Genomic DNA, 57,671 nt, shown 5'->3' with positions numbered 1-57,671 from the left:
CGCGGGCCGCGACCCGGACGCCGATTTCGACCCGGTGACGTACTTCTTCCACGACGTCCCGGCTCCGATCACCACTGCTGCCTTGGAGATCGAGGAGGCGCAGGCCGGCAAGCCGTTCGGGGAGCCGTGGCCGCTGCCCGCCTGGCCGGACGTCCCGACCCGCGTCCTGACCGGCCGCGACGACCGGATCTTCCCGGTGGCCTTCCAGACCCGGATCGCCGAGGAACGGCTCGGCATCACCCCCGAACTGTTGCCGGGCGGCCACCTGCTCGCGCTCAGCCACCCCGCCCGGCTCGCCGAGCTGCTCTGATCCGCGGATTCCCCTCTCAGTCCAGGCAGAACTCGTTGCCCTCGGGGTCGGCCATGACGATGAAGCCGGCGCTCATCGGGGGACCGGGCTCATGCCGCTGGAGCCGCTTCGCACCCAGCGCGGTCAGCCGCTCGCACTCCGCCTCCAGGGCCGCCATCCGGGCCTCGCCCTGCAACCCGGGAGCGGCCCGGACGTCCAGGTGGACCCGGTTCTTCCCGGCCTTGTCCTCCGGAACCCGCTGGAAGAAGACCCGGGGTCCACGCCCGTCCGGATCCTCGATGCCCGACGCCTGGTTGCGCTGCTCCTCCGGTACGCCGACCTTCTCGAGGAACTCGGCCCATGCCGCCAGGGGGTCGGCGCCCTCGCCCAGCTCGACGCCCGGCGGTCCGGGGTGGACGTACCCCAGCGCGTCGCGCCAGAAGGTCGACAACGCCTGCGGGTCATGGGCGTCAAAGGTGACCTGGAATTCGCGGCTCATCGGCTGCTCCGTTCATGGCTGGCGTACATACCTCGCCCAACGATTCTCGTCCGAGGCTGCTACGGGAGGCCAGGGGCCGGACCCGCCCCGGCCGGACCCGCCCCGGCCGGGATCTTGCTGGACCCGTCGCGGCCGGATCTGGCCCAGGCTGGATCGTGGCTGGACCCGTCGCCGTTGGATCGCGCCGGGCGGCGGGCGCGGTTCAGTCCTCGAGGTAGTCCTCCGGAAGGTCGTACTCGTCCGTGACCGCCCGCGCCTCATCGCCGCGTCCCTGCCTGCGCAGTGTCCTGACCAGCACGATCGCGGCATCCCAGTGGATATCGTCATCGGGACCGGCGAGCAGTTCGCGAGCCTGCCACTCGGCCTCCGCCGGGCGCCCCGCCGCCAGGAGCAACTCGGCCCGGTTGACGAGTACGGCACTCAGATCGCTGGCAGCACCGGCCGTCCCGAACGCCGCGACGGCCAGGGCAATGCGGACGACGGCGATCTCCGGCCGTTCCGCGTTGAAGGCCGCGACCGCGTGCAACCGCCCGATCTCGGCAACCGGCACCCCCGGATAAGCCGCGATCAGCTGCGCCGCCCGCGCGATCACCACTCGCGCCTCCTCGCTGGGAGACAGGCAGCGAGCGGCCTTCCCCAGGGTCCGCAACTCGTCCGCCGCGGCACCGAGCTCCCGCTCCGAGACGAGGTGGTCCGCAACGGTGATGCCCTCACCTGCAGCGAGACGGCCAGCAGCGGTGCTGGCCTGGTCCGCAGCGAGATGGTCCGTAACGGTGACGGCCTGGTCCGCAGCGGTGGTGGCCTGGGCTGCGGCGAGGCGGGTGGTGCGGTGGCGGTCGGCGGCGGCGAGGAAGCGCTGGGCTGCGGGCTCGCGGTGCTGGGTGTCGCCGGCCTGTTCCAGGAGGGTGGCGTAGGCGGGCAGGTCGTCCGGCACGTGGGCGGCCTCGCCGATCGCGTCGAGCACCGCCTCGGCCTGCCGCCTGCCGCGCGACCGCTGGTAGAGCTCCCACAACAGATAGCGCCCCCGCACGGCGTCGTCGGCGAGCCCGGCCCGGTCGAGGCTGCGAACAGCTTCCTCCGCCGCCTCGGTGGCATCCCGCCACTGGTCAGCGTTGCGCAGCGCATACGCGACCTGCAGACGCCCCCGCGCCGCCCCGGCAAGATCACCCGCGGCGGTGAGGGCCGCGACCTGCTCGACCTGCGCAGCCAGGGCGTCGTGACCAGCGCGCCCCGCCAGCACGGTGAGCGGCAACCGCGCAGCGAGCGGCGAGGCCGTCATCCGCGCGGCGATCCGGGAGCTCTGATGCGTGTTGCCGTTACGGGCGTCGAAGCGGGCCGCCAGAACGGAAGCCCGTGCGGCGAGCTCGTCATGGGTCTCCGCGACGGTGGATGACCAGCGGCGGGTGCCGTCGTCCGAACGGCGGCGCAGGGGCAGGTCGCCCTGGCCGGCGTCGCGGAGCCGGCCGAGGACCAGGGTGGCAGCGGCCGCGAACTCCATCTCGGCGAACGGTGACGACGGGCGGTCGAGCCAGCTGAGGTGGTGCTCGATGACGTCCAGGCCGGCGGGCTCGTTGCCGCTGCGGCCCAGGAACGTCAGGTGCAGGGCGACGTTGTCGAGGTGGTGCCGGTCCTCGCGGATGTACCGGTAACCGACGCGGTGGGCGTCGACCGCCTCGTCGAACCTGCCCGTGCTGAGGTACGGGAGCAGGAGCTCGGCGAGCATCCACTGGGGCTGCTCGCTGCAGCCGCCCTGTTTCCAGGGGGAGCCGACGCGGATGGCCTCGTCGTGGTCGCCGACCGACGACAGCTGGCGGACCTGTGCTGACGGCACGCAGGCGTGGCAGTCGGAAAGGCCGTCCTGGGCCGCGGTGAGCATCTTGTCGTACCACTCCTGCGCGCCCGCCGTGTCGCCGACGTGGTGGGCGACGAGCCAGCGGTGCTGGTAGACCGCGTGCAGGCTGTGGCCGCCGAGGCGGTAGCGGCGTTCCATGTCGTCGAGCACCGCCACGGTGCGGGCGAGCGGGATGTCGGGGAACTGCGGCAGCGCCCAGACGATCCACTTGAACCGCCACAGCAGGGCGTTCTGCTGGTGGCTGGTGGCGAGCTCCGGTTGCCGGTCGGCTGCCGCGAGGCACCAGGAGAACGCGAGGAAGGCGCGGGCCGGGTCGCCGCCGTGGTGGAACTCGCTGATCGCCGACATCCGGGCGCCGAACGCGAACTTCGTGGCCCCGGCGGCGTCGGCGTGCCGGAACAGCGCGTCCCACGCGGTGAACCGGGCCGGGCCGTCCGGGCGGCGGTGGACCTCGTGCAGCAGGTCGGTGAGCTGCTGCTCGGACATCGTCATCGGGACTCTCCCATCGCGCGTTCGAGCAGACCCAGGAAGGACTGGTTGAGTGCCGCGGTGTCGGCGGGCCGCAGTGGTTGGTGACCGAGCAGGAGGGCCTGCACGTAGAGGCCTTCGACGGCGAGCGCCACCAGGTGCTCGTCGCCGAGGGCGACGGCGCGGCGCACGAGCGGGTTGCGGTGGTTGAAGACGAGCTGGGGCCGGCTGTCGGCGCTCGTCGTGAACGAGCCGAGGATCGAGGACCACAGGTCGTCGGCCTCGTCACGGCCGTGCCGCAGGTCCATCTGCAGGGCGGTGTCGCTGTCGAGCAGGTAGAGCGCGGGCAGCCCGGCCGGCTCGAACACGCGCACCAGCACCTCGACGCCGAGCGGGTCGAGCGTGCGCTGCGCCTGGGTGAGGAACGGCCGCACGGCAAGCTCGGCTTCGGGCTCCAGCGGGTCGAGCCGCATGGCCAGCTCGTTCGCGGTCAGCAGTTCGGTGGTGATGCCGTCGCCGAGACCGGGCAGCCGGCGCAGCAGGTCGGCGTCGTAGACGTAGCCGCCGTTGACGACCGGGATCGACTGCGCGGCGGCGACCGACGCGAGCTGCCGGAACTCGTCGGCGGACGCGATGAAGCGGACCACGCCGTACCGTTCGCGAAATTCTGCCAGGGTGAGCGCGCCCATGTTGGTCTCGAACGGCCACCACTGGTCGATCAGGCGCAGCATGTCGTCGTCGTGGACGGCGAGCGCCTTCACCCCGAGATGGTGCACGTCGAGGAAGAGCCGCAACCGGCGTGGATCGGTACGCCCGAGCGCGGTCAGCCATCCCCGCAGCGACCCGCCGAGCGACTCCCGCACCTGGTCGAGCAGGCCGTCCTCGTAGAGTGCCTCCCGGCTCGCGGTCGGCCGTAGCTCGGTCGTGTCCACCACGCACCGCACGAAGAACGCCCACTCCGGGAGCAGCCCCTCGATGCTCTCCGACAGCAGCATCTGTTTGAGGTAGACCCGGTGCGCCACCCGCGAAGCCGGGTTCGCGGGCATCGGCAGCACGAAGGCCACCCCGCGCAGCCCGGCCGCCGGCACGTCCAGGTCGATCACATCGAAGGGCCGGAAACCGAAGACCTGCTCCGCGTACGCCTCAAGCCGCGCCCGCCGCCCGCCCGCCGACTCGTCCCCGTCCCGCTGCCAGGGCGCGAGCGCCGTGGTCATGGACTCGCCGTCCACCGACACCGCGATCGGCAGCATCGACCCGAACAGCCGGGCCAGCTCGACGACCGTCTCGCGCCGCAGCCAGTGCTCGGCACCCCGGCGCGGCACCAGCGTCACCATCGTGCCCTGCTCGGCGCGCGCCTCGCCCTCGCCCACCTCATAGTGCCCGTCGGAATGCCCGACCCACTCGACGGCCGGCGCGTCCCCGCAGCGTGTCGACACCCGGATCTCATCGGCGACCAGGAAGCACGAGAGCAGCCCGATCCCGAACTGCCCGAGGAACTCGTGCCGCGCGAACCCCAGATCGTCGCGTTTGGAACTGCGCCCGATGGTGGCGAGCAACTCGTGCACCTGCTGCTCGGTCAGCCCGATGCCGCTGTCGTGCACGCGCAGGATGCCGCCGCCGGTCTCGATACGCACGAATCCGGGCGCCCCAGGATCCAGGACCCGGCGCGCGGTGATGGCATCCACGGCGTTCTGCAGCAGCTCCCGCACATACACGCGCGGGCTCGCATACAGATGGTGACTCAATAGATCAACAATGCCCCGAAGATCCACATTGAACGAGTAACCCACCGGCATTTCCTCCCGCGACCCCGACCGAGCGAGAGCACCATATCGGTACGCCCTACGCCTCCGCGGCCCCGTTTCCCGCCCCTGTGGACAACCACTCCTCAAGCTCCCCGGCGGCATCCTCGTCATACGCCACGAGCACGATCCGCCCGACCGAGGTCGTCGCCGAGCGCAACGTCCCCACGGCGATCCGGGCAGCCTGTGCAGCCGGATACCCATACACGCCGGTGGCGATGGCGGGAAAAGCGATGCTGGTCGCGCCCAGTTCGTCCGCGAGAGCGAGGCTGGACCGGTAGCAGGACGCGAGAATCTCGGCCTCGCCGTAGTCGCCGCCCTCCCAGACCGGCCCGACCGTGTGGATGACGTGCCGCACCGGCGGGTCCAGGTCGAAGGCGGGGGTGGCCACCGCGAGGCCCGGGTCCAGCGGTGCGAGGGCCGCACCGGCCTGCGCCAGCCGCGGCCCGGCCGCCCGGTGGATCGCACCGTCCACGCCGCCGCCACCGAGGAGGGACTCGTTGGCGGCGGTCACGATCACGTCCACCTGCTGGTCGGTGATGTCACCGATGACGATCTCCATCGAAGTCATCACCCATGGTGGCACCCGTGCGTCAGCGGGCTGCTTTCAGGATGACCCGGGTGACCGCGCCGGGATCGGAGACCAGGGTCAGGTGGCCGCCGTTGACGCTGGTGACTTTCGCGCCGGCGCGGTCGGCCATGGAGTGCTGGGCGGCGGGGGCGCTGAGCCGCGTACAGAAGCTGCGCGGTCTGGCGTTTGACCTGGCTTGCGAAGGATGTCAGGAAGAGGTCCTGCTTGAGGTAGAGGTCGGCGTCACCCGCGGGGGCGCCGGGGTAGGGGACGAAGTCGAAGAGGGTCTCCGGGGGTGCCGCGAGGGCGGAGTCCGCGCCCGCGAGCGGGAGGACCGTCTCGCCCTCGGCGGGCAGGAGAACGGCTGCGGCGGCCACGACGGACCACCGGCGAGGGCGTAGAGCGACGGAACCTTCCTCTCCAGAGTGGCTCGCCTACCAGGGCGCAGCCGGGGTCTGGAGCCGCACGGTCACCGTACTCTGCGGGGGAAGGTCCGGGGCCGGCCTGCCGAAGTAGTAACCCTGGGCGAAGCGGTAGCCGAGCCTGCGCAGTTCGGCGGCCTGTTCGGCGGTTTCGACACCCTCCGCGACCGCGTGCAGGCCGAGACCGTCGCTGACCTGGATGAGGGCGGTGGCGATGACCGCGTGCCGGCCCGCCATGGTGATGGTGTCCACGAAGGACTTGTCGACCTTGAGGACGTCGACGGGGATGGTCTGCAGCAGGCCCAGCGACGAGTGGCCGGTGCCGAAGTCGTCGAGCGCGATGGCCACGCCCAGCGCGTGCAGGTTCTTGACCGCCTGGACGGCGTGGCCGCGGCCGAAGACCGCGGTCTCGGTGACCTCCGCGGTGAGGTTCTCCGGGGGCAGGCCGGTCGATGCCAGGACCGCGGCGACGACCTCGGTGAAGCCCGGTTCGGCGAGCTGGCGGGCGGAGACGTTGACCGACATGCGGGCCGGTGCGCGGTCGCCGAGTTCGTGCATCCAGGTCACCATCTGCGTGCAGGCGGTGTGCAGGATCCATTCGCCGAGCTCGACGATGAGGCCGTTGCGTTCGGCGGCGGGGATGAACTGGTCCGGCGGGACGAGACCGCGTTCCGGGTGGTGCCAGCGGACCAGGGCCTCGGTGGCGACGACGCGTTCGGTGTGCAGATCGACGATCGGCTGGTAGAGCACGCGGAACTGGCCGTTGTCGATGGCCGTACGCAGTTCCGCGCCCAGTCGCGCCTGCTCGTCGCCGGACTCGTCGAGCTCGGGGTCGTAGCGGCGGTGCCCGTCGAGGGTGCCCTTGGCCGCGTACATGGCGACGTCCGCCCGGCGCAGGACCTCGTACGGATCAATCGTGCCGGTGCTGTCCGCCACGCCGATGCTCGCGCGTACCAGAAGCTCATGGTCCTCGGCCAGGATCGGAGCGCGCAGCGTCTCGGCGAGCCGGACCATCGTCTGGTCCGCGGCCGCCGCCGACGCACCCGCCATGAGCAGCGCGAACTCGTCGCCACCCATGCGGGCCACGAGCACGTCACCGGGCAGCGCGCGGCTCAGCCGGGTGGCGACCACGCTCAGCAGCCGGTCCCCGACGGCATGGCCGAGCCGGTCGTTGACACCCTTGAAGTTGTCGAGGTCGAGCAGCGCGACCTCGACCGGCCCGGCGCCGATCGCGGTGCTCAGCGCCTGCTCGAAGCGGCGGCGGTTGGCCAGCCCGGTGAGGTCGTCCGCCATCGCGAGATCCTTGAGCTGATCGGCCTGGCGCTGCACCTGGGTGACGAAGCCCGACATGCGCCCGAGCACGAGCAGGAACAGGATGATCCCGCCGCCGGCGATGGCGAGCCGGTCGACGATGTCGCCGCCGATCGACGGGACGAACAGCAGCCCCAGCGGCAGCAGGGAGCAGACCGCCAGCACCGCGAGCCGGGAACGGCCGACGCGGGCCTGGGCGCGTTCCTGCGGCAGGGTTCCGGCCTGCTTCATCGAGGGGTGCAGGGCGGCGGCACCCCAGCAGACGTACGCGAACAGCCACCCGCCGTCGAAGATGCTCGGCGCCGTCTCGACGTAGAGCTCGGCCAGCGAGTACGTGACGTCGGAGACCATCAGCAGCACGACGGCGAGCCCGAGCAGCCGTACGCTCGTCGATCGCCGCCCGGGCGCGGTGTAGAACCGGGACAGCATCGCGAGCAGCAGCGCGTCGGCCGCCGGGTAGGCCACCCCGACAATGCGTTCGACGGTCGACGCGGTCGCGTTCGTCGCGATCGGGTGCATCACGAAGACCCAGAACGTCATCCCCAGCCCGACCGCCACGATCGCCGCGTCGGCCAGGGCCGCGACGTCCCGGCCGTCCCGCCCCCTGCCGCGCATCAGCAGCAGCATCCCGGCGACCAGCATCGGGTACGCGCACAGATAGAAAAAGTCAGCAGGCGACGGGTACGGGTCCACGTGCAGGATGTACTGGTAGTACTCGAACGTGAGGTCCCCGACGACCCACGTCACCTGACCGGCGGCGAACCAGTACCACAGCGCCGGCCGCTTCGCCCGGTGCAGGCGCAGCCCCACGATGATCAGCACCGACGACGTCAGGCCGATGGCGTCATACGCGAGCTGGGACTGCAGGCTGTCGCGGGGCAGCAGGTAGTAGCCGGCCGTGGCGAGGGCACCGGCGACCAGCCACCAGCGCCAGAGGCGTTCACGGAGCACGGTCAGCCCACCGCGACGCGGGTGCCGAGGAAGTCGGGTTCGGCGACCGGCCGGCCGAAGTGGTAACCCTGTGCCAGCCGGTAGCCGAGCCGGTACAACTCGGCGGCCTGCTCGGCGGTCTCCACGCCCTCGGCGACGGCCATCAGCCCGAGCCCGCTGCTGACCTGGATCAGCGCGGTGGCGATGACGGCGTGCCGCCCGGCCATGGTGATGGTGTCGACGAACGACTTGTCGACCTTGAGGATGTCCACCGGCACGGTCTGCAGCAGCCCGAGCGACGAGTGCCCGGTGCCGAAGTCGTCCAGCGCGATCTTCACCCCGAGCTCGTGCAGGTCCTTGACGGCCTGCACCGCGAGCCCGCCGCCGAAGACAGCGGTCTCGGTGACCTCCACGATCAGCTGGTGCGCGGCGAGCCCGGTCCAGGCCAGCACCTCGGCGACCAGCGCGGTGAAGCCCGGCTCGGCCAGCTGCCGGGCGGAGACGTTGACCGACATCCGCTGCGGCCCGGCCTCGCCGAACTCGTTACGCCAGACAACCGCTTGCGAGCACGCCGTACGCAGAATCCACGCACCCAGCTCCACGATGAGCCCGTTCTGCTCGGCGACCGGGATGAACTCGGCGGGGCTGATGAGCCCGCGCTCCGGGTGCTCCCAGCGCACGAGCGCCTCCACGGACACGATCCGCCCGTCCGGCAGCGACACGATCGGCTGGTACACCACCCGGAACTGTCCCAGATCCAGTGCGGCCCGGATCTCCGCACCGAGTTTTGCCTGCTCACCGGCCCGCGCGTCCAGGTCGTCGCTGTACCCGCGGTGCCGCCCGCCACCGGCCGCCTTCGCGGCGTACATGGCGATGTCGGCCCGCCGCAGCACCTCGCCCGCGTCCCGGGTCCCGGCGCCGTCCGCGCTGCCGATGCTGGCACCGATCAGCAGTTCGTGCCCACCGGCCTCGACCGGCTTGCGCAGCGCGGCGGCGAGCCGCTCGACGATCCCGGTCATCGCACCCGGGCTCCCAGCCCCCAGCAGTACTGCGAACTCGTCGCCGCCCATCCGCGCCACCAGGTCGTCCTCCCGCAACGCCCCGGCGAGCCGCTTAGCGACCACGGCCAGCAGCCGGTCACCGACCGCGTGCCCCAGCCGGTCGTTCACGTCCTTGAACCCGTCGAGGTCGAGGATCGCCACCTGCGCGTTGCCCGCGGCCACCGACCCGGCGAGCCGCTCCTCGAACACCCGCCGGTTGGGCAGCCCGGTGAGCGCGTCACACAACGCGAGCTCCTCCAGCTGCCCCGCCTGCCGCTGCACCTGCGCCACGAACCCCGCCGTCCGGGCGAGGACCAGCAGGAACAGGACGACGGCCCCGACGCCGATCGCGAGCCAGTTCAGCTTCCCCGGCCCGATCATCAGCCCCTGCACGAACAGCACCGCCGGAACCAGCAGCGTGCAGGCGGCGAGCAACGCCAGCCGGGTACGCCCGAGCGTGGCCGTGGTGCCCCGGGCCTGCAACTCCGGCTGCGGCGCCGGCGCCCGCGACGAGCGGTCCAGCGCTGCGGCCCCCCACATCGTGTTGGAGATCAGCCACCCGACCGCCACCACACCCTCGAACTCGGGCGCGAACGTCGGCATGAACTGGAACAGCACGTCGGACACGAGCAACGCCACCATGCCCACGGTCAGCAGCCCGAGGCTCACCGTCAGCCGCCCCGACCGGATCACCAGCTGCGCGACCAGAGCGATCAGAAGCAGATCCAGCGCCGGGTACGCCGCCCCGATCACCCGCTGCAGCAGCGGGCTCGACGCATCCGCCGCCATCGGCGCGATCACGAACACCCACCACACCAGGCTCAACCCACCGGAGATGATGGCCGCGTCGAGAATCCCCGCCCAGTCCCGCCCGAGCCGCCCCCGCGCCACCAGCAACGTCCCGGCCACGAGCAGCGGGAACGCGCCAAGATAGAACGCATCAGCAAGGGACGGAAAAGGCGAAAGATGCAAAACCTGCCGATAGATCTCGTACGTCACATCGCCGCACAACCGCAGCCCCACCGCCCCGGCGAACACGTACCACCCCACCCGCTGAACGGGCCGGTTCCGCCGCACCCCGGCCACGATCGCCCCCAGCGTCGCCACGGTGAACGAGTTGTAGAAAACAGCCGCCACAGGAGTCCCGTCACGCAGGAACGGATACGCGACGCTGACCAGCAGCCCCACGATCACCCACGCCCCGACCACCCGGTCAGCAGTTCCCTTCCGCACGACATGCCATCGGCAGCCCCGGCCCCCAACTGAGCCTCTCTTGACCTTCACCCCGACTAATCCACCCGCTCAGCCTCATTCCGCCCGCCCGACAGCTCTGGCCGCTGCGAGCGCGCCTGGCAGCTCTTCTCTCCTGTCGCGCGCCCGCTGCTCTTCCCGCCTCTTTCACCCACCCGGGAGGACTTTCGAGGGCGAGCCGGCGCAGCCGGTGCAGTACCCAGGTGTCAGAACCACGACGGCGGCCACCACTCGTAGCGCCTGTTCCGGCCTGGCCACGACGGCCCGGCCCACTGATTGGTGTGCAGCTATCACCGGGTCCTGGCCGGTGTCCGTGTCATGCGGCCACCCCTCCGCCGTTCCGGCGCCCCCGTAGTTGTCGGAGCTGTTTATCGCGTCAGCTGCTCGAGAGCCTGAAATATGGGGCCGAGGTCGTTGAGGTTGCCGAGTAGGGCGCCGGCCAGCATCCAGCACACCGATCGCGGGACCGTGAGCTGCACACGCAGGACGGGTTCACGTTCCGGGCCACTGTCCGGGGTGGGGTTCTTCGCGCTCACGCTGTCGCTCCTGCAGGCCGGGCCCTGGTCGACGGGCGCATCGCCCGGACGTGGCGGTACTCGTAGAACATGGTGGAGCCAGGGGCGGTCAGTTCTGCTCGTTTGTAGCGTTCGCGCTGCTCGACCAGGCCGAGCTCGCGCAGGTTCTTCAGTCCGCGCAGGGTGGTGTCGGCCGACCAGCCGTACCAGGTCGGCATGTGTTCGGCGGGGAAGGCGGCCCAGCGGCGCTCGGCGCAGATGGCCAGCAGCATCGCCAACCCGGGGAGGTTGATCTTCTCGTCGTGGCCCTTTGCCCAGAATCCGATCGGCAGTTGCAGGTACGCGTCCTTATCGGCCAGGCCCGGTCGGGAGTATGGCTGCCTGGTTCCGTCTTCGCGCAGCAGCGTGACGGCGATGTTGCGGCTGCCCTTGGTGCGGGTGCAGTCGATCAGGCCTTTGTCCTTGAGCCGGGTCATGGTGCGCCAGGCTGCGGTCCGGGCGGCCGCGGACTCCGCATCCTTGTGGGCGTCGAACAGCCGGGCCCAGACCAGGCTGTCCAGTTCGGTGGTCCAGGTGTCCTGCTCGTTCGTGGCGCTGCTGGCCGCGACGATCATTAGGTAGGCGCGTAGGCCGCGTAGGTCGCCGGCGGTGACGAACGGGGCCAGCATCCCGGGTCGCGTCTGAGCGGACTGGGGTAGTTGGACGAACACCTTCCGCAGTGGCGCGGCTGTGCGCTTGGCGCGTAGGAGGAGCCGGGTACGCGTTTCACCTCCGCTGACCGGCGCCGGGCGGCGGGGACCATCTCAGCGCAAGGACTGGACCGCCTCACCCCGATGGCTGCGAAAGCCGCAAAACAGACATTGTGTAGTAGTGATCCACTGTTCAGGGTTCGGAACCTGAATCGGGTGAGGGTCGCTCGCGCGCGGTCGCTCGGCCCTCACGCCGTATCGAAGCCGTCAGATGCCGGCGCGGGCGGTCGGTTCTCCCTGCCGTGCGTTGATCAGGCTTCCCGGTGCGGCGGCCTGTCCGAGCAGTTCGACGGCCAGGGCGCGCAGGTGGGAGATGACCGGCCGGTGGTCCGTGGCCCGGGTGGCGAGCACGACGCGGCACGGCGGGATTCCCTCGACGGGGATCGCGACGAGGTCGGGGCGCGGCGTGGCGGGTGCCGGGGTCAGGGCGAGTGCCTGGCCGCCCGCGACGAGCTCGAGCTTGTCCCACGCCGTGGTGGCGAGCGGGCCGCCGGGTGCCCGGCCCCCGTCCGGCCGCGGGTCGATCCGCCAGAACGCGTCGTACACCGGGTCGTCGTAGCGCACGAGCGGCTCCCGGGCGAAGTCGTCGAGGGTGACCGTCCGGCGCCCGGCCAGCCGGTGCGTGACCGGCATCAGGAGCATCCGGGGCTCGTCGAAGAGCGGCGTCACGGTCAGCTCCCCGCCGGGGAACGGCTCGCGGGTGAGCACGGCGTCGGCGTGGTGTTCCGCCAGGGCCGGCTGCACCTCGCCGGCGGTGAGGTGCCGGGTGCGCACGCCGATGGCTGCGTGCCGCTCCCGCAACTCCCGCACCAGCCCCGTCACCGGGAGATCCCCGGTCCAGCCGATCGTCAGGTCGCCTGCCCGGACGGCGGCCCGGGTCGTCGCCGCTGCTTGCCGGGCCGTGCGCAGCAGTTCCTGGGCCTGCGGCAGGAACACCCGGCCCGCCTCGGTGAGGTTGCTGCCCTGCCGCGACCGTTCCAGCAGCCGCACCCCGAGCACCACCTCGAGCCGCTGGATCTGCCGGCTCAGCGACGGCTGCGCCAGGTGCAGGGCGTCCGCGGCGCGATGGAAGTTGCCGTGCTCCGCCAGCACGGTGAAGTACCGCACGAGCCGCAGGTCGAGATCCGCCACGCGCCCACCGTACCCGTGATAGCCATCGCGCATCACGTGACCGCAACCAGGTCTTGGACGCCGCCCGGCACCCGTCCCTACCGTGCTGACCATGCGAATCTTCGTCACCGGAGCCACCGGCTACATCGGCTCCGCCGTCACCCGCGAACTCCTCACCGCCGGCCACGACATCCTCGCCCTCGCCCGCACCGAACCCGCCGCCGAAGCCCTGACGCTGCCCGGGGTCGAGGTGCACCGGGGGAGCCTCGAGGATCGGGACAGTCTGCGGGCGGGCGCGATGAAGGCCGACGGCGTGGTGCACGCGGCGTTCGCGAGTATCACCGGCGGGTCGGACCGGGCCGCGTCGGCCCGCGCCGAATACCGGGCGGTCGAGGCGATCGGCGGTGCACTCAAGGGAACCGGGAAGCCGCTCGTGGTCGCCTCCGGCACGCTGGCGTTGCCACCGGGCAGGCTCGGGACGGAGCTGGACGCGGCCGATCCCGGCTCCATCGCGGCGGCGGTCGGCCTGGAGCCCTCCCGGATGCTGCGCGTGCGGATCCCGAACGAGCTCGCGGTGCTCGGGCTCGGCGCTCACGGCGTGCGGTCGTCGGTGGTCCGCCTGGCCCCGACCGTGCACGGCGAAGGCGACCGTAAGGGTTTCGCCGCGACCCTGATCGCCACTGCCCGGGCCAGGGGCGTCTCGGCCTACGTCGGCGACGGCGGCAACCACTGGCCGGCCGTGCACCGCCTCGACGCGGCCCGCCTCTTCCGCCTCGCCGTCGAATCCGCCCCGGCCGGCTCGCGTCTGCACGCCGTGGGGGAGGAGGGTGTGCCGTTCCGCGAGATCGCCGAGGCCATCGGCCGCCACCTGGGCCTCCCCGCGACCAGCATCCCGGCCGCCGCAGCGGGCGACCACTTCGGCTACCTCGCGACGCTGGTCACGATCGACAACCTCGCCTCCAGCGACCTCACCCAGCAGAGCCTGCACTGGCAACCCACCCACCCCACCCTCACCGAGGACATCGCCGCAGGCCGCTACGAGCTATGAGGGGAGCGCCCGGTCGACGATGGCGGCGGTGTCCGTGCCGGGTGGTAGGACGCCGAACGTCAGGCCGCCGTCGCCGCCCAGCCGGGAGCCGCAGAACGCGTCGGCGACGTCGTTCGGGGCGTGCCGGACCAGCAGCGCGCCCTGCAGGACGAGGGCGAGGCGCTCGACGATCCGCCGGGCCTGGGACTCGTCCGCGGTGCCGAGCAGCGTGGTCAGGCCGGCCGCTGCGTCGTCGAGGCGGCGGTCGGCGCCCGCGGCGAGGCCGATCTCCGCGCGGTAGGCCTCCAGGCTGCGCGGGTCGCGGCGCAGCGCCCGGAGCGCGTCGAGGGCCTGGACGTTGCCGGAGCCCTCCCAGATCGAGTTGAGCGGGGCGTCGCGGTAGAGCCGGGGGAGACCGGACTCCTCGACGTACCCGTTGCCGCCGAGACACTCCAGGGCCTCGCCGACCACCGCGGGCTGGCGCTTGCACACCCAGTACTTACCGACCGCCACGGCGAGCCGGCTGAAGGCCCGTTCGGCGTCGTCACCTCGTACACCTCGATCGACGGCCCCCGCCAGCCGCAGAGCCAGCACCGTCGCCGCCTCGCTCTCCACCGCCAGGTCCGCCAGCACGGCGCTCATCAGCGGCTTGGTGATCAGCGGGCCGCCGAACGCCGAGCGGTGCCGCGCGTGATGCACCGCCTGGACCAGCGCCGCCCGCATCCCGGACGCCGAACCGGTCACGCAGTCGAGCCGGGTCATCGCCACCATCTCGATGATCGTGCGCACGCCCTGACCCTCGTCGCCCACCAGCCACGCCACGGTGTCGTCGAACTCGGGCTCGCTGCTCGCGTTGCTGCGGTTGCCGAGCTTGTCCTTGAGCCGCTGGATCCGGAACGTGTTGCGGCTGCCGTCGGGCAGCACCCGCGGGACCAGGAAGCACGACAACCCGGCGGGCGCCTGGGCGAGCACCAGGAACAGGTCGCACATGGGGGCGCTCGTGAACCACTTGTGCCCACGGAGGCGGTAGGTGCCGTCCGCCACGCGGGTCGCGGTGGTGGAGTTGGCGCGGACGTCGGAGCCGCCCTGTTTCTCCGTCATCCCCATGCCGGCCAGCAGCCCGCGCTTGACCGCCGGGGTCCGCAGCCCCGGATCGTAGACGCGGCTGGTGAGCAGCGGCTCGAACGTGGCCGCGAGCTCGGCGTTGTGGCGCAGCGCGGGCACCACGGCATAGGTCATGGAGATCGGGCAGGAGTGCCCGGCCTCGACCTGGCTCCACACGAACAGCCCCGCCGCCCGCGCGACGTGTGCCCCGGGCCGGTCGTCACCCCACGGCGAACCGGCCAGCCCCTCGCCGACGGCGACCTCCATCAGCCGGTGCCACGACGGGTGGAAGTCGACCTCGTCGACCCGGTGACCGTAGCGGTCGTGGGTGAGCAGCCGCGGCTCGTGCCGGTTGGCCTCCTCGGCCCAGCGCCGCGGCTCCTCCTGGCCGCCGAGCTTGCCCAGCCGGTGCAGGTCGCCGGTGGCCCACCCGGCACCCTCGCGCTCGACCGCGCCCAGCAGCGCCGGGTCGGCGGCGATGTCGTGGCCCACCAGCGGGGGCGGCTGGTTCACAACGTCATGGGTGGACTGGCTCATGGATCGAATGTAACGGGGACGGCCCGATCAGGGCCGTCCCCGTTCTCAAGCCTGTGGACAGGCTCGCATTGTGGATAACGTCAGCAGGTCGGTTCCCCGGACTGGGCGGGGACGCTGACGGCGGTCCAGGCGGCCTTGACCGCGTTGAACGTGGTGCAGACACCCGGGGTCAGGCTCTTCGCGGCCTGCAGGGTCCACACCCGGTACTTCAGGTACGACGAGCTGGACGTCTTCAGCAGCATCGCGTTGTACATGACCTTGATCGCGGTCTGGATGCCGACACCGGTGACGGTGCTGCTGTTGCACGTCGGGCTCGCGGGCTGGCCGTTGCCGGCGCTGCCCTGGGCGAGCAGGTAGAACCAGTGGTTGCCCGGCCCGGCCGCGGCGTGCACCTCGGCGCTCGGGGTGCTGCTGGAGTAGCAGTTGCTGTGCCCGGCGAGCGACGGGTTGTACATGTAGCGGATCGGGCCGCTGCCGACGAGGTTGACCTCCTCGCCGACCTGGTAGTCCGGCGGGTCGTTCGGGTTGTTGGCGTAGAACTCGGTCGCCGCGCCGAACGTGTCGGCGACGAACTCCTGCGTGCCGCTGCGGGAGATGCCGCCCGGCGTGTAGTCGTCGATGCCGTGACCCAGCTCGTGCCCCACCACGTCGGCCGACGCGATCCACTTGCCGGCGGTGTTCTTGCCGATCTGGACCTGCGTGCCGTCGTAGTAGGCGTTCTGGTCGTTCAGGCCCACCCGGATCGGCCACGCGCCGCCGCTGCCGTTCTGACCGTTACGCCCGAGCCACGACGAGAGCATCGCGGTCTGCTTCTGCGCGACGTAGAACGCGTCGACGCAGCCGGTCTCGCGGTTGGTGCCGACGCCGTTGCCCCACACGTTGTCGGGGCCGGTGAAGACCGCGTTGCCGGTGGCGTTCTGGCAGCTCAGCGTCGTCTGGACCGGGTCCTTCAGCGAATACGTCGACCCGGACAGCGTCGTGTTGAGCGTGACCGAGCCGTTGATCCAGCCCGTGCCCGTGCCGCTGACGTCCATGACGTGCTCGGTGGTCTTCACGACCTTGCCGGTCACGGCGTCGACGGCGACGCTGAGCCGGCTCGGCCCCTCCGCGCTCGTGCCGGTCATCGTGGACTCCCAGGCCAGCGTCGCCGCCCTGCCCTCGTCCTTGACGATCACCAGCTTCGTGCCCTCGACCCCGGTGACCGAGGCCAGCTGCTTCTTCGCGGTGGCCAGCGCCGCGGCCTGCGACACCTTCGGCGTGGTCGACAGATCACCGAGGGGGCTGCTCTGCGCGACCGAGGTGTACTCGACCTGCCCGGCGGCGTCGGTGACGATCACAAAGTCACCACCCGACACGGGTACGCCCTTGTAGCTGCGTTCGTACGACACGTACTGGTGCCCGGCCGAGGAGACGACCTGGCGCTGCTGGAACGTCTCGCTGCCGCCGGCGTGCAGGTAGGCCGGACGACCGGCGACCAGCGCCGCTGCTTTTCCGGAGGCCAGGGTGACGGCCGCCTTCGCGGAATCCGCGGCGGACGGCGCCGGCGGGGTGACCGGCCCGGCGTTCGCCGGCGCGGTGGTCATCGCAGCGGTGACCGCGGCGGCGGCCCCCAGCGCGACGACGAGGGAGGATCGAAACATTTCGCGCACTCCTTCCCCGCCCCGGGGGAGGGGCAGGCTTGGACATCACGCTATTTATCATCGCGAATCCAGGTAATGGGGAAAACCCTCGTTCCTGTGCCGTACACCGGCGCGACATCTCCGGGTAGAGCCTGGTCACACTGGCCCGTAGCAGGGCACACAGGAGTTTCACAGGCATGTAGAGTCGCGTCGCTCGATGTCTGAAACACCATCACGGATGGAAATATATTTTGCGAAGCATGGCGACGAAGGCTGCGTTCGTGGCACTGGCCGTGGCGGTCCTGCCGCTCGCCGGCTGCGGCAGCAACGACACGGACTCCGCGCAGACGTCTGCTCCGGCCGCGTCCTCCGCGCCCGCCGGTAACGGTGTCACGGCTCTCAGCCCCGACGAGATCGTGACGAAGGCGAAGGCCGCCCTCGCCACGGCCAAGTCGTTCCACGTCAAGGGTGACGTGGCCCAGGACGGCGAGAAGACCGGCATCGACCTCAAGCTCAACGGCGACGACTTCATCGGCGCGATGACCATGGGCACTGCCAAGGTCGAGCTCCTCGCGGTCGGCGGCAAGAAGTACATGCGCCCCAACGACGAGTTCTGGACGACCGCCGCCGGCGCCCAGGGCAAGACCGTCGCCCAGCTCGTCAACGGCCGCTGGGTCGCCGGCGCCGACAGCGACCAGTCGTTCGCCGACATGTTCAGCATCGGCGACGTCAACGAGATGCTCAAGCCCACCGGCGCCCTCAGCAAGGGCGACGAGAAGCAGATCAACGGCGTCCCGGCCCTCGGCCTCAACGACGCGGGCGACCCCGGCTCGGTGCTCTACGTCGCCACGACCGGCGAGCCCTACCCGCTGCAGATGGTCGGCTCGGACAAGTCCACGGTCGACTTCACCGAGTTCGGCGAGACCTTCACGGACATCAAGGCCCCGGCCACCAAGGACGTCGTCGACCTCGGCAAGCTCGGCGGCTGACCCAGGCTCTGCGGCTCACCCATTCTGGGCGGCTGACCAGCCCGAAGCATCCAGGGCGCCGATCTCCTCAGGGAGATCGGCGCCCGTTTCGTTCCCCGGATCAGACGGCAGCGAGCTCAGGGATCTGACGTTCCCAGATGCCGATCAGCTCGCGGGAAGTCAGCCGGCGCAGGTGAGGCCGGTCGGCGCGGAGCAGGGCTCGGTCGACGTACATGGCGATGTCGTCAGACTGGCCACAGTCGAGCAGGACCGAGTAGAGCGTCAGGCCGAGTGGGACGGCGCGGTCTGGGCGTGTTCGGCGGATCCTCTCCGCGACAGGTACCAGCAGTTCACCAGCGTGGAGGTGGCGGCCGACGAGCTCAAGGCCGCCCTGCGTGCGCTGACAGGGGAGATGGAGCCGATCTCCACAGGTCGCCGGTGCGGACCCCGCGGGCCGTCCGGACGGTGACGGTGAGCCAGGCGATGACGAGGCCGGCGTACATGAGGATGGCCAGGGCGGTGAGGGCCGGGGAGCCGGAGCGGACCGCCAGGGCGCTGGTGGCGGTGACGACCGTGCCGAGGGGGAAGGTGAAGCTCCACCAGGTCAGGGAGAAGGGCAGGCCGGTGCGGGCGGTGCGCACGGTGATCGCGCCTGCCAGGGCCGTCCAGAACAGAGCGAAGCCCAGGGTGGGTACGCCGTACAGCAGCGCGACCACGCCCGCGCCCGTCGCGTAAGGCTCAGGAAGCACCCCGGGAGCCGCCCGCGCGAGCAGGTGGAACGCCGTCACCGACTGACCGAGCGGGCCGAGGACGATCCACAGTGTCGGAACCATACGGGCGGCGCCGGCGGGGTGGCGTACCAATCGGGCCCAGATCTGGGTGATGACCATGATCGCGGCGAACAGGCTGATGCCGGCCAGCGCGTAACAGCCGAGCAGGAGTTCGCGGGGGAAGGACACGTGCGGCACGAGCAGCGCCCCGGTCGACGCCGAGACCATCGGCGGGACGACCGGCATCAGCCAGCCACCGAACGCGGCGCCGGGGCCGGCCGGCTGCCCGGTCATCATCCGGTAGGGGACGGCGACCGCGACGATCAGCCCGAGGACCGTGCCGGTGCCCCACAGTACGAGGTCGGCGGTGACCGCCGCGGACAGCCCGATCCAGTCCCGGCCGAGCAGCAGGGTGCCCGCACCGACGGTCATCAACGCCATCGGCGGCGCGCCCCAGAACTGCACGAGCACGGGATCGCCGGCATGACTGGTGCCGTTGCGCAGGGTGACGGTGACGACCGCGACGAGCAGGGCGGCGGACAGCGCCCAGACGACCGTGGCGAGGGAGTGCAGGCCTGCTATGCGTACGGGAAGGGTCGCAGCCGCCGTGGCGACGATCCCGGTGCCCATGACGCAGCCGTACCAGTTGGGTCCGAACATGGTCTCAGCCTGCGGCCGGCGCGGCGGGGCCGGTAGGCGGACATCGCCGCTGAGGTCATAGCCTGTGGTTATGCCCCTGCCGCCGGTCTTCGCCGACCTCACCGCGTTTGACCTGCTGCTCAGCGTAGCCCGGCTGGGCAGCGTAGGCCGCGCAGCCACCGCCCACACCATCTCCCAGCCCGCCGCCAGCGCCCGCCTGCGCGAGCTGGAACGCCGCCTCGGCCTGACCCTGCTCCACCGCACCCCGCGCGGCTCCACCCTGACCGCGACGGGAGCCCTGGTCGCCGACTGGGCCCGCACCGCCGTCGACGCCGCCGACGCCCTCGCCACGGGAGTCGCGGCCCTTCGCACCACGCACGAGAGCCGCCTCGCGGTGGCAGCCAGCCAGACCGTCGCGGAATACCTCCTCCCGGCCTGGCTGGTCGCCCTCCGCACCGCCCACCCCGGCCTGAGCGTGACCCTGCGCGCGGCGAACTCCGCCGACGTGGCCGCCGCCGTCCTGGCCGCCGACGTGAACCTCGGCTTCGTCGAGGGCCCCGACCTCCCCACCGGCCTGCACGCCGAAGTCGTCGCCACCGACCGCCTGGCCGTCGTGGTCGCCCCCGGCCACCCGTGGTCCCGCCGCCGCCGGGGCGTCACCGCCGAGGAACTGGCCGCGACGCCCCTGGTGTCCCGCGAAGCCGGCTCGGGCACCCGCCGCGCCTTCGAACAGGCACTGGGCGGCCGGACCACGGCACCGCTCCTGGAGCTGTCGTCGACCACGGCGATCAAGCACGCGGTGGCGGCGGGTTCGGGCGCCGCGGTGCTCAGCTCCCTCGCGGTGACGGCCGAGCTCGCCGCGGGGACGCTGGTCACCGTCCCGTCGGCGGTGCCACTGCAGCGGCGACTGCGCGCGGTCTGGCCCACGGGCGACCAGCTCATCGGCCCAGCCCGCGACCTCTACACCATCGCCCGCCGCCACCGCTGACTCGGCGAGTTCCGGCGGTCGTTGTAACACTGCTGGTGAGCAACTGCGGGGCTGAGCTCAGCGATGCAGCCATCGCGCCTTCATCACTGCCCTGCCGTCATGGGCCCCCGATGAGGACTTCCTCTGGTCGATCATCACGGCGGTCACCGGTCTCCGGTACGACGAAGAGCTGCGGTACCACGTCTACCCGGTGTGACGGCCCATCGCTAGCAGATCTCGGTCAGAATGAGCGTTCAACCAAATGTTCGACCTTATCCCGATAGCGAATCACCGAGTCGCGATAAGCGATCGCCGCTTTGCTAGGCCTATCGATGGTCGCGGCTCCTGGAACGAGGCTATGGAACGAGCGTTCGTAATGGTCGCGGCCGTGCCGAGCAGGTAGCCCGCGGTGGCAGGTACTGCAGAGCGTGAGCAGGTTCAGTTCATGAGTCAGACCACCGGTACCCCACGGGCGGACGTGGTGAACGTGGAGCTCAAGATCGGTGTTCGTGCCAGGGCCACGCCCACAGACCCGGCAGCGGTACATATCCCTCTTGAGGACCTGCAGACGCAGCTTGGGGGTGGGTGCGTACCTGAGTTCCTGGCCGGGGCGGCCCTGCAGCCCGACGAAACCGGAACCCTCGGGAGCAATGGCAGATGGCGACGGCAGCAGTTGGTCCACGAGGAACTCCTCGGCAGTGCTGGCCTCGACAAGGCCGTGTCCGCCCAGGATGTTCCAGACAGCGAACTGCTGGGCGCCTTCCACAAAGAGCGCCGGCTGACCGAGGTGCACCAGCTGGTCGAACGCCTGTTGTCCCATCACGAGAGACGGCTCTCGCAGCTCATAGCGCATAGTGTCGTCGGTCCATCCGGCCCAACCAGTGAACGCGGAACTGTATAACGATCCGTCTTCGTCGGCGCCGAGGGTGAACTGGTAGTAGTGTCGATCAGAAGCCGCTTCCAACATGACGCTGAGGTCAGACGCGAGTGACGCTGGATAGGTCAGTGGTTGGTTGATCTTTATGCCGTCATCTGTCGTCACAGCGCGGGACGCTACGCCGACGGTACGACATTTCGCTATCCGCACCGAAGGTAAAGATAGCCAGAGCGGCATTTACATAGCCGACGGATTCAGCCGAGCAGCGGAAGGCCGCCATCGACTACGCACCGTCATGGCTGATGCCGAGCCGGGCGCCGATCAGCGGCAGATGGCCGCGTGCCGAGTGTCCGGATCGAGTCGTGTTCCGGTACGGCAGAATATCCCCCGTGGACGTCAGGACGGTTGTTGTTGAGGGCTACTACGAAGTGCTTGCTCTGCACCGGTATCTCTTCGAGTGCAAGGGCGAGGACCTCTCCAGCGAGTACGCCGGAAGTCCGTTCGTGGCGGCGATCCAGAATCGCCTGGCCGACGCACTCGAGGCTGCTGATCCTGGACCTGGGTGGACGAAGTGGCGCGCTGCGGAGCGCCACCAACACCGTGTTGACGCGGTACGGCAGCACCTTTCAGACGCGGGCCACTGGAACGCCATGAGTCGCGAGCAGCGTGAGGCGTATGTCGAGGACCTGCTCGCGCCACTGCGGATTGCGAGCGATCTCCTGGATGATCTTGTAGCCGTCCAAGCCGACCCGGTTCCGACTCGATCGACAGACAGCCCCGCGAGAGATCAATGAAATCCACGTTGGGTAGTTCAGATGTGCCCTGATCTGGCGAACGTTCTGCCGGTCACCGCGGCGCGGAAAGGCTCAAGGGGTATGCCCAGCTCGAAGTAGCGGTGCCCTCCTCGCCGACACCATCGTCGGCCAGAGGATGGACGAACGGATGGCTCAGGTCAGGGCCGGTTCGCGACCGACTGCGACGGCTACAAGGCGATGCTGGCGGCCGATCGCAAGCGCCCAGACAGGTTCCGGGAGACCGACCCGCGCGGGCGGGCGCGGGCAGGCCAGGATGCTCGGTGGAAAGGGTCGGCCCTTTCGGCAATTCCGGATTGCGGCGGTGATGGCCGTTCCCGCTGATCGTCCTGCTTACGACGAATCGAATCGGCGCCGCGACCTGCGAAAACAGCCACCGGCGGATTTCCGACAGGCAAGCCCCGCCGGGCCCCGTGGTTGCTTGATCGGGTGAGACTCCGCCCCGCACTGACCGTCGCCGCTCTCCTCGTCCCGCTCACGGTCCTGAACCCGGCAACGAGCGCCGCCGCGGCCGAGCCCGCCCCACTCGCCCGGGTCAACTTCCAGCCCGCGACGTCACCCGTGCCCACGGGATACACCGCCGACACCGGCGCGGCGTTCACCCCCGCGCGCGGGTCGGGCTGGGTGGTGCAGGGCTCTCAGACGCCACTCGACCTGAGCCGCAACACCCGGGACCGGGCACGCACGGGCATCGACGCGCGGCTCAACACGCTGATCCATCTTCAGTACGGCGATATCGGCGGCGCCAACGGCGTATTCACCGCCGGTGCCTGGGAATACGTCCTGCCCAACGGCCTGTACCGGGTGACGGTGTCGGTGGGTGACCAGCCCGCGTACGACAGCTCGCACACCGTTCGCGTCGAGGGCTGCCCGGCGGTGACCGGCTTCGCAGGAACCGCAGCGACGGAGTTCCGCACAGCGACCGTGACAGTGCCGGTGACCGACGGCCGGCTGACCGTCGACGCGATCGGCGGGACGAATACCAAGCTCAACTACCTGGAGATCTCGCCGGCGTACGCGTTGAAGGTCAACTTCTCGGACCCGGCGGCCGCGCCACCGGCCGGCTACGTGCGGGACTCCGGGGACGCCTACGCGGACACCCGTGGCTACGGCTGGGTCGCCGACGGAACGTCGACGCCGTTGAGCCTGACCGCCAACGGGCGGAACCGGAACCCGGTGGCGGGGCAGGCCGACATCCGCCTGGCGACGCTGATGCACCTGCAGCTCCCGGTGAACACGCCCGGTAGCTGGGAAGCGGCGGTGCCGAACGGTGCGTACACGGTGACCGTAGCCGTGGGTGACGCCGGGACGGCCGTGGACAGTAGCCACTGGCTGAACGTCGAGGACCAGAACGCTGTCGCGGCCTTCGTGCCTACCAGCGCCACCCGGCACGCGACGGCCACCCGGACGGTCACGGTCACCGACGGGCGGCTGACGCTCAGCGCTGCGGGTGGCGTCAACACCAAACTGAACTATGTGGACATCGCGGCGGCGGCCAGTGCCCCGGGAGTGCGGACGAGTACGCCGGCGAACGGCGCGGTGGGCGTACCCGTGAATGGAAGCGTGGTGGAGGACCTGGTCCTGCCGGACGGGGGTGTCGACGCCGCGACCCTGAACGCGTCCACCGTGACCCTGACCCGGGTCAGCGACGGCGCCGCGGTGGCCGCGACCGTGATCACCAGCGGCGGTGGGGACGTGGTGAACCTGTCGCCGGCGGCTGCCCTCGCGCCGCTCACGGCGTACCGATTCAGTGTGACCTCGGGCGTGCGGGACGTGCGCGGCAGAGCGTTCCAACCGCATTCGATCGTCTTCACCACCGGCAGCGGCGACGGTCCCGGCGGCCCGGCGGCCTTCGACAAGGTGGTCGGCGTCGCGACCGGCGCGTCCTTCACGACGGTGGTCAAAGGACCTGACAACTATTTGTACGCGGGGAGCCTCGACGGCCGTATCTTCCGTTACCCGATCGCGGCGGACGGCACGCTCGGCACCGCGACCGTGAGCACCGCGGTCCGGGACAACGCGACAGCGCTGGGCCTGCCGGGCGCACCGGCGCGCACGGTCATCGGCATGGCCTTCGACCCGGCCGGCGATCTGTGGGTGACCGACAACTACGAGTACGTCGGCCCGCTGAACGTCCCGGACTTCTCGGGGCGCATCGGCCGGATCCACGACGGCGTCTACACACCGGTGGTGGTCGGCCTGCCCCGCTCGGTGAAGGACCACGAGACGAACTCGCTGGCGTTCGGCCCGGACGGCGCGCTGTACGTGTCGCAGGGCGCGAACAACGCGATGGGCGGCGCGGACGCGACCTGGGGCAACCGCCCGGAACGCCTGCTCAGCGCGGCGGTCCTGCGCCTCGACACCAGTCTGCTGGGCACGTCACCGTTGGACGTCTCGTCCACCTATGATCCGTACGCCGCGGGCGCACCGCTCACCCTCTACGCGACCGGGGTGCGCAACGCGTACGACCTGGTGTGGCACCGCAACGGCCACCTGTACGCCCCGACCAACGGCTCGGCCGCCGGCGGCAACACTCCCGCGACACCGTCCCCGCTCCCGGCCGCCTGCGCGCGCCGCGGCTACACCGCCCCGGTGGTCCCGGCGCTGACCGCGGTCCCGACGGCGGAGACGGACTACGTCTTCGACGTGAAACCGGGTCGCTACTACGGACACCCGAACCCGGCCCGCTGCGAATGGGTCCTCGCCGGCGGCAACCCGTCGACCGCCACGGACCCCTTCGAGGTCCCCGCCTACCCCGCGGGCACCCAGCCCGACCCCAACTTCGACCTCGCCGGCACGTACGACGCCGGCCTGCATGCCTCCGCGAACGGCGCCCTCGAATACCGCGGCGGCGCCCTCGACGGCAAACTCCTCGTGGTCCGCTACTCCTCCGGCCAGGACATCGAGACCTTCGACGTCGCGCCCTCCGGAATCCTGAGCAACCGGACCACCGGCATCACCGGCTTCACGGGTTTCAGCCAGCCCCTCGACGTCGCCCAGGACCCCGCCACCGGCAACCTCTACGTCACCGAACTCGGCGCGAGCCGCATCACCCTCCTGCGCCCCCGCTCGTGAGCGCAGGCTCAGCTCGCCGCCCGGGACCGCTGGGGTGTGGTGCCTGACCAGCGGCGGAAGGCCCGGTAGAAGGAGCTGGGCTCGTCATAACCGAGCAGCAGCGCGACCTCCGGGACCGAGACGTCCGGGCGGCTGAGGTAGCCGCGGGCCAGGGTGCTCCGGGTGTGTTCGAGGACGGCCTGGAAGGTGGTGTGCTCGCCGGCGAGGCGTCGCTGCAGGGTCCGGTCGCTCAGCGCGAGGCGGCGGGCGACGCCACCGGCCGTGGCCCGGCCCGCGGGGAGAAGCTCGACGAGGGCCGCGCGGACCCGTTCGGTGGTGGACTCGGCCCGGTCGAGGTCGGCGAGGCGGCGGCGCAGATCGGGCTCGAGGAGCTGCCACATCTCGGCGTTCGAGGTCAGGAACGGGCGCCGGGCGTCGGCGGCGGTGAACACGACGGCCGGGGCCGCGCCCGGCCCGAACGGCACACCCAGGTAGTCCCGCCAGGCGTCGGCGGCGGGGCCGCGGGGCGGGTCCGGCATGAGGATCCGGGCCGGTGTGATCCGGGTACGGGTGCCGAGGCGGGCGAGCGCCACCCAGAACGCCAGCTCGTACGCGACGAGACCGGGCGGTGGCGACGGCTCCGCCGGCCAGTGCATCGTGAGGGTCAGGTCGCCGGTGAGCGTCAGCTGCTGCGGGCCGAGGAGCCGCTTGTACAGGGCGATCCGTTCCGCGGCGCTGCGCAGGTCGGCGCTGCACAGCGCGGCGAAGATCGGGGGCTGGAACGTCTCGGTGCTCATCCGGGCGGCCAGCCGGGACCCGATCGCCGGGTCGCCGGCGAGCTCCTCCATCGCGGTCCAGCACCGGTAGAACTGCGGCGGGGTGAGCGCGGCCGGGCCGTGCAGGAACAGGTCCTCGGGCAGCCCGGCCGCCCGCAGCACCGGCCCGGCGGGGATGCCGACGTCGGCGAACATCGCGGCGGTCGCCGCGCTGAGCGTGAACCGGGCCGGTGTCACGGACGGCTCGCGGTCCCGGCCTGCGCGAGCGCCCGGGCCACGTCGACGTCGAGGCCGGTGAGGTCGCGCGACACCTGCCACAGCACGCGGATCGCCCGATCGGCGCCCGGCCGGATCAGGGGCCGCCGGACCGGCGCACCGGTGGCCGTCCAGCGCGGGCCGTACATCGTGCCGCCCTCGGCCCGGGGGTCGGTCGCGGCGCGCAGCTGGCTCAGCACACCCCGCTCGACGGGCATGCCGATCGCGCGGGTGACCTGACGCAGGATCGTGCCGCGCAGCCCGGCGGCACCGGCCGCGCTGGACGTGTCGAACAGGTCCGAGTCGGTGAACCCCGGGTGGGCGGTCAGCGCGCGGGCGGACACCCCGGCGGCCCGGAACTGGCGGTCGAGCCCCTGCGCGAAGTGCCGGTTCGCGAGCTTGGAGTCGTCATAGGCACCCCCTGGCGAGTACGTGCGCCGCGGATAGCCGTCGAGCGGATGCCCCATGTGCTGCGCGCTGCTGGTCAGCGTCACCACCCGGGCGTCGCGGGTGCGTACCAGCGCCGGCAACAGATGCGCGGTCAGCGCCCAGTGCCCCAGATGGTTGACGCCCAGCTGCGTCTCGAACCCGTCGGCGGTCGTGCCCTGCGGCACCGCCATCACCCCGGCGTTGGTGATCAGCAGATCGATCCGCGCATGACCGGCCAGGATCTCCCCGGCGGCCCGCTCGACCGACGCCAGCGACCCCAGGTCAAGACCGACGATCTCCAGCGAAGCCCGCGGGTACGCCGCCCGGATGCCGTCCCGCGCAGCCGCCGCCTTGCCCCTGTCCCGGGCCGCCATGACCACATGTGCCCCTTTCGCGGCAAGCACCCGCGCGGTGGCCAGCCCGAGCCCGCCGTTCGCGCCGGTCACCACCGCCACGCGTCCCTGCTGCCCGGGAACATCCGCTACTGACCAGGCCATCGTCGTATCCCCTCGCAAGCGTCCACCCTCTGTCACCCCCGACGCTACGGTCCCGCGGACCCCGCGACAGTGGCAGAACGCGCCACTCTCCTGCCCATCCGCGCCACCACCTAACCTGGCGCGATGACCGGCGACTTCTCCCGCAAACCGACATTGACCGGCGACCGGGTCGTGCTGCGCCCGTTCCGCGAAAACGACAACCCGGCGATCGCCACGGCCCTGCAGGACCCCGAAGTCATTCGCCTCACCGGCAGCGAACCGCTCACCTGGGACGAGGCGGCCGAGCAGAAGCTCCGCGACTGGTACGCCGCCCGCAACACCCAGCCCGACCGGCTCGACCTGGCCATCGAGGACCGGGCGACCGGGCAATGGGTCGGTGAGGTCGTTCTGTACGAGGTCGACACCCGCAACGCGAACTGCACGTTCCGCACCCTGATCGGCCCCTCCGGCCGCGACCGCGGGCTCGGCTCCGAGGCCCTGCGCCTCCTCCTCCCGTACGCGTTCAGCGCGCTCGCCCTGCACCGCATCGAGCTGCACGTCTTCTCGTTCAATCCGCGCGCGCAACGTGTCTACGAGAAGGCGGGTTTCCAGGTGGAGGGCATCCAGCGGGAGGTTCTGCGCACCCCGCAGGGCTGGGCCGACGCCGTGCAGATGGCCATCTTGAACCCGGGCCGGTGAGTACGCGCCCGGCCGGCGCCCCTCGGTGGTCGCCGGCCGGACAACCCCTTAGTTGCCGGCGGGCCCGGAAAGGTTGCTCGCGAATTTCTGGGACCACGTGCGGAAGTCCGTCGCCTGCAGGCCGCGCCCGGTCAGGAGGCCGGGGTGGGCGGGGCTGCCGACGACGTCCATGCGTTCGACGGCGTTGACCATGAACGGCAGCATGCCCCGTGTGACAGCTTCGTCGCTGGTCAGCACCGGTGCTTCGACCTTGCGGCCGGTCTCCTCGGTCAGGATGGCCGCGATCTCCGTCATGGTGTGCACGTCGCCGGCCATCTCCAGGTCGACGCCGTCGAGGGTCCCGGCATCTCCGAACGCTGTCGCGGCCGCGGCGCCGATGTCGTCGACGGCGATCAGGGGGATGCGGGTGCCGGCGGAGAAGCTCGTGATGATCGTGCCCGTGGCGGCCCAGTCGCCGAACAGGTAGGAGAAGCCGATGAAGTTCTCCATGAACGTGGCGGGCTTCAGGACGGTCCAGCGGGCGAAACCGCTCGTGCGGACGAGCTCGTCGATCCCGGCCTTGCTCTCCCAGTAGTGGCGGTCCCAGCGGCCCTCGGCCCAGCCGGGGGAGGTGCGGTGGAACTCGCCCGCCCCGGAGACGCTGCTGTGCACGAACTGCGTGACCCCCGCTTCGCGGGCGGCCTCGACGAGGTTGCGCCCGCGGATCGCTTCGGCGTCACCGGCCAGGTCGTTCACGTCGGGGTACGGGATCGAGAAGACGCCGTCCACGCCGCGCGCCGCGGCGAGCAGCGAGGCCCGGTCGTCCAGGTCACCGACCGCCAGTTCGGCGCCCAGTGTCACGAGCTCCTGAGCGGCTGCGGCCTCGGGATCGCGGACCAGGGCGCGGACGGCGGTGCCCCGGGCGAGCAGGGCGCGGGCGGTCGAGCCGCCCTGTTTGCCGGTCGCGCCGATGACGAGTACGGACATGGGTTCCTCCTGGAACAATAAGTGGGGTGGCCCCCCGCTTCTGCCCGGCTACGATATGGGGGACCACCCCACTTTGCCAACAGGGCGTGCCATGAGAGCTGACGCACAGCGCAACTACGACCGCATCGTCGAGGCCGCCTCCGAGGCGGTCGCCCGCGACGGCGCCGAGGCCTCCCTCGAGGAGATCGCCCGCCGCGCCGGTGTCGGTTCCGCGACCCTGCACCGGCACTTCCCGAACCGCTGGGCGCTGATGAGCGCGGTCTTCCACGGCCGCACCGAGGGCCTCTGCGAGCGGGCCGGTGAGCTGGAGACGGCACCCGATCCGCACGAGGCGCTGGTGACGTGGCTGCGCGAGCTCGCTGCGTACTCTGCGACTGCTCGTGGCCTGGCGGCGGTCCTCCTGGCCGAGCCCCTGCAGCAGAGCGAGTCCTGCGGCGCGATGCTGGTCACCGCAGGCGAGAGGCTGCGGCTCAGAGCGGTCGAAGCCGCCACCGTACGTCCGGACGTCTCCATCGCCGACCTGCTCACCCTTGTCAACGCGATCGCCCTGGCCGCCGAGAAGACCGGCCCCGCCGAGGCCGCGCGCCTGGTGAGCCTCGCCATGGACGGCATCTCGGCGCATCCCCAGACAAGGTGACGGAAGCCGGGGTGACGGAAGCCGGGGTGACGGAAGCCGGGGTGACGGAAGCCGGGGTGACGGAAGCCGGGGTGACGGAACACGCGCGGTTCGCGGTAATCGCACCATTCGGTGACTACATTCGAGCTGATTGGTCCACGACCGTGACGGGTGGCTGACTCGTTGGGGCCGTGGGAAAACCGAGAAAGGAGTGATCACTGTGTGCCGTGTCGCGACACGACCGATTCCGGGCGGCGAGGGTGGAAACCTCCACCGCTAGCCCGGCCCGCCGGAGCCGTCGAGGTTCGCAGCGGTCCGTCCGTGACGATCCTCAGCGGCTCCGACCCGCCCGGTCAGGGGGCCAGGGCGATCGTGGCCAGGCCGACCAGGGCGACCGAGAGCACCAGCGAGATGGTCAGCAGGGTGGCCGGGGCGAGCGATTCCGGCAGGGCGGTCGGCGAGGTCAGGAATCGGCGGACGACGCTGCCGCCCTCGCCGCCGGGGCCGCCCCCGGCATGATGGTTGTTCCCGTCGGCATCCATGGCGATCGACCTCTGCAATGAAAGTGGCGAATATTTACCGGCAAAGGATGCGGTGCTGTTCCCTGAGATCACAACCGTCTCTCCGTACGTATCCGGCGTACCGGTGATCGTGTTCCGTGAATCGATGCCCGTTTCCGATCGATGAATTCCTGATCAATGCCCTCAGCAAGGGTCGATACTGCGACGGTCCGGTAAACGCGATCTTCCAGCAATCACCCGGCGGAGTGACATGTCCGCGATGACGCTTTTGGCATAATGAGAGAAGGCGTTTCCAGTATGAGCTGATCGTCAGGGACGCGCTCGGGGGCTGAATGGCATGAAAAACGTCCAGGGATTTGTCAACTTCACGGCCCTCGCGGTCGGTCTGGCCGCCGGAGTGGCCCAGCTCGCCGGTTTCTCGAACGGCCTCGGACGGCTCATCCTCACCATGGTCGGCATTGCCTGCCTGCTGTTCCTCGTGGTCCGGTTCACGCTCTTCTACTACGTGCGGCGCGGCGGCCAGCTCAAGCGCGAGCTGGAGGAGGCCAACCAGCGCATGGCGACCCTGCAGGTCGGCCATCAGCACTACGTCGACGCGATCGACCGGATCATCGACCAGGAAGGCCCGATCTACACCGAGGCCCTCGAACTGGCCGTCACCGTCGGCGCCGACGCCGCCGGTGACACCATCGTCGAACGCCGCCGCACCATCCCCAAACCGCGGGTCACCCAGCGCGCCGTCAGACCCGTCGTGCCCAGCGAGACGGAACGCATCACCAGTCTGGAAGATCTCGAATTCTCCTGCGTTCTCGACGGCGACGCGGCCGGCAACATAAGCGTTCTCCCGCTGCCCCGCAATCATCGCCCCCGCGCCTGGCTCGTCTTCGATCCGGGCCTCACGGAACAATTCGAATGGATGATCAGATACCGCCCGGCCGGCCTCTGGGACCCGCTGCGCGCCCACGGCTTCGATTACCTGATCTGGAATGACCGCCTCCCCGCCGGAAACGGCGACAGATCGATCCTCAGCGAACTCACCGTAAAATTCTATTTCCCCGACGGCCCCAAACCACCCGGCGTCGTGGAACGCCGCGGATTCGGCAGCTCCACACCCCCGCAACGCCTCGCCGACGCCAAGGGCTGGCAGATCACCTGGCACGACCCGGCCCCCGCCGGCCGCCGCTACGAGTGGGACCTCACGCAATCCATTCGCCCACCAACCTGACCGCCCTGCATGATGGGGGGATGGTCAGCGTGGGGACGGTCCGCAGCTGGAATGCCGACGAGGGGTGGGGCGTGCTCGACGGCCCCGGCGTTCCGGGTGGGTGCTGGGTGCACTTCTCCGCCGTCGCGGCGCCGGGCTACCGCGAGCTCGAGACCGGCCGGACGGTGATGTTCCGGGCCGAGGCGGCGGACTAGGACGGCTACGCGTTCCGTGCCGTCAAGATCTGGACCGGCGATACCGAGCCGCCCGGCCCGCAGGCCGTGCCGTCGGAATCGCCTGGCCCGCAGGCCGGGGCGGGCAGCTCCGACGGCTACAGCAGCAGGCTGACCCTCACCTTCGACCAGCCGGAACGCCGACCCTGAGTCAGACGACGGCGTCCGCGCCGAGGAGAGCCGCAGTCGCGTGCCACAACCGTTCCGCGGTGGCGGCGTTCTGACCGGCGCGGCTGGGCTTACGGATCAGCGGATAGCCGGTAAAACTGAACAGGCCGTCCGGGCCGATGTAAGCGTTGCCGGGGACGTCCTCCGTGGCCGCATACAGCAACGGCAGTGCCCCGTGCTCGACGTCCTGGACCAGGAACGGCAAGCGGTTGACGAAGCCCAGTGGGGAGTGGCTGACCAGTCCGGTCCGCGCGACGCCGGGGTGCGCGACGACCGAGCGGACCTGGCTGCCCGAGGCGGTCAGGCGGCGCTGCAACTCGAGGGAGAACAGGACGACGGCGAGCTTGGACGCCTCGTAGACCGCCAGCCCGTTGTACTTGCGGGTGCGCCAGTCGAGGTCGGCGAGGTCCAGTTTGCCGAAGCGGTGCAGCTGGCTGGACACCGTGACGACCCGGTCGGTCAGGCGGGGCAGCAGCAGGGTGGTCAGCAGGAACGGGCCGAAGTAGTTCGTCGCGGTCTGCACGTCGAGGCCCTGGGCGGTGCGCGCCGCCGGGATGTCCATCACCCCGGCGTTGTTGATCAAAATATCGAGCTCATCGGGGTACGACTGCGCGAACGCGCGTACCGAATCCAGGTCGGCGACATCGAGGTGCTGGAAGCTGAAGTCGCCCGGAAGGCCGGCCATCGCTCCGCGTGCCTTGCCGACGTCACGCGCGGCCAGCACCACCCGCGCACCGGCGCGGCCGAGCTCACGGGCGGTGACCGCGCCGATTCCGCCGCCGGCACCGGTGATCATCACCGTCGTACCGGTCAGGTCCTGCAGGTGGTCCGCGGTCCAGGTGGCCATGACCAGCTCCTCCGTCAAGTGGGTGTCCCTCCAGTGGAAACGCTGCGGGCGCTCGGATGAAGGACCGGCTCAACCGCTGAATGACAGGGCGTGGCTAACGGTGACCCGCCTGCCGGAAGATGGGGTGAGACAGCGAGAGGGGTGGGCCCGATGGTGAACCGCGACGGCCTGGCTGCCTTCCTGCGCGGCCGCAGGCAGTCCCTGCAACCCGAGGACGTCGGGTTGCGGCGGGGCAGCCGGCGGCGCACGAGTGGCCTGCGCCGTGAGGAGGTCGCCGAGCTGTGCGACATGTCGGCCGACTACCTGGCCCGCCTGGAACGCGGCAGCGGATCACAGCCGTCGCAGCAGATGACCGCGGCCATCGCCCGGGGCCTGCGCCTCACCCCCGACGAACGCGACCACCTGTTCCTGCTCTGCGGGCACCGCCGGCAACCACGGCAGCTCCGCGACGCGCACATCAGCCCCGGCCTGCTGCGCGTCATGGACCGGCTCCAGGACACCCCCGCCGAGATCATCGGCCCGATCGGCGAGACCCTGCAGCAGACCCCGCCGGCCGTGGCCCTCCTCGGCGACGAAACGCATCACACCGGCCCGGCACGCAGCGCTCTCTACCGCTGGTTCACCGACCCGGCCGCCCGCGACCGCTACCTGCCCGAAGACCACCACCAGCACAGCCGGGTGTACGCCGCAGTGCTCCGCGCCGTCGCCACCGCCCAGGGCCCCGGCTCCCCGGCCGCGTCCCTCGTCACCGACCTGCAGAACAGCAGCGAGGAGTTCGCCGAGCTGTGGGACCGCCAGGAGGTCGGCCTGCGCTGGAGCAACGCCAAACGCTTCATCCACCCCGAGGTCGGCCGCATCGACCTGTACTGCCAGACCCTCCTCGACCCCGACCAGGGCCAGTCCCTGCTCATCTTCACCGCCACCCCCGGCACCGAGAGCCACGACAAACTCGCCCTCCTCACCGTCCTCGGCACCGACACCTTCACCCGCTCCTGACCACCGTCCCGGAGACGGCCTGACCGCGGGGTGGGCGGGGTGGGTCAGGGCTCGCGGGGCCAGGCGTCGACGAAGCGGTGGAGCAGGGCGGCCAGCGTGCGGGATTCCTCGGCGGTGAAGCCGCTCAGGGCGGCCACGACGGCCCGGCGGCGGTTCTCGTTGATCGCGGCGACGAGCTCCCGGCCCTGCGCGGTGAGGCCGACCAGCGCGTACCGCGAGTCCTCCGGCGCGGCCCCGCGAGTGACCAGACCCTCCGCCAGCAGTTCGGTGGTCAGCCTGCCGGCCCGCTGCCGGTCCACCCCGATGGCGTCGGCGATCCGGGAGATCGGCAGACCCGCGGGGGAGTCGCCGAGGGCGTCGAGGAACCGGGACCTGATCAACGACCAGTTCGCGCGGACCCTCGGCCGTCGCGACGTGACCCGCCGCCAATGGCAGCTGCTGTCCATTCTCCACAGTGGGCCGGTAACGCTCGCGGCTGCGAACGAGGCTCTCGCGCCGTTCGGGGAGGACGTCCTGCCGCACCTCGATTCGCTTGCCACGCGCGGGATCGCGGCCCGCGACGGTGAGGCCTGCACGCATCACCGATGCCGGCCGGGAGCTGGTCGCTGTCCTGTCGCAGAGGTTCGTGAGATGCGCGAGCTGACCACGGCGGGGCTTCGTGAGGGCGACTACGAGCATGCGATCGCTACGCTGCGGGCCATGATCCGGAACCTGGGAAACGGGTCGTCCGGGTGAGCCGGTGGCTGCTAGGTTGTCCGCGCTGAAAGGGGTCATCGTGCCGAGACTGAACCAGATCATCGCGGTGGAGAAAGGCGTCAAGAGCAAGGCGTTCGCCGAGCTGAGCGAGGCGCACCACGCCGTGCAGAAGACCGGCCCGCTCGCGGGCATCTCCCGGGCGTACCAGCCGAAGGACGAGGAGGGGGAGCAGCTCCCCGCCGAGTCGACGCGGGTGCAGATCAAGGCCGAGGACATCCTGCACGACATCGCGAGCACCCTGACCCGGCTCTTCGACGTTACGGCCACGAAGGACTGGACCAACTGCGTGGCCCGCGCCGACGTGGTCGTCGACGGGCGCACCATCGCCGCCCAGGTGCCGGTGACCTATCTGCTCTTCATGGAGAAGCAGCTCGTCGACCTGCACACGTTCGTGAAGAAGCTGCCGGTCCTCGACGCCGCGGAGTCCTGGGTGCGCGACGACTCGACCGACAGCTGGCGCACGGAGCCGGTGCGCACCAACCGCACCAAGAAGGTCCCGCGCAACCACGTCAAGGCCGAGGCCACCGACAAGCACCCGGCGCAGGTCGAGGTGTTCTACGAGGACATCACCGTCGGCTACTGGACCACGGTGAAGTTCTCCGGCGCGCTGCCGGCCAAGCGGGTCAACGAGATCCTCGACCGCGTCGTCGCGCTACAGACCGCGGTGAAGTTCGCGCGCGAGGAGGCCAACGGCACCGAGACCACCGACCAGCGGGTCGGCGCGGCCGTCTTCGGCTACCTCTTCGGGTGAGAAACTAGGGTAGCCGTCTCAGATTCCCCCGTGGGAGCGCGGGGGTGCGCCGTTCGCGGCGCGAAGCTGACAGCTGAGGCTGAAACTGAACAAGCCGGTCCCAGTGCGGGTTCGATCCCCGCCCCCCGCACCACCACGCGGGGGTAGCCCAACTGGCAGAGGCAGCCGGTGTAAAACTCAGATTCTCGCTCCAACGTCAGCATTTTTCCACCGATCACCAGGTCGACCGGGCCCGGACGATGACAGCGAATGCCGGTTCAAGTCCGGTCCGCCGCGCTTCGAGCGGCGGTAGTTTAAAGGCAAAACTCGCGGTCCTGACGAATGATCCTGGCCCTTAAACGTGCTGGTGTGTGCAATTCGGTGGCAGCCCGAGGCCCGGGGATTGGCCATATCCCCGGGCTTCACCATGTCCTGCCCGGGTGGTGCGGGCCGAGGCGTGTCCACACTCGACACCACGCGCCGCCATCTCAGGCGGTCGAGCCGTTACCGGATGAAATGCCCGGCCCCGGCCGTGCCGCAGGCTACCTCGGCGGCTTCGCATGCGCATGTGTGGATCTCGCGGCTGGGGCTTTTGACGGGCGTCTATAGTCTCGGCCATGTCGATCGATGATCACCCTGTGCGGCTCGCTTCCTCGACCGCCGACGCATCGACGGGTGACCGGTCGGCCGTGCGTGCGATGACGGCTGTCGGGGTCGTGTCGCTGGTGGCGGCGGTGGCGTTCCTGGTGGCGCCGCCGATGGGGATCGATCTCGCGGCTCAGGTCGCGCACGCGGACTTCTGGGGACGGCACGGCGGTGCGCTGCTGGACTTCGGGTGGTACGGGGGTACGTCCCCCTATGGCTACAGCCTGCTGACGCCCGCCCCGATGGCATGGCTCGGGGGCGGTACGGGTGGGGCGAAGGCGCTCGGCGCGATCGCCGCCGTTGTCGCGTCGCTGCTGCTGACCCTTCTTCTGCTGCGTACGGGTGCCCGCCGCCCCCTCGCCGCCGGGCTGCTCGGCGCGCTCGGCGTTTTCGGCAACATCGTCTCGGGCCGGGTCACGTTCACCGTGGGTCTCGTGTTCGGCCTGTCGGCTCTGCTCGCTCTGACCTTCCCGCAGTCGTGGCGGCGAGCAGCCGCCGTCGCTGCCGCGGTCCTCGCCGGTGCGGCGAGCCCCGTGGCCGGTCTGTTCGTGGGGCTGGCCGGGACGGCACTGCTGCTGTCCGCCGGCTTGCGGAGGACCGAGCGTCCCGGGACGGCCGGGCGCAGGCTCGACGGCTTCCTGATCGCCGTGGCCGCGGCGGTGCCGACCATCGGCATGTCGTTGCTGTTCGGGACCAGCGGGCCGATGAACACCATCAATTCAGACACGCTGCGGTCCTTCACCGTGAGCCTGCTCGTCGCTCTGCTCGTGCCGCGCCGGGCTGTTCGCATCGGTGCGCTGTTCAGCGCGGCCGGGGTGCTCGCCGCGAGCATCCTCACGACCCCGGTGGGGCTCAACGCCGGCCGGTTGTCCGCGACGTTCGCGCTGGTGACGCTCGCGGGTTATGCGGCTCTGCCGTCGCGTGTCCGGCTGCCCGAGGCACTGTCCCGCCCCGCTGCGCGGGTCGCTGCCATGGCGGTTCTGCTGGCGGGCGTCGCGTTGTGGCAGCACCCGGTGGCCGCCGGCGACCTGCGGGGGACCGGCGACCCGATGGCCTCGCCGGAGTACTTCCGGCCGCTGCTCGACGAGGTGGAGCGCCGCCAGCCGGTCGGCCGGGTCGAGGTGGTCCCGACCGCGAACTACTGGGAGGCGGCATACGTCCCGGGGACCGCTCCGCTCGCCCGGGGCTGGCTGCGCCAGGCCGACACCGATCGTAATCCGCTGTTCTTCGAGAAGAAGCTCACCGCCGCCGGGTACGGGACCTGGTTGCGCGACAGCGGTGTGTCACTGGTCGCCCTGGCCGCCGCTCCGCCCGCGTCGGTCGCGCGGCGTGAGGCGCGGCTGGTGCGCTCGAAGCCCTCCTATCTCAAGCAGGTGTGGCGCAACAAGGACTGGACCCTCTACGAGGTGAGCGGCGACCCGGAGCTCGTCACCGGTGCGGAGCTGGTCTCCTCGACCGACGGTGCCGTCGTCTTCGACGCGGCGTCCCCGGGTGACGTGCTGGTGCGGGTGCGCTGGTCCCGGTGGCTGAGCCTGCGGGGTCCGGGCGGGTGCGTCGAGGCCGGTCCGGCGGAATGGACGACGGCGCGCGTGCGGACCCCCGGACGGTATGTCCTGAGCGGATCTTTGAGCTCCGGCCCCTCCTGCTGAACCGGTTGATCATTGCGGGGCGTTCCCGTCGGTCGCACACAGAGATGAGCAGCTCACGCTGTGTGCGAACGCCTCGATGAATCAATTTCCGGTGCTGGGACGCAGCAATTCCCCACGCTATTATCTCGCCATTTCCGCAGCGAAATAAAATGCGGCAGTGAGCCCGCCCGGCGGCCCGGGCGGGTGCGGCCGTGGCCCGGGGCGGGCCAGAAACCTGTGCTGTACAAGGGTCTCGGGCAGCGCGCTGGCCCGCGCGCCGGTCGCTGCGCATTGACGTATGTGCAGAAACAAATTGTTGAGAAATCGCCAAGATCCCGTATATGGTGCTGCCGCCACTTGTAATCACGGGGGAGGAAAGATGGTAAGTAGGCGAAGCCTGCTCTCAATTCGATCATGGTCGTCGGCGTCCAGACGCACGTCCGGCCGCGCGACCGCCGTCATCCTGACGGCCGCGCTGGCCGGCACGATCTCCGACGCCGCCATAGCACCCGAGCCGGTCCTGGCCGAGCCGGCGGCACCGGTGCGCACCGCGCCGGTGCTGGAACGCCCGGACGAGGCGGCGGCCCTGGTGACCGCCCGCATGAACGGCGCCCCGGTGAAGATCACCGGGCTGACCACGGCCACGTCGGAGTTCTTCGCCCGGCCGGACGGCACGGTCGAGGCCACGGTGTACGCCGCACCGGTCCGGGTCCGCTCCGGGTCCCGCTGGGTCCCGGTCGACCTGACCCTGCGCCTGAACACCGACGGCTCCGTCTCGTCGGTGGCGCACCCGGAGGGACTCAAGCTCTCCGGCGCGCGCACCGCCACGTCCGGGGCGCTGGCCACCGCCGGATCCGGCGCCGGGCAGGTCTCGATGGGCTGGTCCGGCACGCTGCCGGAGCCGGTCCTCGCCGGCCCTCGGGCCACCTACCCGGAGGTCCTGCCGGGGATCGACCTGGCCGTCGAGGCCACCCGGACCGGTTTCGAGCAGTTCGTCGTGGTGAAGTCGCGTGCGGCTGCCGCCCGGGTGGCGCAGTTGTCGCTGCCGCTGACCGGTGCCTCGCTGGCGTCACACACCCGCGACGCCTCCGGTGCGCTCGTGCTCAAGGACAAGGCCGGCCGTACGGTCGCCACCTCGCCGACACCGATGATGTGGGACGCGCAGGTCGGTGCGGACGGTGTGACACCGCAGCGGCGTACGGTCGTGAAGTCGTCGGCGGCGAAGCGTTCCGCCAAGGCCACCGCCGGGGTCGACGTGAAGCTGACGCCCGACCTCGCGTGGATCAACGACCCGGCCACGACGTTCCCGGTCACCATCGACCCCACGGTCGCGCTCGGGACGTACTTCGACACCTACGTCACGGACGGGGACACCGGCGACCGGGGCGGCGCCAACAACCTGCAGATCGGCCTGCTGAGCGGGACCGGCGGCAAGCGCACCCGGACGTTCGTCTCGTGGGACACCACCGCGCTGCGCGGGAAGCAGATCACGGCGGCGACCGCCTCGTTCTACAACTACTACTCGACGACCTGCTCGGCGAACTCCTGGGAGATCTGGTCGACGAACGCCTTCAACGCGGACACCCGGTGGGCCAACCAGCCCGCCTGGCTGACGAAGGAGGCGGCGGCGACCGCGACGAAGGGCTTCGACTCCTCGTGCGGCGACGCCTACGTGGCCATCTCGGCGACGTCGTTCTTCCAGCGTGCGGCCACGGCGAACCAGACCCGCGGCTACATGGGCATCCGGGCGACCAACGAGGCGGCGACCAGCGCGTACAAGCAGTTCCGCTCGCGTAACGCCGCGGAGACCGCGCAGGTGCCGAAGGCGTCGATCACGTACAACTCGTACCCGGTGGTGGGCGCCCGTTCGACGGTACCGGCCACGTCGTGTGCGACGGGCACCGCCCGGCCGTTCATCGCGTCGAAGACGCCGCAGCTCAAGACCAAGATCACCGATCCCGAGGGTACGGCCATGACGGCCTCCTTCGAGTGGTCGACGACCGCGGGCACCGGCATCACCACGGCCACGACGGCCAAGGCCGCCTCCGGAACCACGTTCGCGACCACGATCCCGGCGAACGCCCTCGCGGAGAACGGCTCCTACCGCTGGCGGGTACGCGGCTACGACGGCACGGGCTACTCGCCGTGGTCCGCGTACTGCGAGTTCACCGTGGACACCACCGTCCCCGCGACCCCGGCTGTCGCGTCGACGGACTACCCGGCCGGTCAGTGGTCGGGTGGCCCCGGGTCCGCCGGGAAGTTCACCCTCTCCGCGTCCGGTGCGACCGACGTCGCCGCCTACCAGTACGGGCTCGACGTCAACCCGCCGGACCTGTCCGTGAACGCCGCGACCCTCGGTGCCGCCGCCACGGTGACGGTCACCCCGGCCACCTCCGGCGCGCACACCCTCTACGTGCGGTCGCGGGACCGGGCGGGCAACCTCTCCGCCGTCCGGGCGTACGCGTTCTCCGTCGGCGGCGCCGCGATCACCGGCCCGAAGGACGGTGACCTGTCCGCCGGGTTCGTCGCCGTCGAGGGCAGCGGCAACAGCACGACGACCGGTGTCACGTACCAGTGGCGCCGTGGCGATGTCGACGCGTGGACCACCATTCCCGCGGGCGATGTCACCGTCGCCGCCGGGCAGCAGGCGGTCACCTGGCCGCTGACCGTCCCCGCGGGCGGCACGGCGCCGAAGCTCAACTGGAACCTCGCGCAGACGGTGAACGCCGCCGAGGCGGGACCCGATCCGCTCGACGGCCCGGTGCAACTGCGCGGCGTCTTCGTCGGCGGAGCCGGTGCCACGTCGAACCCCGTCAAGGTCACGCTCGACCGCAACCGCGCCTGGGCGGCGACCGAGGACGCCGGGGTCGGCGCGGTCAACCTCATCACCGGCAATGTCGCCATCGAGGAGCACGACGCCACCACCGGTGCGACGCTCGGCCGGACGGCGAACTCCCGCCTCGCGGGCGAGGTCGACCCGATGTTCGGGCCGGGCTGGTCCTCCAGCGTCTCCGTGACCGGTGACGACAGCGGCTACACGGAGCTGACCGTCACCGGTTCGCTGGTGCAGGTCGGCCTCGACGACGGCGCGACCATGGGCTTCACGAAGAAGACCGCCACGACCTTTCAGCCGCAGGTCGGCCTGGAAGGGATGAAGCTGACCTACACCGCCACCGGTGACACCTACACGCTGACCGACTCGGCCGGCATCGGGGTCACGTTCGGCCGTACGACGGCGCAGCCCGCCGGGCAGTACGTGCCGGTCTCGGCGGCGGCCAAGGGCGCGGCCGACAAGGTCACCTACTCGTGGGAGACCGTCACCGTCGCGGGTGCCGCGGTGACCCGCCCGACCCTCGCGCTCAACCCGCCGCCGGCCGGTGTCACGTGCACCGCGACCAGCCTGGTCCGCGGCTGCCGCGCGACGAAGTTCAGCTACGCCACGGGCACCACCGCCTCGGGAACATCCGCGGCGCAGTGGGGCGACTTCGCCGGACGGATCAAGGAAGTCACGTTCACCGCGTGGGACCCGGACGCCACCCCGGCCCAGATGAAGACCGTGGTGCTCAAGCGGTACGCGTACGACAGCACCGGCCGGCTGCGGTCCTCCTGGGACCCGCGGCTCGACTGGACCGAGTCCGGCACGGCGCGCCACCTCGAGACCACCTACGCGTACAACGCCGACGGTGTCATCACCGAGGTCCGCCCCGCCGGTCAGGAACCGTGGAACCTCGCCTACTCGGTGATCCCGGGTGACTCGGGCAAGGGCCGGCTGGTGCAGGTCAGCCGGGGGATCGGTGGCAACGTCGCCCGGACGACGGTCGTCTACGCGGTGCCGCTGTCCGGCGCCGCGGCACCGTACGACCTGTCGCCCGCCCAGACCGCCCGCTGGGCCCAGCCGGAAGCGCCGGTCCTCGCGACCGCGGTCTTCCCGGCCACCCAGGTGCCGGACGGCAACCCGGCGGCCGGCACCCTGCCGTCGTCGTACGAGCGGGCCTCGGTGTCCTACCTGGACGCCAACGGCCGCGTCATCAACGCCGCCGAGCCGGGTGGATACATCGCCTCGCAGTGGTTCGACAAGTGGGGCAACCAGACCCGCAGCCTGGACGCCGCCAACCGGCAGCGGGCCCTGAACGACTCGACCTCCGACAACGCCGACCAGGAAGCGGTCGTCGCACGGTCGCTGTCGACGCTGAACATCTTCACGGCCGACGGCAGCCGCGCGACCAGTGCCCTCGAGCCCGAGACCGAGGTGACGCTGCCGGACGGTTCCGCCGTGCGGGGCCGGCCCTACACCGAGTACGCCTACGACGAGGGCGCACCCGCGACCGACGAGCCGTTCAACCTGGTGACCACCGAGAGCCGGATGGTCCGCGTGTGGGGCAGCGAAGGGGCCTCCTACGACGCCGACAAGCGGATCACGAAGACCACCTACGACTGGACCCTGCAGGCGCCGCTCACCGAGACCGTCGACCCGGGCGGGCTCAACCTGGTGACGCGGTACCAGTACGACGCGACCACCCAGCGGCAGATCGCCGTGACCGGGCCGGCGGGCACCACCGCCGGGGACACCCCGTCGACGCAGAAGACGCTGTACTACCGGGCCGGCACCGGCTCCGGCAACAGTGTCTGCGACAACCACGCCGAGTTCGCCGACCTCGTGTGCCGGACCGAGCCCGGAGGCCAGGCCGAGAGCGGCCCCGCCGTCCCGGTCAAGACCATGACGTACGACATGTTCGGCCAGATCCGCAAGACCGAGGAGTCGACGTCGGCCGGTGTCCTGCGCACCGTCGTCGTCTCCTATGACGCCGCGAACCGTCCGTCCCAGCAGAGCGTCACGGTGGCGTCGGGTCTCGGCGAGCAGGTCCCGGTCACCCGAAACGTCTACGACCCGGCGACGAGCCTGCCCACCCGGGTGCAGAGCCTCGACGCGAGCGGCGCCGTCACGGCCGAGATCGCCTACGGGTACGACACCCTGGGCCGCGCGACGTCGTACACCGACGCCGACGGCATCACGTCGACGTTCGGCTACGACCTGCTCGACCGTCCGACGACCACCACCGACGGTCTCGGCACCAGGACGTACACGTACGACGGTGGCACCGAACGACGGGGCCTGCCCACGTCGGTCACGGACTCGCAGGCCGGCACGTACACGGCGGCCTACGACGCCAACGGCGGAGTCGTCTCCCAGCAGTGGGCGAACGGCATCACCGTGGACGTGGAGCCGAACGAGGCCGGTGACGCGGTCGGCATCACCTACAGCCAGACCGGCTGCGACGCCGACGACTGCACCCTGTTCTCGGAGGCGCTGACGGCATCGGTCCACAACCAGGTGAGCAACCGTACGTCGAGCCTGTCGCAGCAGGACTTCACGTACGACACCGCGGGCCGGGTGGCGAGCGTGCAGGACACGGTCGACAGCAACTGCGTGACCCGCAAGTACGGCTACGACGCGGGCACCAACCGCACCGAGACGGTGTCGTACGACCCCGCCGAGGACGGCACCTGCCAGACCGGCACCGAAGCGGGCCGGATCAGCCGGGGTTACGACAAGGCGGACCGGCTCACCACCGCCGGGTACGAGTACGACGCCCTGGGCCGGACCCGGGTCGTTCCCGCCGCGGACTCCGCGGTGGCAGGCGGCGGACAGGCCGAGATCTCGTACTACGGCTCGAACCTGACCCGCCAGATCGTGCAGGACGACCGGTCGGCGGTCTACCGGCTCGACGTCGTGGCGAACCGCTACCGTTCGTGGGCGCAGACCCAGGGCGCGGTCACCACGACGAAGGTCAACCATTACAGCGCCGACGGTGACTCGCCGAGCTGGACCGACGAGGGCGACAGCACCACGACGCGGGCGATCTTCGGCGTCGCCGGCATGGCCGGCAGCCACAGCTCCGCGACGGGGACGACGTCGTTCATCACCAACCTGCACGGCGACGTCGTCGCGGGTGTCTCGGGGACGAGCCAGGGCCTGACGTACACCAGTGACTACCAGGAGGACGGCCAGCTCCGGAACGCGGCCGGCACCGAATCGCACCGGTACGGCTGGCTCGGCGCCGAGCAGCGCGCCAGCGACACCCCGAACGGGATGACCCTGATGGGTGTCCGGCTCTACAACCCGGCAACCGCCCGGTTCCTCTCCGTCGACCCGATCCGCGGCGGCAACGCCAACGACTACGACTACTGCTCCGGTGACTCCGTCAACTGCAGCGACACCTCGGGTGAGTACAGCTGCAAGTGGCAGAAGAAGTCGGTGTCGCTCAACTGGAGCGGGTGGAAGTACGACCTGAAGCGCAAGTGCTGGATCACCAACTGGGAGGTCCGTGCGGTCATGCTGTACGGCGTCGTCTGGGCCGGCATCTACGGGGTCTTCGCGGGATTCACGTCGACGCTGGCGCTGACCGGGGCAGGCGTACTCGTCCCCCTGGCACTGGCGGTGATCGGTGTCATCATCGGCGGGGTCGTCTGGTTCGCCGACAAGATCTATGAGGACCGATGCTCGAAGCGCAAGGGCATCTACATCTCCATGCGTCTGTGGAAGGCCCGCGGATGGGCCAGGAAGCGGCCGCACTACAGCTTGTCGATGGGATGCAACAACTGATGACAGAGGTACGGGTTCGTGTGGCAGATCTGGGCTCGGTGAAGTGGCCGGCCCGGCCGATCGTCGGAGGCGGTGAAACCGCACCGGTGTCGATACCGCTGCCACACCTGGCGTGGACGCGGGTGACGACAGTGCGGGTGCCGCTGGGGTCGGGTGCCGCGGAACGGGTCGCCACGGTGACCCGCCTGCGGAAGCTCTACGAGTACGTCGTGCTGCCGGCGATCCTGCTGCTGTTCGTGCTCGCCCTGACCTTCCTGGTGCTGGGCTGGTCGGACACGGTGGACAACGGCCGGGCGATCGGCGGCTTCCTGGGGCTCGCCGGGTTCGTCCTGGTCCTGCTGGGTTACGGGCCGCAGGTCGTGGCGGCCGTGACGAAGGCGCCGCGGGTCGCGGGCGGGGAGCTGCGGCTTCCCCTCGCGCACGAGGATGTCGCTCGTGAAGCGGTGGCCCTGAACCCGTCAGGGATCGTCCAGGTACACAGCAACTGAGTTGACCGCCGCCGGCGCGTTCTCTTCGGAGAGCGCGCCGGCGGTGTTTCCGGCTTTGTTTCTCAGTGCAGGGGTTCTCAGTGCAGGCGGGGAAGCTTCAGCTTCTTCGCGCGTACGGTGTCGATGATCTTCTGCAGGCCCGCCGCGGTGTTCTTGCCGTGGCCGTGCATCAGGATCACGCCGCCCGCCCGGACCGGCGCCGACAGGTGATCGCCGTACTTCACCCGCTCGACCATCAGGGCGGTGGACGGACCGTCCCAGTCGTACGTGTCGGTGGTCCACCGGCACAGCTCGTACTTGTTGTCCCGGGCGACGTCCTGCAACCGGGTGGTGAGCGAGCCCGCGCCGAACGGCGGCCGCAGCAGCCGGGGGGTCCCGGTCGCGGCGGTGCCCGCGGTGATCTGCTTCTTGACGTTCGCGGCACTCATCCGGCTCAGCGCCGGATGCGTGGACGTGTGATTGCCGATCACGTGACCCGCGGCCTTGATCTGCTGGAACAGGGCCGGATTCCTCCGGGCCCAGTCGCCCCGGAAGAAGAACGTCGCCTTGACGTTGTTGCGCTTGAGCGTCGCCAGGATCGACTTCACCTGGGCGGCGCTGCCCCCGTCGTCGAACGTGAGCCACACGTCGTCCGTGGTGTGCTGGCACTTCTCGACGCGCTGGATCTCGGCGATCGTGATGGGCTGCGGTGAGGGCTTGCCGTCCGCGGCGACGGCCCGGGCGGCGTTCCCGGAAACCTGCCGCGTCGTCGTGCCCTTCACCATCTTCGCGGTTCCCCGCACCGTATATTTCCCGGCCTTGACGGGCATCCGCAGGTAACAGGTCCGGCTGACGGTGTGCCGGACCGGATTGCTCCAGACGGCGCCCGTGCAGGTCACCGTGGCGCCGCCGGTGGCGGACGCCGAGATGCTCACCGTGTACCCCGGGTACGGGTTGTAGACGGTCACGATGGCGGGAACCGTCCCGCCAGGGCTGTCGTACTGAACTGTGCTCACCCCGATGTGGGGCGTCACCGTCGCGGCCTGCGACGGGCCGATCCCCATCAAGGTCGCCGCCAGTCCGGCGGCGGCGACGGTGGCGGTCAGAGCGGGTCGGCGCATAGATCTCCTTCGGTGAGTGGGGCAGCTGAGGGTACCGGTCCGCGGCCCGGCGGTGTCAGGAGACCGTGCCGGTGCCTACACTCTTGCGGTGACTGATCTTGCTGCCGCGCTGGCGAAACTGGATGTGGAGCTGCCGCCCGGGCGTCTGGTGCACGGGGACGAGGGTGACGCGGAGCAGCCCGCACTGTGGGTGAGCGACGGACCGGCTCCCGCCGGGTCGTGGGCGGCGTTGCGCGGCTCCGGGTTGTGGCCGTTACTGCTCGATCATCTGCGCGACGAGCCGCGGCGTCCGTGGGACGACGGCGAGCTGGACCCGGAGGACCCGGGCGTCCTCGATGCGGAAACCGTGCTCAGCGCCTGGTGGGCCGGGCACGCCGGGGACGGCGCCGCGGTCGCTCCGTACGAGCAGTGGCCGGGACTGGCCGCGCCGATCAAGCCGCGCCGTGATCCGGACAGCCACGCGGACCAGTGGGCGGGTGAGCTGCTGGCGAGCGACCGCAAGATGCGGCTCGGGCTGGTCGCCGCGGGGCGGGGTGCCGACGCGATCTCGGTGGCCGGGTGGCAGGGCGCGATCAACTACACCGGGCCGGCGTCGCTGACGGCGGTGGTGCGGTCGTGGGAGGAACGTTTCGGCGTACGCGTGATCGGGCTGGGATTTGCCGAACTCTATCTGAGCGTTTCGGCTCCGCCCGGCGATCAGGAAACGGCGTTGCGGGTCGCGGCCGAGCATTTCGCCTTCTGCCCGGACGGGGTCTGGCAGGGCACCGAAACCCTGGAGAAGTACGCCACCCAGCTCATCAACGCACCGTTCTGGTCCTTCTGGTGGGACTAACACCCCAGCGGGAGATCTTCAGGGCTCGCTGACGGCTCGGCGGGCGTTCGTGGTCGACGTCATACCGAGTTCGTCGTGGAAGAGGCGGCTGAGCGTGCGGGCGCCGGCTCCGACGTTCCGGCCGAGCGCGGCCAGCGGGCTGGTGTCCGCGGGGTTGTTGTCCAGGATGCGAGCGACTGCCCGCAACCGGTCGTCGCGTGGCTCGGGTAGGTGTGTGGGCTGTTCGTGCGCCTCGCGGAGCTCGTCGACCAGGACCCGGTGCAGGCGAGCGCGGGCACCGGTGCTGAGGCGCCGGGCTGGTCCCGCCGGACGACCACAGGTGCACACCGCCGGACGGCCAGATCCGGGATCGGCGGGCCACAGGCATAGCTTGGCATTCTGACGGTGGACGGCCGGACGGCTGCGGGACGACAGTTCAGGGCATGAGAACGATGATGCGAGCGGCGGTTTGTGTGCGAGCGGGTGGCCCTGAGGTTCTGGAGACCCGTGAAATTCCGGTGCCGGCGATACGGGAGGGCTGGAGCCTGGTGCGGGTGATGGGCGCGGGCCTCAATCGTTCGGAGTTGCGTACCCGTCAGGGGCATTCGCCGGGCGTGCGGTTCCCGCGGGTGCTGGGGATCGAATGCGTGGGCGTCGTGGCGGCCTCGACCGATCCCGCACTGCCGGAGGGCACGACCGTCGCGGCGGTGATGGGCGAGATGGGGCGGGAGTTCGACGGCGGTTATGCCGAGTACGTGCTGCTGCCCGACGCGCTGCTCATGCCGGTGACCACCACGCTTGCCTGGGAGGTGCTGGCGGCGCTGCCGGAGACGTACCTGACCGCGCAGGGCGCCTTCGACGCACTGGGAATCCGCCCGGGTGAGAAGTTGCTGATCCGCGGCGGTACCTCGTCGGTCGGCATGGCCGCCGCGTCGATCGCGCACGGCCACGGCGTGGAGATCGCGGCCACGACCCGCCGGCCCGAGAAGGCCGGGGCGCTGAGAGCGGCCGGCGTCGACCACGTCCTCCACGATGACGGCGGGTCGCCGATCACCCCGTGGCCCGACGGGCCGAGCCACGTGCTCGATCTCGTCGGGGCGAGCACGGTCGCCGACTCGCTGCGGCTGGTCCGCCGGGGTGGGACCGTCTGCGTGGCGGGCTCCCTCAGCGGATGGCTGATCCGAGACTTCGAGCCGATCGCGATGATCCCCTCCGGAACCCGGCTCACGGCCTTCCACAGCAACGACGCCAAGGGCAGCGCGGGTGCGGCGGTGCTCGAGCGGGTCGTCCGCAACGTCGAGACCGGGGTTTACCGACCCAACATCGACCGGGTTTTCGGCTTGGACGACATCGCCGCGGCCCACCGGTACATGGAGGACAACCGAGCCACCGGCAAGGTCGTCATGCTGCCTCAGGGCACGTCCTGAGCCACACCACTGTCAGGGCCCGTAACGTTCGACCAGCGCGTTACCGATCGCGGTCAGGTGGTCCCGCACACCCGCGGGGCCGGTGACCTCGAGCCATGCGACAAGACCGGCGAGCTCGTGGGCGAGGGCGTGCTCGCTGTGGCCGCGGATCACGACCTCGATGCGGCCGTCGGTCGTGGAGCCGCCCACCTCGAGCCGATCGCCGAGGATCATCCGAAGCGTGGCCAGCCCCTCGGGCGCGCACACCGCCTGCATCTCGAGGGGCGTCCGCCTGCGGTCGACCTCGTCGGCGATCTCGTGCCAGGTCCGGGCGAGATCGAAGTTTTCGGGCCGGTGCACGGGATCGCCGGTCGGGTCGGCGGACGTCACGCGGTCGATGCGGAAGGTCCGCCGGCCGGCCCCGGTGCCGGCGACGAGGTACCACGACGGACCCTTGGCGACGATGCCCAGCGGGTGGACGGTTCTCGCGGTCTCGGCGCCGGTGCTGTCGACGTAGCCGAGCCGCACCTGGACGCCGTGGATCACCGCGTCCTGGAGTTCGTCGAGGAAGCGCGGCGGTGGGTGCTCGACCCGGCTCGACCCCCATCGTGGTGCGTCCAGGACGAACGATGACGCTGCTGCCTCGGCCTGTTCCCGGAAAGGCTCCGGCAGGGCGCGGACGAGTTTGCGCAGAGCTGCTTTCACGGCCGGCGTCGCGGCCGAGGCCGGGCCGGCGACCAGGAACAGGGCACGCGCCTCGCCCATGGTCAACCCGGACAGGTCGGTGCGGGCGCCGCCCAGGAGGCGCCAGCCGCCGCCCCGGCCCTGCGTGGAATACACCGGCACCCCGGTCATGGCCAGGGCGTCGAGGTCGCGGCGGGCGGTGCGCTCGGAGATCTCGAACTCCCGGGCGACCTCTGCCGCTGTCACCTGCCCGCGTCGTTGGAGCAGGAAGAGGATGGCCATCAGGCGGTCGGCTCGCACGCCGGCAATACTTCCCCGTAAACCGGTCACGGGATGACCGCTTTCGGTCGGCACGATGGCAGCATGACCGCACCGACGAATCCCCTTGATTTTCCCGAGCCCACCGTTGTCCGCGTCAACGGTGTGGAGCTCGAAGTCTTCGAAGCGGGCCGGCACAACGCCGGAAGGCCCATCGTGCTGTGTCATGGCTGGCCGGAGCATGCCTTTTCCTGGCGCCATCAGCTGCCCGTCCTTGCGGCAGCGGGCTATCACGTCATCGTCCCGAACCAGCGTGGTTACGGCAATTCGTCCCGGCCGGCCGACGTGACCGACTACGACATCGCGCAGCTGTCGGGAGATCTCGTCGCACTTCTCGATCACTACGGGTACGAGGACGCCATCTTCGTCGGTCACGACTGGGGTGCGATGGTCGTCTGGGGTCTGACCCTGTTGCATCCCCGTCGGGTGAGCAAGGTGATCAACTTGAGCCTGCCCTACCAGGAGCGCGGGGAACGGCCCTGGATCGAGGTCATGGAGGAGATGCTGGGCGGCGACTTCTACTTCGTCCATTTCAATCGGCAGCCGGGTGTCGCCGACGCAGTGCTGGACAAGAACACGTTCCGGTTCCTTCGCAACCTGTACCGGAAGAACGAACCGCCACAGGCGCCGGAGCCGGGAATGGTGATGATCAATCTCGCCACCGCAGAGAAGCCGCGGGGCGAGCCCGTGATGAGCGACAGTGACCTTGCTGTTCTCGTCGGTGCCTTCGAGACATCAGGGTTCACGGGCGGCATCAATTGGTACCGGAACCTCGACCGTAACTGGCGGCTGCTGGCGGACGTGGACCCGGTCATCCGGCAACCCGCGTTGATGATCTACGGCGACCGGGACATGGTCCGGAGATCGGCGAGCCTGACGACGTTCGTGCCCGATGTGGACGTGGTCACCCTGGACTGCGGTCATTGGATCCAGCAGGAGAAGCCGGAAGAGACAAACCAGGCGATTCTCGCATGGCTGGACCGGTCAGGGGTCTGACCCCGCCGGGTAGGGGACGGCTCAGGGGCCGCGGCCATCGGCCACGGCCCCTGAGTTCCGGCTTTTGTCAGACCGCGGGGGCGAGGTCTTCCAGGGTGGCGCGGGCGCCCTTGCTGTGCAGGGAGGCGAGGACCGACTGGTACGTGGAGACGAAGCGCTCGTTGTCCACCAGGTCGCCGAAGAGTTCGCGGTTGGCGACGAAGGCGAGGGGGTCCTCGTCGTGGCGCTGGGCGATGGCGACGAGCTGGTCGCGGAGGCGGTCGACGACGTCGATCGGCTGGCCCTGCTCGTCGACGGCCTCGGCGTAGCGGGCCCAGGAGGCGACCACGGCGGTGGAGCGCAGGATCTCGCCGCCGCTCTCGAGGTTGTGGCGGATGACCGGGACCAGCCACTTCGGTATGCGGTCGGAGCTCTCCGCGCAGAGGCGGGCGACGGTGTCGCGGACCTGGGCGTTGGAGAAGCGGTCGATCAGCTGGTGCTTGTACTCGCCGAGGTCGATGCCGGGGACCGGGGCGAGGGTCGGGGTGGCCTCGCGGTCCATGTAGGCCAGCAGGAAGTCGGCGAACAGCGGGTCCTGGGCGACGTCGTGCACGAGGCGGTACCCGGACAGGTAGCCGAAGTAGCAGAGCGCCTGGTGGCTGGCGTTGAGCAGGCGCAGCTTCATCAGCTCGTACGGCTCGACGTCATCGACGACCTGGACGCCGGCGTCCTCGAACGGCGGGCGGCCGAGCGGGAAGGCGTCCTCGAGGACCCACTGGGTGAACGGTTCGCAGACCACGGGCCACGCGTCGCCGACCCCGAAGCGGGCGGCGATCTCGGTGCGGTCCTCGTCGGTCGTGACGGGGGTGATCCGGTCGACCATGCTGTTCGGGAACGCCACGTGCTCCTGCACGTAGGCACCGAGCGCGGGGTCGCGCAGGGTGGCGTACGCGACGAAGCTGCGCTTGGCCACGTGCCCGTTGCCCTGGATGTTGTCGCAGCTCATGATCGTGAAGGGCTGCTGTCCCCGCTCGCGCCGGCGGGCCAGGGCCTCGACGATCAGCCCGAAGTGGGTCTTGGGAGAGGGGCTGTGCAGGTCGTGCTGCACATCGGGGTTCTCGGCGATGAAGTCACCGGTCACCGCGTTGAAGTTGTAGCCGCCCTCGGTGACGGTCAGCGAGACGATCTTCACGTCGTCGGAGGCCATCTTCTCGATGACCGCCTCCGGGTCGTCCGGGGCGTAGAGGTATTCCTTGATCGAGCCGATGACCTGCGGGGTCCAGGTGCCGTCGGGCGCCTTGACGACCAGCGTGTAGAGGCCGTCCTGCGCGGTGAGGGCGTCCCGCATCCGCGCGTCGGCGGGCATCACACCGACGCCGCAGATGGCCCAGTCCAGTGCCTTGCCCTCGGCCATCAACCGGTCGAGATACATGGCTTCGTGGGCGCGGTGGAAGCCGCCGACCCCGAAGTGCACGATCCCCGTCCGCAGACGAGCTCGGTCGTACGCCGGGACGGGTAGATCGTCCGGCAACGAGGACAAATTCTGGGCATTGAGCGGCGACATCGGTGTGTCCTCCCAGCGGTGCTAGAGGGGGTTTCCCGCCCCAGCATCGCACCTGGAACACGCCATGCCCGCCTCCCCGCCTCAAGATCTTTCTCACCGTCCGTCAACCCGGGCACGACCGTGTGGAAAACGGTCACGGCCCGGCGGCGAACCACCGCCGGGCCGCATGATCGTCGCTGGTCAGGCCGGGATTGCCGGGGCCGGGACGGGCTTGTCCCCGGTCAGGTGACGCAGGTACGCGGGCAGGGTGAAAAACTCCGGGCATGTGCGCTCGGTGAGCAAAACCGTCAGCAGAGTGCGGGCCTGTCCGTACCGCCGTCCCGAATCCTCGTCGAGGGCACCGGTCTCGGCGAGCACGTCCAACTCCTCGCGCAGCATCCGCACAACAAGACCGGCGGTGACCGGGACGCCGTAGTCGGTGGGCGTACCCCGGTGGATCCACTGCCAGAGCTGGGCGCGGCAGATCTCGGCCGTGGCGGCGTCCTCCATCAGCCCGCCGAGGGCGACCGCGCCACGCCCGCCGAGCCAGGCCGCCACGTAGCGCAGCGCCACGCTGACATTGGTGCGCAGCGCGACCTCGGAGACGGTGATCCCGAGGGAACGCACGTCGAGCAGCTCCTTCGCCGTGACCCGCACGTCGTCGCGGCGGCGCACGATCTGGTTCGGTTCGAAGCCGAGCCACTGGTCGAACACGTCGCGGCAGGTCTCGACGAGGGCCGGGTGCGCGACCCAGCTGCCGTCGAAGCCGTCGCCGACCTCGCGCCGCTTGTCCTGCCTGACCTGGTTCAGGGCCCGTTTCGCCGCGACCGGGTCACGGCTGGGGACCACGGCCGCCATGCCGCCGATCGCATGGGCGCCGCGCTGGTGACAGGTCCGGACCAGCAGCTCCGTGTACGCCCGCATGAACGGCGCCGTCATCGTCAGCTCCGCCCGTTCGGGCAGCACGACGTCCGGCCGGTTCTTGATCATGCTGAACAGGTAGTCCCAGCGGCCCGCGTTCAGGCCCGCGGAGTGTTCGCGCAGCTCGTAGAGGATCTCGTCCATCTCGAACGCCGCGGGGATCGTCTCGATGAGCACCGTCGCGCGGATCGTGCCACGGGGGATGCCGAGGCGCTCCTGGGCGAAGACGAAGACGTCGTTCCACAGCCGGGCCTCGAGGTGGCTCTCGAGTTTCGGCAGGTAGAAGTACGGCCCGCTGTCGCGTTCGAGCTGCCGGCGCCCGCAGTGGAACAGGTACATGCCGAAGTCGAACAGCGACGCCGACACCGCCCGCCCGCCGATGCGCAGGTGACATTCGGGCAGATGCCAGCCGCGCGGCCGCACCATGATCGTCGGCAGGTTTTCGCCGACCTTGTACTCACGGCCGTCCCGGGCGGTGAAGCCCAGCGTCCCGTCGAGCGCGTCCCGCAGGTTCTTCTGCCCGCCGACGATGTTGTCCCAGGTCGGCGCGGTGGCATCCTCGAAGTCCGCCATCCACACCTTCGCCCCGGAGTTCAGCGCGTTGATGGTCATCTTGCGCTCCGGCGGCCCGGTGATCTCCACCCGCCGGTCGGCGAGATCCTCGGCGGGTGGCGCCACGGTCCAGGACGAATCCTTACGGATCCGTTCGGTCGAGGCCAGGAAGTTCAATTGATCGGTACGCGTGGTACGCCGCCGGCGCCGCCTTTCGAGCAGCTGCACCCGCCGCGCCCCGAACTCCCGGTCCAGGGCCACCACGAAGTCGATCGCTTCCGGAGTCAGAATCCCGTCGTACGGCGACGGCGCCACGGTCACAGCCTCCATCAGAACTGCTCCTGCTCGGTCGAGCCGGACAGCGCCGTGGTCGAGCTGTGCGGGTTGAGCGCCGTGGAGACGGCGTCGAAGTAGCCCGTACCGACCTCGGCCTGGTGCTTGGTCGCCGTGTACCCGTCGGCCTCGGCGGCGAACTCCGCTTCCTGGAGCTTCACGTACGCGCTCATGCCCTCGGCCGCGTACCCCTTCGCCAGCTCGAACATCGAGTGGTTCAGCGCGTGGAAACCTGCGAGGGTCACGAACTGGAACTTGTAGCCCATCGCCCCGAGCTCCTTCTGGAACCGCGCGATCGTCGCGTCGTCCAGGTTGCGCTTCCAGTTGAACGACGGCGAGCAGTTGTACGCCAGCATCTTGTCCGGGTGCTCCGCGTGGACCGCCTCGGCGAACGACCGCGCGAACTCCAGGTCGGGCTTGCCCGTCTCGACCCACAGCAGGTCGGCGTACCCGGCGTACGCCACCCCGCGGGCGATCGCCGCCTCCGGTCCGCTGCGGACCCGGAAGAACCCCTCGGCCGTACGCTCACCGGTGAGGAACGGCTGGTCACGCTCGTCGACGTCGGTGGTGAGCAGGTCGGCGGCCAGCGCGTCGGTCCGCGCGATGACCACGCTCGGGACACCGGCCACGTCCGCGGCCAGTCGCGCCGCGTTGAGCGTACGAACATGCTGGGCAGTTGGCACGAGGACCTTGCCACCCAGGTGGCCGCACTTCTTCTCCGAGGCCAGCTGGTCCTCCCAGTGCACCCCCGCGGCACCGGCGGCGATCATGGCCTTCATCAGCTCGAACGCGTTCAGCGGCCCCCCGAAACCGGCCTCCGCGTCGGCCACGATCGGCGCGAACCAGTCCCGCTCGTGCCGCCCGGCCGCGGTGTCGATCTGGTCGGCGCGCAGCAGCGCGTTGTTGATCCGGCGCACCACCGTGGGCACCGAGTTGGCGGGGTAGAGACTCTGATCGGGGTACGTGTGCCCGGACAGGTTCGCGTCGGCGGCCACCTGCCAGCCGGACAGGTAGATCGCCTTGAGCCCGGCCCGCACCTGCTGCACGGCCTGCCCGCCGGTCAGCGCCCCGAGCGCGTTGATGTAGTCCTGCTCGTGCAGCAGCTCCCACAGCCTGCGCGCCCCGCGCTCGGCGAGCGTGTGCCGCTCCTGCAGACTCCCGCGCAGCCGGACGACATCGTGCGCGGTGTAGTCGCGCCGCACGCCGAGCCACCTCGGATCGCCAGCCCACGCCCGAGTGAGGTCCGCTGCGGTACCGCCTCTGGTTTCGGTCAGCGCATCAGTCATGATCCCGCCTTCTTCTGTTTCGGTGGTGTATCTCGACTGTCGCTGAGGCTGTCGGGGCTGCTGAAGCCATTTGTGACCAGAAGAAACGCGAATATTCTGCTAGCGTCAAAACGCATGACGGCTTCCGAGCTTGCCCGCGGCGGACACCAGAATGTCAAGCCACCCGACGTGGACCTCGTGACGCTCGGGCAGCGGCTCAGGCATCTGCGGCGGTCGAAGAACATGACGCTCGATCAGCTCAGTGCGGTGGTCGGGCGGGCGCCGTCACAGCTGTCGCTGATCGAGAACGGGAAGCGGGAGCCGAAACTCAGCGTGCTGCAGGCGATCGCGGGCGCTCTCGGCGTACCCATGCAGGATCTGTTGCGACCGGAGGCGCCGAGCCGGCGCGCCGGGCTGGAGATCGAGCTGGCCCATTTTCAGGGTTCCGCGGCCTATTCCGCGCTCGGCCTGCCCGCTGTCCGTGGTGGCAGGCGGTTGCCGGCGGACGCTCTGGAATCGCTGATCGGCCTGCACCGCGAATTGGCCCGGCGGCTCACCGAACAGAGCGCGACCCCGGAAGTCGCGCGCCGCGCGAATCAGCAGTTACGCGAGCAGATGCGCGAACGCGACAACTACTTCGCGGACATCGAACAGGCAGCGGCGAAAGTCCTGCAATCGGTGAAACACACCACCGGCCCGCTGTCGCAGCGCGGCATCCTCGACATCGCAGCGCAACTCGGCTTCACCCTGCACTACGTGCCCGACCTGCCCGGATCCACCCGCTCGGTGACCGATCTCCGCAACAGGCGCATCTACCTGCCGCAGATCGCCAGCGGCAAAGGCCACGACCCCCGCGCGGTGGTCCTGCAGACCCTCGGCCATTTCGTCCTCGGCCACGCCGACCCGTCGGACTACGGCGATTTCCTGCGCCAGCGCGTCGAGGCCAACTATTTCGCCGCAGCCCTGCTCATGCCCGAGAAATTCGCCGTCGACTTCCTCCGCGACGCCAAAGCCGACCGCGCCCTCGCCATCGACGACTTCCGCGACGCCTTCGGCGTCTCCTACGAAACCGCCGCCCACCGCTTCACCAACCTGGCAACCCACCATTTCGGCATCCCGGTCCACTTCGTCCGGGTACACGAGAGCGGAACGGTCTACAAAGCCTACGAGAACGACAACGTCCGCTTCCCCACCGACGTCACCGGCGCCATCGAGGGCCAGCCCGTCTGCCGCAAATGGGCCTCCCGCACAGTCTTTCAAGCCGCGGATCCGTACTCGTCGTTCTACCAGTTCACCGACACCGTAGGCGGCACCTACTGGTGCACGGTCCACGTGGAATCCACCCGCTCCGGCGAATTCTCCGTCACCGTCGGCACCCCCTTCGAACACGCCCAATGGTTCCGCGGCGGCGACACCACCCGCCGTACAACTTCCCGCTGCCCGGACCCCTCCTGCTGCCGCCGCCCACCCGAAACCCTCGTCGACTCCTGGTCAGGCCAAGCCTGGCCCAGCGCCCGCGTCCACTCCCACCTCCTCGCCGCCCTCCCCGCCGGCACCTTCCCCGGCGTCGACGCCCAGGACGTCTACGAATTCCTCGAACGCCGCTCCCGCCCCTGACCCTGCAGGACGCGCCATATCGTCGCCCCGCGCTGTTCGAAGCCGGCAGCCCCACGCCCGACGGCAGGCATACGCACCCGGGTGAGGCCAGGTCGCGGCCTTCTCCATCGCCTGCGAGGAGCGGCGGAGTTTGCGTCCGGTTCTGCTGACGTACGGCCGCATCGCCCGTCCCCATACGTCGGCGTCGAGGCCGACCCTTTGCGGCGTGCCGAAGTGGCCGAAGATCACCGCGCGCATGGCCCACACACGGACGCGCCGGAGACCCCCGTGGTGCGAGGGCCTCCGGCGAGGCGGTTCCGTGCGGTGGATCGGGGATCAGGTTGCCGTTGTCCGCGGCGCCGCATTCCCCGCGGCTCTATCCGGCTGGCGTCTCGTTCACACCCAGACCACGCAGGATGTTATCGCGGTTCGCGTTGCCGCGCAGCGCGGTCAGGGAATTCAAGCGGCCCAGCAAAGTCGTGGACGATGCGGGGCATTTCAGGTCTTGAATCGCCGACAAGGTTTTTTCGAAGCGTTGGATGCGGCTTTCGAGGTCCGTTCCACTGGGAAGGTTCGCATTCTTGAGCGCTACCTGCGCGTTCACTTGGGCTTGAGTGGGTGGGCAGCGACCGGGAACTTTCACCCCGGTCGGGCCCACGCGGTCGGCCGTCGCGTTCGGATCGCCCGGGCTGAAACCCAGTGCCGGCACCAAAGCGTTGACGTTACCGGAGCCGGCTCCGGCGTTCCCCGCAGCTCCACTCGCGCCCGCGTCACCGGATCCCGCGGCGGCTTTGTCCGCCGGCGTCTCGTTCACACCCAGACCACGCAGGACGTTATCGCGGTTCGCGTTGCCGCGCAGCGCGGTCAAGGAATTCAAGCGGCCCAGCAAAGTCGTGGACGATGCGGGGCATTTCAGGTCCTGAATCGCCGACAAGGTCTTTTCGAAACGCTGGATGCGGCTTTCAAGATCCGTTCCACTCGGGAAGTTCGCATTCTTGAGCGCTACCTGCGCGTTCACCTGGGCTTGAGTGGGTGGGCAGCGACCGGGAACTTTCACCCCGGTCGGGCCCACACGGTCGGCCGTCGCGCTCGGATCGCCCGGACTGAAACCCAGCGCCGGCACCAAAGCGTTGATGTCACCGGAGCCGGCTCCGGTCTCGGCGGCCTGGCTCATCCCCGTGCCGACCGCGAGCGCCGAGCCGAGCAGCACTGCGGCGGCACCTCCAATCAACAGCTTGCGCGTCCTGCTGCTGACTCCGCGTCGATACATGCACGGCTCCTCTTCGTCTCGGTACTGCTTGTACCGAGCTATACGAGCAATGATGTGGCAGCAGTTCACGACGCTCAGCAAGCTTTCCTTAAAGTTTCTTAAGAGACTCTCGGGGCGTGCAGCCGCCAGCCGCCAGCCGCCAGCCGCCTTCCGGCTGAACGAGCTGTTGGTCGACCGCGGCGATACCGACGCACTGAGTCGACCTGTTCGCCGGCGCTGGCGGGCTCGCCTTCGGCCGCCACCGTTCCACGTCGGCCGGATCAAGGTCAGCGCCTAAGACCGGCAGCGCGCCATATGCCGACCTGCGCTATCCGGCAGCCGTCAGTCCACGCCCGGCCATGCAGACAGACCGGGCACGACACGCTGTCTCCAGCACGCGGCACTCCCATCAACCACGGAGAGTGGCATCCGGCGTCCGGATCTGCCGATGACAACAAGACGGCCAACGAACTCGTAGCACGGTGAGCACGAGGATCGCCTCCCGCAATCCATCCGCCACCACTTCACGGCTATCCGAATACCCGCTATCTGCCATTCGCAATTGTGTGATCCCCCTCAACCCGACAATGGCACACCCACCCTTCCGATCATGGAACTCCCTGAGAATAATCAAGAAATGAAATACGCTCAACTGGAGATCTTTACGACCGTTGAACTGGCATGGATGCGTGACCCGA

At 70.2% G+C, this 57,671-nt stretch carries 47 protein-coding genes and 1 pseudogene (1 of these 48 running past the window's edge); 21 read left to right on the top strand and 27 right to left on the bottom strand.

Annotated features, from left to right (window positions below; all coding sequences use genetic code 11):
- Positions 1 to 310, top strand: the 3' end of a protein-coding gene (locus Ahu01nite_RS36420; protein ID WP_203841276.1) for an alpha/beta fold hydrolase. It extends 386 nt beyond the left edge of the window; the window shows 310 of its 696 coding nt (coding positions 387-696); its start codon lies off the left edge, out of view; the stop codon is at positions 308 to 310.
- A gap of 16 nt (positions 311 to 326) precedes the next feature.
- On the opposite strand, the gene Ahu01nite_RS36415 is transcribed toward Ahu01nite_RS36420, so the two are convergent.
- From Ahu01nite_RS36415 to Ahu01nite_RS36375, 9 genes are all read right to left on the bottom strand, one after another.
- Positions 327 to 788 (bottom strand): VOC family protein, encoded by a 462-nt coding sequence (locus Ahu01nite_RS36415; protein ID WP_203841275.1) that lies wholly within the window; start codon positions 786 to 788, stop codon positions 327 to 329.
- Between the two features lie 202 nt (positions 789 to 990).
- Positions 991 to 3,132, bottom strand: a complete 2,142-nt coding sequence (locus tag Ahu01nite_RS36410) for a hypothetical protein (RefSeq protein ID WP_203841274.1) — start codon at positions 3,130 to 3,132, stop codon at positions 991 to 993.
- Positions 3,129 to 4,898 (bottom strand): HSP90 family protein, encoded by a 1,770-nt coding sequence (locus Ahu01nite_RS36405; protein WP_203841273.1) that lies wholly within the window; start codon positions 4,896 to 4,898, stop codon positions 3,129 to 3,131. Before Ahu01nite_RS36405 ends, Ahu01nite_RS36410 begins: the two co-directional genes overlap by 4 nt.
- Positions 4,899 to 4,950: 52 nt before the next feature.
- A complete protein-coding gene (locus Ahu01nite_RS36400; RefSeq protein ID WP_203841272.1) occupies positions 4,951 to 5,481 on the bottom strand; it encodes a macro domain-containing protein in 531 nt (176 codons plus the stop codon).
- 434 nt (positions 5,482 to 5,915) lie between these two features.
- The gene (locus Ahu01nite_RS36395; RefSeq protein ID WP_203841271.1) at positions 5,916 to 8,165 is read right to left on the bottom strand and encodes a putative bifunctional diguanylate cyclase/phosphodiesterase; all 2,250 of its coding nucleotides are present in this window, start codon (positions 8,163 to 8,165) and stop codon (positions 5,916 to 5,918) included.
- Between the two features lie 2 nt (positions 8,166 to 8,167).
- The gene (locus tag Ahu01nite_RS36390) at positions 8,168 to 10,417 is read right to left on the bottom strand and encodes a putative bifunctional diguanylate cyclase/phosphodiesterase (protein ID WP_203841270.1); all 2,250 of its coding nucleotides are present in this window, start codon (positions 10,415 to 10,417) and stop codon (positions 8,168 to 8,170) included.
- Positions 10,418 to 10,803: 386 nt separating this feature from the next.
- Positions 10,804 to 10,971 carry a hypothetical protein gene (locus tag Ahu01nite_RS36385; RefSeq protein ID WP_203841269.1) on the bottom strand — a complete coding sequence of 56 codons (168 nt, stop codon included), beginning with the start codon at positions 10,969 to 10,971 and terminating at the stop codon, positions 10,804 to 10,806.
- Positions 10,968 to 11,618 carry a hypothetical protein gene (locus tag Ahu01nite_RS36380; RefSeq protein ID WP_203841268.1) on the bottom strand — a complete coding sequence of 217 codons (651 nt, stop codon included), beginning with the start codon at positions 11,616 to 11,618 and terminating at the stop codon, positions 10,968 to 10,970. The genes Ahu01nite_RS36385 and Ahu01nite_RS36380 overlap by 4 nt, the downstream gene beginning before the upstream one ends.
- A gap of 288 nt (positions 11,619 to 11,906) precedes the next feature.
- On the bottom strand, positions 11,907 to 12,830 hold the full coding sequence (locus tag Ahu01nite_RS36375) for a LysR family transcriptional regulator (protein ID WP_239159424.1): 924 nt from the start codon (positions 12,828 to 12,830) through the stop codon (positions 11,907 to 11,909).
- Between the two features lie 91 nt (positions 12,831 to 12,921).
- On the opposite strand from Ahu01nite_RS36375, the gene Ahu01nite_RS36370 reads away from it, so the two are divergent.
- Positions 12,922 to 13,857, top strand: a complete 936-nt coding sequence (locus Ahu01nite_RS36370) for an SDR family oxidoreductase (RefSeq protein WP_203841266.1) — start codon at positions 12,922 to 12,924, stop codon at positions 13,855 to 13,857.
- On the opposite strand, the gene Ahu01nite_RS36365 is transcribed toward Ahu01nite_RS36370, so the two are convergent.
- Positions 13,852 to 15,477 (bottom strand): acyl-CoA dehydrogenase family protein, encoded by a 1,626-nt coding sequence (locus Ahu01nite_RS36365; RefSeq protein ID WP_203841265.1) that lies wholly within the window; start codon positions 15,475 to 15,477, stop codon positions 13,852 to 13,854. The genes Ahu01nite_RS36370 and Ahu01nite_RS36365 overlap by 6 nt on opposite strands.
- An 80-nt stretch (positions 15,478 to 15,557) precedes the next feature.
- The gene (locus tag Ahu01nite_RS36360; protein WP_203841264.1) at positions 15,558 to 17,117 is read right to left on the bottom strand and encodes a M4 family metallopeptidase; all 1,560 of its coding nucleotides are present in this window, start codon (positions 17,115 to 17,117) and stop codon (positions 15,558 to 15,560) included.
- Between the two features lie 239 nt (positions 17,118 to 17,356).
- Here Ahu01nite_RS36360 and Ahu01nite_RS36355 point away from each other — a divergent pair, with 239 nt between their 5' ends.
- Positions 17,357 to 18,085, top strand: a complete 729-nt coding sequence (locus Ahu01nite_RS36355; protein ID WP_203841263.1) for a hypothetical protein — start codon at positions 17,357 to 17,359, stop codon at positions 18,083 to 18,085.
- Between the two features lie 359 nt (positions 18,086 to 18,444).
- Here the strand turns inward: Ahu01nite_RS36355 and Ahu01nite_RS36350 are convergent, their stop codons facing one another.
- Positions 18,445 to 19,494: a TDT family transporter gene (locus Ahu01nite_RS36350; protein WP_203841262.1), complete on the bottom strand. Its 1,050-nt coding sequence runs from the start codon at positions 19,492 to 19,494 to the stop codon at positions 18,445 to 18,447.
- Between the two features lie 70 nt (positions 19,495 to 19,564).
- Here Ahu01nite_RS36350 and Ahu01nite_RS36345 point away from each other — a divergent pair, with 70 nt between their 5' ends.
- Positions 19,565 to 20,461, top strand: a complete 897-nt coding sequence (locus tag Ahu01nite_RS36345) for a LysR family transcriptional regulator (protein WP_203841261.1) — start codon at positions 19,565 to 19,567, stop codon at positions 20,459 to 20,461.
- Between the two features lie 220 nt (positions 20,462 to 20,681).
- On the opposite strand, the gene Ahu01nite_RS50800 is transcribed toward Ahu01nite_RS36345, so the two are convergent.
- A complete protein-coding gene (locus Ahu01nite_RS50800; protein WP_239159423.1) occupies positions 20,682 to 21,482 on the bottom strand; it encodes an HNH endonuclease signature motif containing protein in 801 nt (266 codons plus the stop codon).
- 224 nt (positions 21,483 to 21,706) lie between these two features.
- On the opposite strand from Ahu01nite_RS50800, the gene Ahu01nite_RS36335 reads away from it, so the two are divergent.
- Together Ahu01nite_RS36335 and Ahu01nite_RS36330 are read left to right on the top strand one after the other, a co-directional pair.
- A complete protein-coding gene (locus tag Ahu01nite_RS36335; protein WP_203841260.1) occupies positions 21,707 to 22,111 on the top strand; it encodes a hypothetical protein in 405 nt (134 codons plus the stop codon).
- Between the two features lie 447 nt (positions 22,112 to 22,558).
- Positions 22,559 to 25,204, top strand: a complete 2,646-nt coding sequence (locus Ahu01nite_RS36330; protein WP_239159422.1) for a PQQ-dependent sugar dehydrogenase — start codon at positions 22,559 to 22,561, stop codon at positions 25,202 to 25,204.
- Positions 25,205 to 25,212: 8 nt separating this feature from the next.
- On the opposite strand, the gene Ahu01nite_RS36325 is transcribed toward Ahu01nite_RS36330, so the two are convergent.
- Together Ahu01nite_RS36325 and Ahu01nite_RS36320 are read right to left on the bottom strand one after the other, a co-directional pair.
- The gene (locus Ahu01nite_RS36325; protein WP_239159421.1) at positions 25,213 to 26,196 is read right to left on the bottom strand and encodes an AraC family transcriptional regulator; all 984 of its coding nucleotides are present in this window, start codon (positions 26,194 to 26,196) and stop codon (positions 25,213 to 25,215) included.
- Positions 26,193 to 27,140 (bottom strand): SDR family NAD(P)-dependent oxidoreductase, encoded by a 948-nt coding sequence (locus Ahu01nite_RS36320; RefSeq protein WP_203841259.1) that lies wholly within the window; start codon positions 27,138 to 27,140, stop codon positions 26,193 to 26,195. Before Ahu01nite_RS36320 ends, Ahu01nite_RS36325 begins: the two co-directional genes overlap by 4 nt.
- A 123-nt stretch (positions 27,141 to 27,263) precedes the next feature.
- Between Ahu01nite_RS36320 and Ahu01nite_RS36315 the strand changes: the two genes are divergently transcribed.
- Entirely contained in the window at positions 27,264 to 27,818 is a 555-nt protein-coding gene (locus Ahu01nite_RS36315) for a GNAT family N-acetyltransferase (protein ID WP_203841258.1), read from the top strand.
- A 48-nt stretch (positions 27,819 to 27,866) separates the two neighbouring features.
- Here the strand turns inward: Ahu01nite_RS36315 and Ahu01nite_RS36310 are convergent, their stop codons facing one another.
- A complete protein-coding gene (locus tag Ahu01nite_RS36310; RefSeq protein ID WP_203841257.1) occupies positions 27,867 to 28,784 on the bottom strand; it encodes an NmrA/HSCARG family protein in 918 nt (305 codons plus the stop codon).
- A 91-nt stretch (positions 28,785 to 28,875) separates the two neighbouring features.
- Here Ahu01nite_RS36310 and Ahu01nite_RS36305 point away from each other — a divergent pair, with 91 nt between their 5' ends.
- Complete coding sequence (locus Ahu01nite_RS36305; RefSeq protein WP_203841256.1) at positions 28,876 to 29,421, top strand: TetR/AcrR family transcriptional regulator; 546 nt, start codon at positions 28,876 to 28,878, stop codon at positions 29,419 to 29,421.
- Between the two features lie 332 nt (positions 29,422 to 29,753).
- Here the strand turns inward: Ahu01nite_RS36305 and Ahu01nite_RS36300 are convergent, their stop codons facing one another.
- On the bottom strand, positions 29,754 to 29,942 hold the full coding sequence (locus Ahu01nite_RS36300; protein WP_203841255.1) for a hypothetical protein: 189 nt from the start codon (positions 29,940 to 29,942) through the stop codon (positions 29,754 to 29,756).
- Between Ahu01nite_RS36300 and Ahu01nite_RS36295 the strand changes: the two genes are divergently transcribed.
- From Ahu01nite_RS36295 to Ahu01nite_RS36285, 3 genes are all read left to right on the top strand, one after another.
- On the top strand, positions 29,941 to 30,087 hold the full coding sequence (locus Ahu01nite_RS36295) for a hypothetical protein (RefSeq protein WP_203841254.1): 147 nt from the start codon (positions 29,941 to 29,943) through the stop codon (positions 30,085 to 30,087). The genes Ahu01nite_RS36300 and Ahu01nite_RS36295 overlap by 2 nt on opposite strands.
- Positions 30,088 to 30,258: 171 nt before the next feature.
- Positions 30,259 to 31,146, top strand: a complete 888-nt coding sequence (locus Ahu01nite_RS36290) for a hypothetical protein (RefSeq protein ID WP_203841253.1) — start codon at positions 30,259 to 30,261, stop codon at positions 31,144 to 31,146.
- Positions 31,147 to 31,166: 20 nt separating this feature from the next.
- Positions 31,167 to 31,340 carry a cold-shock protein gene (locus tag Ahu01nite_RS36285; RefSeq protein WP_203841252.1) on the top strand — a complete coding sequence of 58 codons (174 nt, stop codon included), beginning with the start codon at positions 31,167 to 31,169 and terminating at the stop codon, positions 31,338 to 31,340.
- A gap of 169 nt (positions 31,341 to 31,509) precedes the next feature.
- On the opposite strand, the gene Ahu01nite_RS36280 is transcribed toward Ahu01nite_RS36285, so the two are convergent.
- Complete coding sequence (locus Ahu01nite_RS36280; protein ID WP_239159420.1) at positions 31,510 to 32,391, bottom strand: SDR family NAD(P)-dependent oxidoreductase; 882 nt, start codon at positions 32,389 to 32,391, stop codon at positions 31,510 to 31,512.
- 132 nt (positions 32,392 to 32,523) lie between these two features.
- Here Ahu01nite_RS36280 and Ahu01nite_RS36275 point away from each other — a divergent pair, with 132 nt between their 5' ends.
- Positions 32,524 to 33,369 (top strand): helix-turn-helix transcriptional regulator, encoded by an 846-nt coding sequence (locus Ahu01nite_RS36275; protein WP_203841251.1) that lies wholly within the window; start codon positions 32,524 to 32,526, stop codon positions 33,367 to 33,369.
- A 44-nt stretch (positions 33,370 to 33,413) separates the two neighbouring features.
- On the opposite strand, the gene Ahu01nite_RS36270 is transcribed toward Ahu01nite_RS36275, so the two are convergent.
- Complete coding sequence (locus Ahu01nite_RS36270) at positions 33,414 to 33,749, bottom strand: MarR family winged helix-turn-helix transcriptional regulator (RefSeq protein WP_203841250.1); 336 nt, start codon at positions 33,747 to 33,749, stop codon at positions 33,414 to 33,416.
- Positions 33,750 to 34,144: 395 nt separating this feature from the next.
- Between Ahu01nite_RS36270 and Ahu01nite_RS36265 the strand changes: the two genes are divergently transcribed.
- From Ahu01nite_RS36265 to Ahu01nite_RS36245, 5 genes and pseudogenes are all read left to right on the top strand, one after another.
- Positions 34,145 to 34,876 (top strand): DUF7873 family protein, encoded by a 732-nt coding sequence (locus Ahu01nite_RS36265; protein ID WP_203841249.1) that lies wholly within the window; start codon positions 34,145 to 34,147, stop codon positions 34,874 to 34,876.
- A 38-nt stretch (positions 34,877 to 34,914) separates the two neighbouring features.
- Positions 34,915 to 35,009 (top strand): annotated as a pseudogene (locus tag Ahu01nite_RS36260).
- A 463-nt stretch (positions 35,010 to 35,472) separates the two neighbouring features.
- Entirely contained in the window at positions 35,473 to 37,149 is a 1,677-nt protein-coding gene (locus Ahu01nite_RS36255) for a hypothetical protein (protein ID WP_239159419.1), read from the top strand.
- A 358-nt stretch (positions 37,150 to 37,507) separates the two neighbouring features.
- Complete coding sequence (locus tag Ahu01nite_RS36250) at positions 37,508 to 43,732, top strand: RHS repeat-associated core domain-containing protein (protein ID WP_203841248.1); 6,225 nt, start codon at positions 37,508 to 37,510, stop codon at positions 43,730 to 43,732.
- Between the two features lie 122 nt (positions 43,733 to 43,854).
- Positions 43,855 to 44,220, top strand: coding sequence for a hypothetical protein (locus Ahu01nite_RS36245; RefSeq protein WP_203841247.1), 366 nt, complete (start codon positions 43,855 to 43,857; stop codon positions 44,218 to 44,220).
- A 77-nt stretch (positions 44,221 to 44,297) separates the two neighbouring features.
- Here the strand turns inward: Ahu01nite_RS36245 and Ahu01nite_RS36240 are convergent, their stop codons facing one another.
- On the bottom strand, positions 44,298 to 45,320 hold the full coding sequence (locus tag Ahu01nite_RS36240; protein WP_203841246.1) for a polysaccharide deacetylase family protein: 1,023 nt from the start codon (positions 45,318 to 45,320) through the stop codon (positions 44,298 to 44,300).
- An 88-nt stretch (positions 45,321 to 45,408) separates the two neighbouring features.
- On the opposite strand from Ahu01nite_RS36240, the gene Ahu01nite_RS36235 reads away from it, so the two are divergent.
- On the top strand, positions 45,409 to 46,152 hold the full coding sequence (locus tag Ahu01nite_RS36235) for a DUF4253 domain-containing protein (protein WP_203841245.1): 744 nt from the start codon (positions 45,409 to 45,411) through the stop codon (positions 46,150 to 46,152).
- Positions 46,153 to 46,170: 18 nt separating this feature from the next.
- Here the strand turns inward: Ahu01nite_RS36235 and Ahu01nite_RS36230 are convergent, their stop codons facing one another.
- Positions 46,171 to 46,479: a helix-turn-helix domain-containing protein gene (locus Ahu01nite_RS36230; protein ID WP_239159418.1), complete on the bottom strand. Its 309-nt coding sequence runs from the start codon at positions 46,477 to 46,479 to the stop codon at positions 46,171 to 46,173.
- Positions 46,480 to 46,649: 170 nt separating this feature from the next.
- On the opposite strand from Ahu01nite_RS36230, the gene Ahu01nite_RS36225 reads away from it, so the two are divergent.
- Positions 46,650 to 47,558, top strand: coding sequence for a zinc-binding dehydrogenase (locus tag Ahu01nite_RS36225; protein ID WP_239159417.1), 909 nt, complete (start codon positions 46,650 to 46,652; stop codon positions 47,556 to 47,558).
- 12 nt (positions 47,559 to 47,570) lie between these two features.
- Here Ahu01nite_RS36225 and Ahu01nite_RS36220 read toward each other — a convergent pair whose 3' ends face one another.
- Positions 47,571 to 48,521: a helix-turn-helix transcriptional regulator gene (locus tag Ahu01nite_RS36220; RefSeq protein WP_239159416.1), complete on the bottom strand. Its 951-nt coding sequence runs from the start codon at positions 48,519 to 48,521 to the stop codon at positions 47,571 to 47,573.
- A gap of 63 nt (positions 48,522 to 48,584) precedes the next feature.
- Between Ahu01nite_RS36220 and Ahu01nite_RS36215 the strand changes: the two genes are divergently transcribed.
- Positions 48,585 to 49,535 carry an alpha/beta fold hydrolase gene (locus Ahu01nite_RS36215; protein ID WP_239159415.1) on the top strand — a complete coding sequence of 317 codons (951 nt, stop codon included), beginning with the start codon at positions 48,585 to 48,587 and terminating at the stop codon, positions 49,533 to 49,535.
- Between the two features lie 67 nt (positions 49,536 to 49,602).
- Here Ahu01nite_RS36215 and Ahu01nite_RS36210 read toward each other — a convergent pair whose 3' ends face one another.
- From Ahu01nite_RS36210 to aceA, 3 genes are all read right to left on the bottom strand, one after another.
- Positions 49,603 to 51,078, bottom strand: a complete 1,476-nt coding sequence (locus Ahu01nite_RS36210; protein ID WP_203841241.1) for a mannitol dehydrogenase family protein — start codon at positions 51,076 to 51,078, stop codon at positions 49,603 to 49,605.
- A 180-nt stretch (positions 51,079 to 51,258) separates the two neighbouring features.
- Positions 51,259 to 52,860, bottom strand: a complete 1,602-nt coding sequence (gene aceB, locus Ahu01nite_RS36205; protein ID WP_203841240.1) for a malate synthase A — start codon at positions 52,858 to 52,860, stop codon at positions 51,259 to 51,261.
- Positions 52,860 to 54,149, bottom strand: coding sequence for an isocitrate lyase (gene aceA / locus Ahu01nite_RS36200; RefSeq protein WP_203841239.1), 1,290 nt, complete (start codon positions 54,147 to 54,149; stop codon positions 52,860 to 52,862). The genes aceB and aceA overlap by 1 nt, the downstream gene beginning before the upstream one ends.
- Positions 54,150 to 54,263: 114 nt before the next feature.
- Here aceA and Ahu01nite_RS36195 point away from each other — a divergent pair, with 114 nt between their 5' ends.
- The gene (locus Ahu01nite_RS36195) at positions 54,264 to 55,745 is read left to right on the top strand and encodes a helix-turn-helix transcriptional regulator (protein ID WP_203841238.1); all 1,482 of its coding nucleotides are present in this window, start codon (positions 54,264 to 54,266) and stop codon (positions 55,743 to 55,745) included.
- Positions 55,746 to 56,100: 355 nt separating this feature from the next.
- Here the strand turns inward: Ahu01nite_RS36195 and Ahu01nite_RS36190 are convergent, their stop codons facing one another.
- Both Ahu01nite_RS36190 and Ahu01nite_RS36185 read right to left on the bottom strand, forming a co-directional pair.
- Positions 56,101 to 56,994, bottom strand: a complete 894-nt coding sequence (locus Ahu01nite_RS36190) for a hypothetical protein (protein ID WP_239159413.1) — start codon at positions 56,992 to 56,994, stop codon at positions 56,101 to 56,103.
- 388 nt (positions 56,995 to 57,382) lie between these two features.
- Positions 57,383 to 57,671: hypothetical protein (locus Ahu01nite_RS36185; RefSeq protein ID WP_203841236.1), on the bottom strand; the 289-nt coding region annotated here is incomplete at its 5' end.

Origin of the sequence: Winogradskya humida (assembly GCF_016862215.1) — a bacterium.
Taxonomy (GTDB): domain Bacteria; phylum Actinomycetota; class Actinomycetes; order Mycobacteriales; family Micromonosporaceae; genus Actinoplanes; species Actinoplanes humidus.
The sequence above is the reverse complement of the archived record's forward strand: the minus strand, read 5'-3'. Positions and strand labels throughout refer to the sequence as shown.

Excerpts from the sequence above, each read along its gene's own strand:
- Ahu01nite_RS36415 (WP_203841275.1), bottom strand. The coding sequence starts at position 788 with ATGAGCCGCGAATTCCAGGTCACCTTTGACGCCCATGACCCGCAGGCG.
- Ahu01nite_RS36410 (WP_203841274.1), bottom strand. The coding sequence starts at position 3,132 with ATGACGATGTCCGAGCAGCAGCTCACCGACCTGCTGCACGAGGTCCAC.
- Ahu01nite_RS36400 (WP_203841272.1), bottom strand. The coding sequence starts at position 5,481 with ATGACTTCGATGGAGATCGTCATCGGTGACATCACCGACCAGCAGGTG.
- Ahu01nite_RS36380 (WP_203841268.1), bottom strand. The coding sequence starts at position 11,618 with ATGCTGGCCCCGTTCGTCACCGCCGGCGACCTACGCGGCCTACGCGCC.
- Ahu01nite_RS36370 (WP_203841266.1), top strand. The coding sequence starts at position 12,922 with ATGCGAATCTTCGTCACCGGAGCCACCGGCTACATCGGCTCCGCCGTC.
- Ahu01nite_RS36365 (WP_203841265.1), bottom strand. The coding sequence starts at position 15,477 with ATGAGCCAGTCCACCCATGACGTTGTGAACCAGCCGCCCCCGCTGGTG.
- Ahu01nite_RS36360 (WP_203841264.1), bottom strand. The coding sequence starts at position 17,117 with ATGTTTCGATCCTCCCTCGTCGTCGCGCTGGGGGCCGCCGCCGCGGTC.
- Ahu01nite_RS36355 (WP_203841263.1), top strand. The coding sequence starts at position 17,357 with ATGGCGACGAAGGCTGCGTTCGTGGCACTGGCCGTGGCGGTCCTGCCG.
- Ahu01nite_RS36350 (WP_203841262.1), bottom strand. The coding sequence starts at position 19,494 with ATGTTCGGACCCAACTGGTACGGCTGCGTCATGGGCACCGGGATCGTC.
- Ahu01nite_RS36345 (WP_203841261.1), top strand. The coding sequence starts at position 19,565 with ATGCCCCTGCCGCCGGTCTTCGCCGACCTCACCGCGTTTGACCTGCTG.
- Ahu01nite_RS36320 (WP_203841259.1), bottom strand. The coding sequence starts at position 27,140 with ATGGCCTGGTCAGTAGCGGATGTTCCCGGGCAGCAGGGACGCGTGGCG.
- Ahu01nite_RS36315 (WP_203841258.1), top strand. The coding sequence starts at position 27,264 with ATGACCGGCGACTTCTCCCGCAAACCGACATTGACCGGCGACCGGGTC.
- Ahu01nite_RS36310 (WP_203841257.1), bottom strand. The coding sequence starts at position 28,784 with ATGTCCGTACTCGTCATCGGCGCGACCGGCAAACAGGGCGGCTCGACC.
- Ahu01nite_RS36305 (WP_203841256.1), top strand. The coding sequence starts at position 28,876 with ATGAGAGCTGACGCACAGCGCAACTACGACCGCATCGTCGAGGCCGCC.
- Ahu01nite_RS36295 (WP_203841254.1), top strand. The coding sequence starts at position 29,941 with ATGGCGATCGACCTCTGCAATGAAAGTGGCGAATATTTACCGGCAAAG.
- Ahu01nite_RS36300 (WP_203841255.1), bottom strand. The coding sequence starts at position 29,942 with ATGGATGCCGACGGGAACAACCATCATGCCGGGGGCGGCCCCGGCGGC.
- Ahu01nite_RS36290 (WP_203841253.1), top strand. The coding sequence starts at position 30,259 with ATGAAAAACGTCCAGGGATTTGTCAACTTCACGGCCCTCGCGGTCGGT.
- Ahu01nite_RS36285 (WP_203841252.1), top strand. The coding sequence starts at position 31,167 with ATGGTCAGCGTGGGGACGGTCCGCAGCTGGAATGCCGACGAGGGGTGG.
- Ahu01nite_RS36275 (WP_203841251.1), top strand. The coding sequence starts at position 32,524 with ATGGTGAACCGCGACGGCCTGGCTGCCTTCCTGCGCGGCCGCAGGCAG.
- Ahu01nite_RS36255 (WP_239159419.1), top strand. The coding sequence starts at position 35,473 with ATGTCGATCGATGATCACCCTGTGCGGCTCGCTTCCTCGACCGCCGAC.
- Ahu01nite_RS36250 (WP_203841248.1), top strand. The coding sequence starts at position 37,508 with ATGGTAAGTAGGCGAAGCCTGCTCTCAATTCGATCATGGTCGTCGGCG.
- Ahu01nite_RS36240 (WP_203841246.1), bottom strand. The coding sequence starts at position 45,320 with ATGCGCCGACCCGCTCTGACCGCCACCGTCGCCGCCGCCGGACTGGCG.
- Ahu01nite_RS36215 (WP_239159415.1), top strand. The coding sequence starts at position 48,585 with ATGACCGCACCGACGAATCCCCTTGATTTTCCCGAGCCCACCGTTGTC.
- Ahu01nite_RS36210 (WP_203841241.1), bottom strand. The coding sequence starts at position 51,078 with ATGTCGCCGCTCAATGCCCAGAATTTGTCCTCGTTGCCGGACGATCTA.
- aceB (WP_203841240.1), bottom strand. The coding sequence starts at position 52,860 with ATGGAGGCTGTGACCGTGGCGCCGTCGCCGTACGACGGGATTCTGACT.
- aceA (WP_203841239.1), bottom strand. The coding sequence starts at position 54,149 with ATGACTGATGCGCTGACCGAAACCAGAGGCGGTACCGCAGCGGACCTC.
- Ahu01nite_RS36195 (WP_203841238.1), top strand. The coding sequence starts at position 54,264 with ATGACGGCTTCCGAGCTTGCCCGCGGCGGACACCAGAATGTCAAGCCA.
- Ahu01nite_RS36190 (WP_239159413.1), bottom strand. The coding sequence starts at position 56,994 with ATGTATCGACGCGGAGTCAGCAGCAGGACGCGCAAGCTGTTGATTGGA.